General features: G+C 45.9%; 43 protein-coding genes and 6 tRNA genes (1 of these 49 running past the window's edge). 28 read left to right on the top strand and 21 right to left on the bottom strand.

The genetic code is table 11. The annotated features are described in order from the left end of the window. Positions 1-5, bottom strand: a tRNA-Ser gene (locus L4D06_RS09345) (it extends 86 nt beyond the left edge of the window). 365 nt (positions 6-370) lie between these two features. On the opposite strand from L4D06_RS09345, the gene L4D06_RS09340 reads away from it, so the two are divergent. The 3 genes from L4D06_RS09340 to L4D06_RS09330 all read left to right on the top strand — a co-directional run bounded on the left by L4D06_RS09340 (position 371) and on the right by L4D06_RS09330 (position 4,086). Continuing rightward, positions 371-2,008: an acetolactate synthase large subunit gene (locus L4D06_RS09340; RefSeq protein ID WP_274166293.1), complete on the top strand. Its 1,638-nt coding sequence runs from the start codon at positions 371-373 to the stop codon at positions 2,006-2,008. Between the two features lie 18 nt (positions 2,009-2,026). Then, on the top strand, positions 2,027-3,418 hold the full coding sequence (locus L4D06_RS09335) for an aldehyde dehydrogenase family protein (protein ID WP_429739027.1): 1,392 nt from the start codon (positions 2,027-2,029) through the stop codon (positions 3,416-3,418). A 308-nt stretch (positions 3,419-3,726) separates the two neighbouring features. Continuing rightward, complete coding sequence (locus tag L4D06_RS09330; protein WP_274166295.1) at positions 3,727-4,086, top strand: hypothetical protein; 360 nt, start codon at positions 3,727-3,729, stop codon at positions 4,084-4,086. Between the two features lie 174 nt (positions 4,087-4,260). Here the strand turns inward: L4D06_RS09330 and L4D06_RS09325 are convergent, their stop codons facing one another. From L4D06_RS09325 to L4D06_RS09310, 4 genes are all read right to left on the bottom strand, one after another. Next, positions 4,261-4,803 (bottom strand): hypothetical protein, encoded by a 543-nt coding sequence (locus L4D06_RS09325; protein ID WP_429739025.1) that lies wholly within the window; start codon positions 4,801-4,803, stop codon positions 4,261-4,263. Between the two features lie 143 nt (positions 4,804-4,946). After that, positions 4,947-5,792: a DUF4238 domain-containing protein gene (locus L4D06_RS09320; RefSeq protein WP_429739023.1), complete on the bottom strand. Its 846-nt coding sequence runs from the start codon at positions 5,790-5,792 to the stop codon at positions 4,947-4,949. 411 nt (positions 5,793-6,203) lie between these two features. After that, positions 6,204-6,280, bottom strand: a tRNA-Asp gene (locus L4D06_RS09315). 43 nt (positions 6,281-6,323) lie between these two features. Then, positions 6,324-6,414, bottom strand: a tRNA-Ser gene (locus tag L4D06_RS09310). Between the two features lie 233 nt (positions 6,415-6,647). Between L4D06_RS09310 and L4D06_RS09305 the strand changes: the two genes are divergently transcribed. Then, positions 6,648-8,087, top strand: a complete 1,440-nt coding sequence (locus L4D06_RS09305) for a bifunctional NUDIX hydrolase/phosphatase PAP2 family protein (protein WP_429739021.1) — start codon at positions 6,648-6,650, stop codon at positions 8,085-8,087. Positions 8,088-8,173: 86 nt separating this feature from the next. On the opposite strand, the gene L4D06_RS09300 is transcribed toward L4D06_RS09305, so the two are convergent. Beyond that, entirely contained in the window at positions 8,174-9,523 is a 1,350-nt protein-coding gene (locus tag L4D06_RS09300; RefSeq protein WP_274166299.1) for a dicarboxylate/amino acid:cation symporter, read from the bottom strand. Positions 9,524-9,913: 390 nt separating this feature from the next. Between L4D06_RS09300 and L4D06_RS09295 the strand changes: the two genes are divergently transcribed. The 3 genes from L4D06_RS09295 to L4D06_RS09285 all read left to right on the top strand — a co-directional run bounded on the left by L4D06_RS09295 (position 9,914) and on the right by L4D06_RS09285 (position 11,520). After that, positions 9,914-10,354 (top strand): C1orf53 family protein, encoded by a 441-nt coding sequence (locus L4D06_RS09295; RefSeq protein WP_429739019.1) that lies wholly within the window; start codon positions 9,914-9,916, stop codon positions 10,352-10,354. An 81-nt stretch (positions 10,355-10,435) separates the two neighbouring features. Further along, positions 10,436-10,738: a PTS fructose transporter subunit IIB gene (locus tag L4D06_RS09290; protein WP_274166301.1), complete on the top strand. Its 303-nt coding sequence runs from the start codon at positions 10,436-10,438 to the stop codon at positions 10,736-10,738. Next, the gene (locus L4D06_RS09285) at positions 10,735-11,520 is read left to right on the top strand and encodes a PTS sugar transporter subunit IIA (RefSeq protein ID WP_429739016.1); all 786 of its coding nucleotides are present in this window, start codon (positions 10,735-10,737) and stop codon (positions 11,518-11,520) included. Before L4D06_RS09290 ends, L4D06_RS09285 begins: the two co-directional genes overlap by 4 nt. Here the strand turns inward: L4D06_RS09285 and L4D06_RS09280 are convergent. After that, entirely contained in the window at positions 11,501-12,370 is an 870-nt protein-coding gene (locus L4D06_RS09280) for a helix-turn-helix transcriptional regulator (protein WP_429739014.1), read from the bottom strand. The two genes, L4D06_RS09285 and L4D06_RS09280, sit on opposite strands and share 20 nt — an antisense overlap. A gap of 412 nt (positions 12,371-12,782) precedes the next feature. On the opposite strand from L4D06_RS09280, the gene L4D06_RS09275 reads away from it, so the two are divergent. From L4D06_RS09275 to L4D06_RS09265, 3 genes are all read left to right on the top strand, one after another. After that, positions 12,783-14,696, top strand: a complete 1,914-nt coding sequence (locus L4D06_RS09275) for a PTS fructose transporter subunit IIABC (RefSeq protein WP_429739012.1) — start codon at positions 12,783-12,785, stop codon at positions 14,694-14,696. A 129-nt stretch (positions 14,697-14,825) separates the two neighbouring features. Next, the gene (gene manA / locus L4D06_RS09270; RefSeq protein ID WP_274166305.1) at positions 14,826-16,019 is read left to right on the top strand and encodes a mannose-6-phosphate isomerase, class I; all 1,194 of its coding nucleotides are present in this window, start codon (positions 14,826-14,828) and stop codon (positions 16,017-16,019) included. Between the two features lie 571 nt (positions 16,020-16,590). Next, complete coding sequence (locus tag L4D06_RS09265; protein WP_429739010.1) at positions 16,591-19,815, top strand: glycoside hydrolase family 3 protein; 3,225 nt, start codon at positions 16,591-16,593, stop codon at positions 19,813-19,815. 85 nt (positions 19,816-19,900) lie between these two features. Here L4D06_RS09265 and L4D06_RS09260 read toward each other — a convergent pair whose 3' ends face one another. Next, entirely contained in the window at positions 19,901-20,038 is a 138-nt protein-coding gene (locus L4D06_RS09260) for a hypothetical protein (protein WP_429739008.1), read from the bottom strand. A 120-nt stretch (positions 20,039-20,158) separates the two neighbouring features. On the opposite strand from L4D06_RS09260, the gene L4D06_RS09255 reads away from it, so the two are divergent. The 3 genes from L4D06_RS09255 to L4D06_RS09245 all read left to right on the top strand — a co-directional run bounded on the left by L4D06_RS09255 (position 20,159) and on the right by L4D06_RS09245 (position 26,493). Further along, on the top strand, positions 20,159-22,846 hold the full coding sequence (locus L4D06_RS09255; protein WP_429739006.1) for a DEAD/DEAH box helicase family protein: 2,688 nt from the start codon (positions 20,159-20,161) through the stop codon (positions 22,844-22,846). Between the two features lie 230 nt (positions 22,847-23,076). Further along, positions 23,077-24,693 carry a methyl-accepting chemotaxis protein gene (locus L4D06_RS09250; protein WP_429739173.1) on the top strand — a complete coding sequence of 539 codons (1,617 nt, stop codon included), beginning with the start codon at positions 23,077-23,079 and terminating at the stop codon, positions 24,691-24,693. 447 nt (positions 24,694-25,140) lie between these two features. Continuing rightward, entirely contained in the window at positions 25,141-26,493 is a 1,353-nt protein-coding gene (locus tag L4D06_RS09245) for a calcium-binding protein (RefSeq protein ID WP_429739004.1), read from the top strand. A 190-nt stretch (positions 26,494-26,683) separates the two neighbouring features. On the opposite strand, the gene L4D06_RS09240 is transcribed toward L4D06_RS09245, so the two are convergent. From L4D06_RS09240 to ptsG, 3 genes are all read right to left on the bottom strand, one after another. Then, on the bottom strand, positions 26,684-27,220 hold the full coding sequence (locus L4D06_RS09240; protein ID WP_429739002.1) for a hypothetical protein: 537 nt from the start codon (positions 27,218-27,220) through the stop codon (positions 26,684-26,686). A 128-nt stretch (positions 27,221-27,348) separates the two neighbouring features. Further along, a complete protein-coding gene (locus tag L4D06_RS09235) occupies positions 27,349-28,230 on the bottom strand; it encodes a DMT family transporter (RefSeq protein ID WP_429739001.1) in 882 nt (293 codons plus the stop codon). 179 nt (positions 28,231-28,409) lie between these two features. Next, the gene (gene ptsG, locus L4D06_RS09230; protein ID WP_429738999.1) at positions 28,410-29,876 is read right to left on the bottom strand and encodes a glucose-specific PTS transporter subunit IIBC; all 1,467 of its coding nucleotides are present in this window, start codon (positions 29,874-29,876) and stop codon (positions 28,410-28,412) included. Between the two features lie 241 nt (positions 29,877-30,117). Between ptsG and L4D06_RS09225 the strand changes: the two genes are divergently transcribed. Genes L4D06_RS09225 through L4D06_RS09215 form a run of 3 tightly spaced genes read left to right on the top strand, consistent with a single transcriptional unit; the run spans position 30,118 to position 33,585 of the window. Further along, on the top strand, positions 30,118-30,825 hold the full coding sequence (locus tag L4D06_RS09225; RefSeq protein ID WP_429738997.1) for a response regulator transcription factor: 708 nt from the start codon (positions 30,118-30,120) through the stop codon (positions 30,823-30,825). After that, positions 30,815-32,332 carry an ATP-binding protein gene (locus L4D06_RS09220; protein ID WP_429738995.1) on the top strand — a complete coding sequence of 506 codons (1,518 nt, stop codon included), beginning with the start codon at positions 30,815-30,817 and terminating at the stop codon, positions 32,330-32,332. Before L4D06_RS09225 ends, L4D06_RS09220 begins: the two co-directional genes overlap by 11 nt. Before the next feature lie 2 nt (positions 32,333-32,334). Beyond that, positions 32,335-33,585, top strand: a complete 1,251-nt coding sequence (locus L4D06_RS09215; RefSeq protein ID WP_429738993.1) for an ABC transporter substrate-binding protein — start codon at positions 32,335-32,337, stop codon at positions 33,583-33,585. Positions 33,586-33,666: 81 nt separating this feature from the next. Here L4D06_RS09215 and L4D06_RS09210 read toward each other — a convergent pair whose 3' ends face one another. Further along, a complete protein-coding gene (locus tag L4D06_RS09210) occupies positions 33,667-34,833 on the bottom strand; it encodes a CHRD domain-containing protein (protein ID WP_429738992.1) in 1,167 nt (388 codons plus the stop codon). Between the two features lie 963 nt (positions 34,834-35,796). Between L4D06_RS09210 and L4D06_RS09205 the strand changes: the two genes are divergently transcribed. After that, the gene (locus L4D06_RS09205; RefSeq protein ID WP_429738991.1) at positions 35,797-36,723 is read left to right on the top strand and encodes a hypothetical protein; all 927 of its coding nucleotides are present in this window, start codon (positions 35,797-35,799) and stop codon (positions 36,721-36,723) included. 264 nt (positions 36,724-36,987) lie between these two features. Here L4D06_RS09205 and L4D06_RS09200 read toward each other — a convergent pair whose 3' ends face one another. Continuing rightward, positions 36,988-38,667: an eCIS core domain-containing protein gene (locus L4D06_RS09200; RefSeq protein WP_429738989.1), complete on the bottom strand. Its 1,680-nt coding sequence runs from the start codon at positions 38,665-38,667 to the stop codon at positions 36,988-36,990. Between the two features lie 247 nt (positions 38,668-38,914). On the opposite strand from L4D06_RS09200, the gene L4D06_RS09195 reads away from it, so the two are divergent. The 10 genes from L4D06_RS09195 (at position 38,915) to L4D06_RS09150 (ending at position 47,466) form a co-directional block, all read left to right on the top strand. Continuing rightward, positions 38,915-39,670 (top strand): transporter substrate-binding domain-containing protein, encoded by a 756-nt coding sequence (locus L4D06_RS09195; protein ID WP_429738987.1) that lies wholly within the window; start codon positions 38,915-38,917, stop codon positions 39,668-39,670. 95 nt (positions 39,671-39,765) lie between these two features. Beyond that, complete coding sequence (gene corA, locus L4D06_RS09190) at positions 39,766-40,722, top strand: magnesium/cobalt transporter CorA (protein ID WP_274166315.1); 957 nt, start codon at positions 39,766-39,768, stop codon at positions 40,720-40,722. Between the two features lie 229 nt (positions 40,723-40,951). Then, positions 40,952-41,482, top strand: coding sequence for a YbhB/YbcL family Raf kinase inhibitor-like protein (locus tag L4D06_RS09185; RefSeq protein ID WP_429738985.1), 531 nt, complete (start codon positions 40,952-40,954; stop codon positions 41,480-41,482). A gap of 28 nt (positions 41,483-41,510) precedes the next feature. After that, the gene (locus L4D06_RS09180; protein WP_429738984.1) at positions 41,511-42,296 is read left to right on the top strand and encodes a helix-turn-helix transcriptional regulator; all 786 of its coding nucleotides are present in this window, start codon (positions 41,511-41,513) and stop codon (positions 42,294-42,296) included. A 355-nt stretch (positions 42,297-42,651) separates the two neighbouring features. Next, entirely contained in the window at positions 42,652-43,095 is a 444-nt protein-coding gene (locus L4D06_RS09175) for a PTS sugar transporter subunit IIA (protein ID WP_429738982.1), read from the top strand. 10 nt (positions 43,096-43,105) lie between these two features. After that, positions 43,106-43,372 (top strand): PTS sugar transporter subunit IIB, encoded by a 267-nt coding sequence (locus L4D06_RS09170; RefSeq protein WP_028023199.1) that lies wholly within the window; start codon positions 43,106-43,108, stop codon positions 43,370-43,372. A gap of 11 nt (positions 43,373-43,383) precedes the next feature. Beyond that, a complete protein-coding gene (gene ulaA, locus L4D06_RS09165; protein WP_420791244.1) occupies positions 43,384-44,736 on the top strand; it encodes a PTS ascorbate transporter subunit IIC in 1,353 nt (450 codons plus the stop codon). 52 nt (positions 44,737-44,788) lie between these two features. Further along, positions 44,789-45,625: a transketolase gene (locus L4D06_RS09160; RefSeq protein ID WP_429738979.1), complete on the top strand. Its 837-nt coding sequence runs from the start codon at positions 44,789-44,791 to the stop codon at positions 45,623-45,625. Further along, complete coding sequence (locus L4D06_RS09155) at positions 45,622-46,563, top strand: transketolase family protein (protein WP_274166322.1); 942 nt, start codon at positions 45,622-45,624, stop codon at positions 46,561-46,563. The genes L4D06_RS09160 and L4D06_RS09155 overlap by 4 nt, the downstream gene beginning before the upstream one ends. A 174-nt stretch (positions 46,564-46,737) precedes the next feature. Continuing rightward, the gene (locus L4D06_RS09150; RefSeq protein ID WP_274166323.1) at positions 46,738-47,466 is read left to right on the top strand and encodes a GntR family transcriptional regulator; all 729 of its coding nucleotides are present in this window, start codon (positions 46,738-46,740) and stop codon (positions 47,464-47,466) included. A gap of 251 nt (positions 47,467-47,717) precedes the next feature. On the opposite strand, the gene L4D06_RS09145 is transcribed toward L4D06_RS09150, so the two are convergent. Further along, positions 47,718-47,808: transfer RNA gene (locus L4D06_RS09145), tRNA-Ser, on the bottom strand. A gap of 351 nt (positions 47,809-48,159) precedes the next feature. Here L4D06_RS09145 and L4D06_RS09140 point away from each other — a divergent pair. Continuing rightward, entirely contained in the window at positions 48,160-48,516 is a 357-nt protein-coding gene (locus L4D06_RS09140; protein ID WP_274166332.1) for a HopJ type III effector protein, read from the top strand. Between the two features lie 88 nt (positions 48,517-48,604). Here L4D06_RS09140 and L4D06_RS09135 read toward each other — a convergent pair whose 3' ends face one another. From L4D06_RS09135 to L4D06_RS09105, 7 genes are all read right to left on the bottom strand, one after another. Then, the gene (locus tag L4D06_RS09135) at positions 48,605-49,537 is read right to left on the bottom strand and encodes an exopolyphosphatase (protein ID WP_274166333.1); all 933 of its coding nucleotides are present in this window, start codon (positions 49,535-49,537) and stop codon (positions 48,605-48,607) included. A 170-nt stretch (positions 49,538-49,707) separates the two neighbouring features. Continuing rightward, positions 49,708-50,676 (bottom strand): arginine deiminase-related protein, encoded by a 969-nt coding sequence (locus L4D06_RS09130; protein WP_274166334.1) that lies wholly within the window; start codon positions 50,674-50,676, stop codon positions 49,708-49,710. A 192-nt stretch (positions 50,677-50,868) separates the two neighbouring features. Next, a complete protein-coding gene (locus L4D06_RS09125) occupies positions 50,869-51,360 on the bottom strand; it encodes an Lrp/AsnC family transcriptional regulator (RefSeq protein WP_429738977.1) in 492 nt (163 codons plus the stop codon). 142 nt (positions 51,361-51,502) lie between these two features. Beyond that, positions 51,503-55,561 carry a zinc-dependent metalloprotease gene (locus L4D06_RS09120; RefSeq protein WP_429738974.1) on the bottom strand — a complete coding sequence of 1,353 codons (4,059 nt, stop codon included), beginning with the start codon at positions 55,559-55,561 and terminating at the stop codon, positions 51,503-51,505. A 13-nt stretch (positions 55,562-55,574) separates the two neighbouring features. After that, a complete protein-coding gene (locus L4D06_RS09115) occupies positions 55,575-56,378 on the bottom strand; it encodes a hypothetical protein (RefSeq protein ID WP_429738972.1) in 804 nt (267 codons plus the stop codon). A gap of 1,054 nt (positions 56,379-57,432) precedes the next feature. Beyond that, positions 57,433-57,509 (bottom strand) — tRNA-Met (locus tag L4D06_RS09110). 75 nt (positions 57,510-57,584) lie between these two features. After that, a tRNA-Gly gene (locus tag L4D06_RS09105) sits at positions 57,585-57,660 on the bottom strand. Between the last annotated feature and the right edge of the window lie 11 nt (positions 57,661-57,671).

Raw genomic sequence — 57,671 nt, 5'->3', positions numbered from 1 at the left:
TCTCCGTTGTTGGAGCGCATACTAATGGTGGAAGGGAATACTGTAAAGCCCTTTTGTTGATCATAGCGTTCAAGTGCGCCTTTTTTAAACAAACCTGTTCTTTTTCCACCACTTTCATGCGATTTCGCACCTCTGACGGCTCAAATACCGCTTTGCCCGACTCATTGACCTCTAGCTGATTGCTCTATTTCTCAACTATGTGACTACACTGATAAAAAAGCCTTGCGCAATTGATAGGTAAGTCAATTCGATTTCCTGAACGCCCAACGTGCTAACAGTGACGAATTGATTAAGTCGTTCCATCGCTTCTACCTAGCCTCAAACACGCACAAGGGCATAACGCTAACGAGACAATAACGAGAGTAATGTCATGAAAACATCGGATCTGTTTGTTAAAGCGCTTGAGAATGAAGGTGTTGAATATATCTACGGGATTCCTGGTGAAGAGAACCTTGATTTTCTCAACTCACTGAAAGGTTCAAATATCAAACTTGTCCTTACTCGACATGAGCAAGGCGCAGGGTTTATGGCTGCAACTTACGGGCGTTTAACCGGAAAACCCGGCGTATGTCTTTCCACATTAGGGCCTGGTGCAACAAACTTCGTGACTTGTGCTGCGTATGCACAACTCGGTGCGATGCCAATGGTAATGCTAGGCGGTCAAAAGCCGATCAGAAAAAGTAAACAAGGTCGCTTTCAGATCGTCGATGTTGTGAATCTCATGAAACCCATCACCAAGTATTCCGAACAGGTTGTCGATGGTAACAACGTACCCGCGATGGTGAGAGAGGCGTTTCGTCTTTGTGCAGAAGAGCGCCCTGGTGCTGGATATTTAGAACTACCAGAAGACATTGCCGACGAGCAATCTGGCGCGACTGTCTTTGACGTGGTGCAGCACCGTCGCCCAGACGCCAATGAACTCTGCCTCGATCAGGCTGCGGAAATGATCAAAGAAGCCAAAATGCCGCTATTGCTGATTGGTGCAGGTGCCAACCGTAAACGCGCAAGCCAAGCATTATTGAAATTTATTGATGATACAGGCATTTATTTCTTCAATACCCAAATGGGTAAAGGGGTTATCGATGAACGCCACGAGCGCTTCATTGGTACTGCTGCTCTTTCCAGCCATGATTTCCTACACTGCGCGATCGAAAAAGCGGACCTTATCATCAACGTCGGCCACGACGTCATCGAGAAGCCGCCTTTCTTTATGGAAAAAGGCGGCACGAAAGTCATTCATGTGAACTTCTTTGCGGCACGTACCGATGAGGTTTACTTCCCACAACTCAACGTGGTTGGGGACATTTCGTCTTCCGTGAATCGATTAACTGAAAAAGTCGGCAAAATAGAGCAAGACATGAGCTACTTTGGTCGCGTCAAAGAAAACGTCGACGAGCGTACGACCAAGTATTTTGAAGATCGCCGTTTCCCAATGCTGCCACAGCGCCTTGTTAAAATCCTGCGAGACCAATTGGATGATGAAGACATTGTCACGCTGGATAACGGGGTTTACAAAATCTGGTTTGCTCGTAACTACCAGTGCCACTCAAACAACACCTTACTGCTCGATAACGCCCTCGCGACCATGGGTGCCGGCTTGCCATCCGCCATGGTCGCTAAACAACTCTACCCTGACAAAAAAGTCGTTTCTGTAAACGGCGATGGCGGTTTCATGATGAACTCGCAAGAGATCGAAACCGCAGTGCGCATGGGGTTAGATTTGGTCGTGATCATATTGAATGACAGTGCTTACGGCATGATCAAGTGGAAACAAGAAGGAATGGAGTTTGACAACTTTGGCCTCGATTTTGGTAACCCAGACTTTGTGAAATACGCCAACAGCTTTGGGGCAATTGGTCACCGTCCTGACAGCCATGACGAGTTTCAGTCAATCCTTAAGCACGCATTGAACAGCAAAGGCGTACATGTGATCGACCTGCCTGTTGACTACTCGCTCAATCACTCAATACTGAATGTGTTGATCAAAGAAAGCCGCTCAATCAAGTAAGAACGGAGAAATACTGACATGGCTGAACTTAATGTTTATCGCCCCTTTGATGGGGGGCTAATCCGTTCCATTCCGATGCAATCTGAGAGCGATGTTGAAACCGCCATTGCGAGTGCTCATGCGTTATTTGAAGACCGAACAACGTGGCTCGCGCCACACAAACGCATCGAAATTCTTGAGCGTGTGGTGGAAATCATGTCGTCGCAGGTTGAAGCCCTCACTCGCTTGGCTGCCGAGGAAGGCGGAAAGCCGTATGCGGACTCAAAAGTGGAAGTGCTTCGCGCCATCAATGGTGTAAAGCTTGCTGTAGAGCACATTCCACAAATCAAAGGTGAACAGATCCCGATGGGCCAAACCGCCGCATCAGTGAATCGACTTGCTTTTACGATTCGTGAGCCGATTGGTGTGGTGTCTTCAATCAGTGCCTTCAATCACCCTCTCAACTTGATCGTGCACCAAGTCATCCCCGCCCTTGCGGTGGGCTGTCCTGTTATCGTGAAACCGGCTTTAACCACACCGTTATCTTGCTTACGCTTGGTTGAAATACTACGCGAAGCCGGACTACCCAAAGACTGGTGTCAGGCCATTGTGTGTGAGAACGAGGCGGCGACGAAACTCGTCTCTGATCCTCGCATCAATTTCCTGTCTTTCATTGGGTCTTCGAAAGTGGGTTGGGCGCTGCGCTCACAACTTGCTCCCGGTACACGGTGCGCACTGGAGCACGGCGGCGCAGCACCTGTGATTGTTGATACCACCGCCAACATTGAAGAGGTGGTACCTAGCCTTGCCAAAGGTGGGTTTTACCATGCCGGGCAAGTGTGCGTATCTGTTCAGCGCGTTTATGCGCATCAATCCTTTTGCCGTGAATTGGCGATAAGAATTGCTGCAGCAGGTGAACAAATGATTGTCGGTGACCCTCTCAATCCCAATACGGAAATCGGCCCATTGATTCTTCCGAGAGAAGTGGATCGTGTTGACGATTGGGTGAACGAAGCCATTGAGGCTGGCGCGGAGCTATTGACGGGCGGTAAGCGGATTTCAGATACGTGCTACGCACCTACTGTTTTGCTCAACCCGCCTGAGAATGTGCGCGTTTCTCAAATGGAGATCTTTGGCCCTGTCATCTGTGTTTACTCCTACGGCGACAAGCAAGATGCGGTTAAACGGGCGAATTCACTACCTTTCGCGTTCCAAGCGGCTGTGTTTACCAATGATCTAGAAAATGCATTGCTACTAACCCAACAGTTGAACGCCACCGCGGTAATGGTCAACGACCACACTGCATTTCGTGTAGATTGGATGCCATTCGGCGGCCGAGATTCATCGGGTGTCGGATTAGGTGGCATTCAGTATTCAATGCATGAAATGACCCGCGACAAGATGCTGGTATTCAAAAGCCCAAATCTTTAAGTCACAGGCTTCCCATCGCGGGAACGATCACTAAAAATGAAAGGAACCGAATGTATCACTGCATTCGGTTTCTATTTCTTCAACAAGTGCCAGAACACCCTCAAACGCAGAGCAAATCAGTTTGCTTACCTTCCCCTTTTCTCTTCATTTATACGTGACCGATATTTTCATGCATGTTTGATGTGGATAAAAAATGACCACTCATATAGAATCCCCGCTCCTTGGGTAATATGACTTACCTTAAGCATTCAGACAGTGCATCAGGAGACCGTTTCTGTCTGCGTTTACACAAGCACAGGCAATACCTCATGCACATTCTTAAACTTAGCGGCACGCTCGCAGTAGCAACGCTTTGCATCCAGCTCGTCAACATGATGAGTGTCCGTTACCTTGATACTTCCAACTTATTGGTTTCCGCAGCGAAGATTTGTCTAGTCGCTATTCCATTCATGTATGTCGGCAGCGTCGGTTTCTCTGTTTATTACGGTAGCGGCGCGCAAAAATTCCCCTATGTTTCTCTGGTGCTGATGGCGGCGGGGTTTTCTACCTTGTTCGGTATTGTACTGACCTTATTCTTTCAAAAAGTCATACCCACACCCCAGCAGCTACTTGGCTGTGTGCTGTTACTGGCGGGCATTGGTGTTACGGTTCTGGGGAAAAGTGCGTGATGGTACTAAAGCGTTTTTGGAAAAAGTGAGTTGGAACCTGTATTCCCAGTCGTCTAGTTCAGATAACTTTAATTTGGGGAAAACGAAGTAGACGGCTTTGTTGTTCCAAAGTATTGGCTGCTCAAGCAGCCAAAAAAAGCTATTACCTATTGATCGGAAAAGAGCTCATATGTGTTAGGCATTTGCGTTCCACGTTTGAAGTTCCCACTCTTGAGCGCTAGCAAAACCATTAACTTTCGCATGTTTAGATACACTCAAACACCATAAGTTGTACGTTTCAATACAATCAAGACGTGTCCATAAGCAACCTTTTAAATTGGCTCCATTGAGAACAATGCTGTCTAGTGGGCAATTCGGTGGGATTACTTCCAAGTGCTCCAAACACCATAAATATTTTAGGTACAAATTGAGGGCCTTTTGGGCTTGACCGATTCTTAGTCTTCCGTTGACTAAGATATGCCCATGCTTTTGAGACAATACATTACTTATATTTACAATATTTATTTCATGTTTTGACTGAGAAACTGAAGTCGTGTATTTCTTTGAAAGATTGACCACCATTTCCCGAAAATCATCTCTAAATTTTTTGCGATCTCTTGGGTTTTCACTACTGTACGTTTTACATCTTGATAATGCGGCCTGAACTGCGTTTTTAGACGCTCTATCCTTATCATTCGTCTTAACTTTTTTAAGAAAATTCGACTTAGATTGATTCATTAATCCTCCTTTATTATGAAATGCCTAACGTTAGTACAACGGGCGTTTACTAACCAAAACTGTTTGAAACGGCTAAAACAACGTTTTTAGAAAAATGCGCCACGAGTAAACGTCCCGTTCATGCCTTTGTTAGGGCTCAATTCCTAGCGAGCTGGACGCTTTCCAAAGATGTTATGTATATGAGGTTTTAACTCATCATCAACTAACCATACATCTGGATATGGCGCATAGAAGAAGCGATCTGTGTTTAATATAATTTTTGTATTTATCAACCCAGCAAATACCTTATTGGCATTGAAAACCCCTTCTTGAAATGGCTCGTTTCTTCCCACTAGAACCGCTTTCCTACTTACTGGGATTGACAACTCAGTACTTGGGGTTTCTAACCCATAATAAAAACCAGAACCACCATTTGGATGATTGAGTAGGAAAGGGTTGTCCGAGGTCAGGAAATTGACGTCTTCATCTGATGCCACATATAAGCGATAGTACTTTTTACATAGGGATGCCATCACCGTGCTTATAAGTCTTATCTCAGATTTAATAATGTCAGTTTGAGTGTAATTAAAGTCACTGGCATTCGAGATTTTCACTCCATCAGCAATACTGTCTACTATCTCTTTTGCTCGCGTAAGTGGCGCTTCAAGCAGTGCTCTATTGGAAGGTGTACGCAAGTATAAAGTTGCTGCAAGCAGCAACAAGTTTTGCATTTCATCTTTCGAAGGAAGAGTAGAGTTTCTCGCAATATGGTCGATTGAACTTTTTATCTTTGGTTCAATTTCTTGTGCATACCATTTTTCAACAAGCAATGAATCTTTATGCTCTATTGAGTAGTAATCCCTTTTTTTACAACTCTTTACAGGGCTAGTAGAAAACGCTTGTCCACTTTTTACAGGGACGGACCAAAACGACGCTTCTTTGGTTGCTTCAACTGTAAACCCTGACAGATACGAAGCTGGAATAAAATGATGACCTGCTTGCCTTCCCATACGACTCTCTTGTGCCCTAACAATTTATTAGATCCCAAAGTGGGGTGATTAAACATCCCACTTTGGGATTTTTTATGCATTTCATGAATGCGAGTTTCTGATATAACCTTATGTTTTTATGAGGGTATCACGAAGATCCCCAAAATCCGCAACGAGAAAACGTGACAAAATAGGGCATTTCCACACACTTCACGTTTGGTATTAGGAAATCTATGGAAAGCTCTCGTTGTGGGAGTGAGTGGGTTGGCTTTTGCCAACGCAGAATGGGGCACAAACCATTTAAGGTGATCGACCTAAACCGCTTTGCGACAGCACGGTAAGAATCGCATCCTAGTAGATGAGCAAAAGACTCTTCCACGTAAATTTCAGATACAAAAAAGCCCCGCTATTTCTAGCGAGGCTTCGTTGTGTTGGCGGAGCGGACGGGACTCGAACCCGCGACCCCCGGCGTGACAGGCCGGTATTCTAACCAACTGAACTACCGCTCCAATTCTGTATGAAATCCGGTTTTTCAACCCAACTTCTAGAATGTGGCGGAGAGATAGGGATTTGAACCCTAGGTGGGCTATAAACCCACGCCGGTTTTCAAGACCGGTGCTTTAAACCACTCAGCCATCTCTCCGTTGTTGCCGCGAATATTACTGTCCTATTGGGGGCGTGTAAACCCCTTTTCTACTCCAAACAAACCAAACGCTCAAAAAGCCAGCAAACCTCGGTTTTTTATCGCTATATGTGTCAAAAAGATAACATCCTTGAACACTCCATTCAGAATTTTCACCTTTCTGAAATATCTTTACATCGCTCCCCTTCCGTCCGCTACAATATTGGCCTCGACCATGATCCAAGAGTATTCAGATGCGACGCTACGTGATTGCCCTTTTACTTTCGCTTTTTACCCTTTCAACGTCATTTGCCCAAGAAACGACAGAAAACATCAAGGGAGCTGCTTGCTTAGTTTCCGATGACCAAGGGCGAGTGCTTGTCACCCACGATATTCTTAACAACCGTATTTCAATTCCTGGTGGCTATGTCGACAGCGATAACCCTGCCGATGCCGCCATTCGTGAAACGTTGGAAGAAACCGGTATTCCTGTAATTGCCGTTGGCGAATTGGCTCGGATGGGTAACGCTATCTTATTTGATTGCCAAGCAACGTCGTCAATCCCTGTGGCTAATACCCAATATAACAAGGCTGCCGTCGCCGCATGGGAAGCCGAACACTTTGGTCGAGAAGTGCGAGCGGTATACATGATGAAGCCCAATCAGGAGATGCTTGATAACGCACGCTTCCCTGAGCAAGTAAAACTGTTTCCTACACTGCTTGAATCAGCCACATCGAGCCCGATTGAATCATTGGATGATTTCAGCGCCCTCGCCTCGCCGTTTACGGTGTGGAATGCTGGGCTGAACCGAGGCTTCCAACAGGCGGTTCTCGCGCTGCCGGCTCCAACTGCCACTGTGCTGATTAAATTGCTGGACAATTCATCTGCATTGGGCAGCGGTGTGCTGTTCTTTTTACTGATCCCATTGGCAATGGCCACGGGCGGGATAAAACGCGCCGCTGAGGTTTTATTTGTCACCATCGTCGCGACTGTCATTGTCACCTTCGGCAAGCTCTACTTTGGTGTCCCGCGTCCGTTCTATGTTTTTCCTGATTTACAGTTAAGCGGCGCATCGGGTTTTGCATTTCCAAGCGGACATACTGCCACCGCCTTTGCTGTTTGGGGATTAGTGTACTCATGGATTAAACAATCGGGTCGTCGCGCTACTCTGGCTATCTGGCTGGTTCCCGCCACGCTTGTTGCACTCAGTCGTGTGTATCTCGGCGTTCACTATGTGACGGACGTAATAGCAGGCGCAGTTGTCGGCGTGCTAGTGATATTATTAGCGCAATCGCTTTCACAACGCATGCTTTCCAGCCGACTCTGGTTAACCATGGGTGCGCTTTGCGTTCCTTTTGCATTAACCCAAATACAGCCCCTGTTCCTTTATTGCACTGCATTTTCATTTGCCTTCGCGGCTGTGTCCTATTTGTCTAAATATCCACCTGAACAAAGTTCAGTACCGATGAGAGCAAAAGGCTTTGTGGTTAGCTTTACTGGCGTTGCTCTATTGGCGGCTGCACTGTATGTGGTGTCTCAAGTCTCTCGCTCAAGCATTGAGATATTGGTGTCAAACACCCTGGGCATGGTAATACTCGCCATTTGGCTGGGTTGGGGAACGCTGAAGTGGGGTTCAAAGACGAGGTCTACGAAAGCTGGGTTTTCTAAAACTAAGTCTTCAAAAACGCGATAACAAACGGTATGAGCAATATTAAAAGCTTCCGATAATAGACAAAAAAAGAGCGCCTTTTGGCGCTCCTTTCTCTACATGCGTTCGAATTAGTCTTTGGCGGCATCCGCCAACTCTTTCTCTGCATCATGGTCAATTTCAACATCCAAAATTGCACCCGCGTTTGGATCATTGAAGACTGACTCATCAAGCTTACCTTCGCTTTTCGCAACGATACAGCTAACAGTCGCATCACCGGTTACGTTAACCGCGGTACGAACCATATCAAGCAGACGGTCAACACCCAAGATCAGGCCAATGCCTTCTAGTGGAAGACCAACCTGCGCGAATACCATCGACAGCATGATCAAGCCTACTCCAGGAACACCCGCCGTACCGATAGAGGCTAATACTGCCATCACGATAACTGTCAGGTAGCCACCAATGCCAAGGTCTACGCCATAAATGTTCGCAATGAACACCGTGGCTACACCTTGCATGATTGCCGTACCATCCATGTTAATGGTGGCACCGAAAGGTACGGTGAATGAACCCACAGAGTTCTTCACGCCTAAACGCTCAGTCACTGTACGCAATGTTACTGGGATTGTTGCATTCGAGCTTGCAGTACTGAATGCGAACACTTGCATGCTGCGTACTTTTTTCATGAAGGTCGCAATGTTCAAGCCAGTAAAGACTTTCAGGAACGTTGGCAACACAACAAAGAGGTGAAGTAGAAGCACACCGATCAACACCACAACGTAACCAATCAGCTCAGCAAACAATGCCAAACCTAGGCTTGCCATGGCTTTTGCAATCAAGCAGAACACTGCATAAGGTGCGATTTCCATGATGACGGTAACCATCTTCATCATCACTTCGTTTAGCACTTCAATGAGCTCAACGACTTTCTTCGCAGGCTTGCCGACCATCAAGATACATACACCCATCAAGATAGCGAAGAAGATGATTTGCAGCATTTCACCTTCAGATAGCGCACTGACTGGGTTGTTTGGAATGATATCGATTAAAACTTGAGATAGCGGTGGCGCGTCTTTTCCTGTGAAAGCCACATCCGCAACCATGTTCATGCCTGCACCAATACCACTTAATGAAGACACGGTAATTGCAATCGCAATCGCAATCGCTGTCGTCATTAGATACAGGAGGAAGGACTTACTACCCACACGTCCCAGCATTTTGATATCGCCAATCCCGCACACACCACATATGAGTGAGAAGAGGACAAGCGGCACTACCATCATTTTTAACGCGTTCACAAACATCTTGCCCACGACGTGGAACAGACCGTTTGTAATGTAGGTATCGACGAATCCACCCGCTGGATTCAAGCCGAAAATATTGATTGCCAATCCAAGAATAATACCGGCGACTAAGCCGATAACAACCTTGGCAGTCAGGCTCATCTTGCCATCACTGTTCGTTGTTGTGTTTACCATATTGCCTCCATGACTAGGTCTATTATCCAGTCATGAAAACCCTTTCTTTTTCTGTTCTCTCATGGCGTTCAGTGCAAACTGACGGGCTGACCTTTGAATAATTAGTCACTATGGAGTGATATTCCATTCACAACACAATATAAAAGTGAGATCAGCTTAAAATTAACCAAATGGAGACGTAAATATCTGGGGTCTTCATAACGGGCAATAGATATATCCTGAAAAGGAAATTCACACTGTCTCATTAGTGAGTCGACACGGACATTTTGTTAATATAACGTTAAATCCATATCCTGAAGCGGCATAGCCCACACGAATGTTTCGCCATTTCAGCGATACTCATGCGATGAAAAAGGATCACTGTCACTGAACCGAGATGATGACAGCATCTTGCGGTACAATGGCGCCATCAACCAAAAACTCGTCGTGACCATGAGCAATTGTCCCGAGTGCGGAGACGCACTAACTTGTACCGCTGAATCCGGAAACTGTTGGTGTATGCAGTTCCCGAATGTCCTTCCAGTCAACGATAAGGCGAATCTGGCTTGCCTTTGCCAAACCTGCTTAGCAAAGAAAGTGAACGCCCAACTCAGCGAGATCTATCAAACCTACACCACCAACGAACTCATTCGCCTTGCTAAACCTTATGCAGCAATTACTCAGCTTGTAGACGGGTTGGATTACACAATGGAAAACGGCTTTATGGTGTTTTCCGCGTGGTATCACTTAAAACGTGGCACTTGCTGCGGAAACGGTTGTCGGCATTGCCCGTTTGGTAAATCGCCAGATTCCTTGGTTGACCAAGAAGATCCTTTTAACAACGTGGGCTAAGTCACTGACGCAAAGTCATTCTTCAACGACAATTCGCGCCCTCTGTTTTACTGACCCAAAAACAACATCGAAACAATAACCATGAAAATAGTCGCCGTTACCGCTTGCCCAACAGGCATTGCTCACACTTATATGGCTGCTGCTGAGTTGAAAAAGGCAGCGCTGCAATCGGGCATAAACATCAACGTTGAAACACAAGGTGCAATGGGTATTGAAAACCCTTTGAGTATCCAAGACATCGCGCGCGCAGATGTGGTGCTTATTGCCTCTGACATTGAGATAGAAGATCGCGCTCGCTTCTCTGGCAGCAAGATACACTGCGTGACGATTGAAGAAGTGCTGACTGACCCACAATCCGTATTGGCCCGCTGCAAAGGGTTATGATCACGCGACGGATCACCTTCTTTATTGGTAAAGAAGGGCTACCAGCATGGAGGCTGAACCGTTTAAAGACCTTGGCGGGACATTTCCGATCGGTCACTATTTTTGTGAATTTATCACAGCGTAAATCTGCCAACGCAGAACAACCCATGCACATTCTCAGCCTAAGTGCTTTGCCGAACGATCTGTGTCAACTTCAGATAGAAGGCAACGATGCAGAACTTGCATCAATGGTGCTCACGGCTTTTGTTGAAGAAAACGCTGTGCTGATTTCTGGCGGAAAGTCTTCTGCTCCTATCATACCGTCAGAATACGAAACCTTGCCCTTTCATTGCATGATTCACCGGGTGCCAAATGCCGCTCTCGATAAACACGGACTCTTGGCACACTTTGCTTTGCTCGTGGCGGAAGATGAATGCAAGCACGGTAATCTGGTTGATCAAGAAACCTTGTTTGATGCCTTGTACAAACGCGAAGCTGTGTCTTCAACAGGAATGGGGAATGGCATTGCTCTCCCTCACGTAATGCTGAACAGCATTAAGAATGCGCATTTAATGATTGCTGCCACCAGCTCTCCGCTTGATTGGGCGTCTCAACGTGGCGATGTAACCTGTGTGATTGGGCTGATGTTACCAACGCCTCCAATACGTGAACACTTGGTGGCTTTCTCTGGTTTCTCTCAACAGCTGATTGAAGAGGAATTTTGCGGCTACCTAACCCAAAACAAACAATCAGACGTGCTTGAACTCATTATTTTAAACGCACTCAATGTGACGTTTCGCTGAACGCTTTATTTGCTCCTCGATACTCAGATGGCGTCATGCCAGTTTTGGATTTGAATACGCGATAAAAATAGTTCACATCCTGAAAACCACAGCGTGTCGCCACTTCATTCAAACGAAAGTCATAGCGTTTAAGCATGAACTTAGCGCGATCAATCCTCACCCACGTAATGTAATCTGCCATTCGCATGTGGCCTTGTTGGCGAAACAGGCGTGACAAGTGGTTGGGGGTCATGGTGAAGCGCTGAGCGATAGATTCACGTGTGATTTGGCGGTGAAAGTTCTCTTGTATATAGATACAAATGCCTTGGTAGAGATCTTCCACACGATTACGTGTTCCCGCCACAGGCGACGCGAGCATTTGCTGGCAATAGCTTAGCAGCGCATGCAACAAGTGTTCATCCATGGGTTTTCTAACGGGCTCGGTCGCCAATGTATTCAACGCGCTAAGAATATGATCGAGCGCGTGACCCGTCCGAGTCTGAATACTGAATTTCTGAACATCATAAAAGCTAGGTTGATTTTTGGCTTTACTCACCAAGCTAAACCCAAGCTGCCGCTTACCAAATAGCAAACTCAGCACCGAGCAATCTGTATCCCAGTTTGGTTGATTCCAGCTATTCGGTGGCACAAACAATGCGTCGCCCGCCAGCAACTTCACTTCACTGATGGTTTTATCTGGGTTTTCGAGCTGATTCGGGTACTCACCACTGATCACCAACTCCAAACGTGGAAAGTTCACCTGATAGCTAAATGGCGGCGGTGTGACTTGATCACTCGCAAACCAGATACGGTTGAAGTTCTCACGCTCTGCCAGCAAATTCTCCAATAACAGTTGAAAAACCTGACTCATCAATATCCTCAAATTCCCATGCCATTAACGGGGCGATTATGCGACCTCCCCTCCCGCACCACTAACCATTCTCTGAGATATCACTCAATAGCGTGAACTGGCTCAACAARATGCTCGACCTCACCACAAAACCTAGTTACTTATTTCTAGCCACATCCATTAGCCATCATTTTTTAAAATCTCACCTTCAGACCCAAAATTATAATAAATATCTGTTATATAAATGATTTTACACTCCAATAACGAAATCTGACTATCTACATTTAATGGGATTATGATCACAGCAGGAATTCAGTGTTACAAATATCCAGTAAAAGCCTTTTCTCTGCTCTTTCTGGTTTGGGGCAATACATCGAAAATAGTCACATCGGCTAACGCCATCAATAAGAACAATTTATCTAGGGGTGACTTCATGATTACAAAGCTAATCAATGAAAATCTGATTTGCCTAAACCTGAGCGCAACAACCAAAGAAGCCGTGTTTGTCGAGATGATCGAACTGCTTCACGCTCAAGGTCGAGTGAACGACAAACAGCAGTTTCTGGCAGACATTCATGCGCGTGAAGAGCTAGGCAATACTGGCTTTGAGGATGGCGTTGCCCTTCCTCACGCGAAAAGTGCTGCAGTGATTGAACCTGCTGTTGCTATCGGCATCAGTCGTCAAGGTATCGAGTACGGTGCTGAAGACGGTCAACCTTCTAAACTCTTTTTCATGATTGCTTCGCCTGATGGCGGTGCTAACCACCATATTGAAGTGTTGGCTGAGCTATCGTCCAAGTTGATTGAAGATGGTTTCATCGACCAATTCATGAATGCAGAGAACTCAGAGCAAGCATTGGCGTTACTGCTAGAGAAAAAAGCGCAAGAAGACTCACCTCAAGCCAACAAAGGCCTATTGATTGGTGTCACTGGCTGCCCTGCTGGCGTTGCGCACACTTACCTTGCTGCAGAAGCGCTAGAGAAAGGCGCGGCGGCACTCGGTTTTGAGATGAAAGTCGAAACCAACGGCTCGATTGGCGTCAAAAACAGCCCAACCGCTGAAGAAATCGCACGTGCGGAAGCCATCATTGTCAGCTGTGACAAGCAAGTCGACATGGCACGCTTTGCCGGAAAACGTTTGATTAAAACAGGCGTAAAAGCGCCAATCAAAGACGCAAAGGGTTTGATCAACCAAGCGCTACAAGCGCCAGAATATGTTGCCTCTGCGGACGACAACGCGACCAATTCAGGTGAAAGCAAAGCGTCACAAGCGCGTTCTGACTTGTATCGCTACCTGATGAACGGCGTGTCTCACATGATCCCGTTTGTTGTAACGGGTGGTCTACTTATCGCATTGGCACTCGCTATCGGTGGTCAACCTACCGAAGCTGGCATGGCGATTCCGCCAGATAGCCTTTGGAACAAAGTACTTGATGTAGGTGTGGTCGCATTCACACTGATGATCCCTATTCTTTCTGGCTACATTGCTTACGCGATTGCTGACCGCCCAGGTCTAGCACCCGGCTTGATTGGTGGCTGGATTGCCAACAACGGTTCTTTCTATGGTGCTGAAGCAGGTACAGGCTTTATCGGTGCTATCGTTGCGGGTCTGCTGGTAGGTTACTTTGTGAAATGGGTAGCTACACGCAACTACCACAAGTTCATTCAGCCTCTCGTTCCTATCATGATCGCACCTATCACGGGTAGCTTGTTCATCGCGAGTTTGTTCATCTTCGTTATCGGCGCGCCAATTGCGGGTTTGATGGAAGGCTTGAACGCAATGCTAACCAACATGAGCTCAGGCAACGTAATTCTTCTGGGTATTGTACTGGGTGGCATGGCCGGCTTTGACATGGGTGGTCCATTCAACAAAGTGGCGTTCCTGTTCTCGGTTGGCATGATTGCAAGTGGTCAAACGCAATTCATGGGGGCAATGGCTTGTGCAATCCCTGTTGCTCCACTTGGTATGGCACTGGCCACTGTAATTGGCCGCAAGTTCAACATCTTTGAAGATTCAGAAATTGAAGCGGGTAAAGCATCGGGCGCTATGGGTCTGGTGGGTATTTCTGAAGGTGCGATTCCATTCGCAGCCCAAGACCCAATGTCTGTTATCCCTGCGAACGTTATCGGCTCAATGGTTGCGGCTGTGATGGCCTTCTCATTCGGTATCACTAACAGCGTGGCACACGGTGGCCCAGTGGTTGCCCTTCTGGGTGCGATGAACAAGCCTGTTCTTGCGCTGGCTTGTATGGCTGCAGGTGCGATTGTGACCGCTCTGGTTGCTGTTTCGCTGAAGAAGATGCGCCAAGCCAAAGCACAAAATGCAGCTACCGTTAACGCTGTGTAAGTAAGAACGATGCGCTCCCTTATATTCAGGGAGCGTTTTCGTGCATTGATTTTCTTGCGTTGACACATCTATCCAGGGTTTAACTTCTGGTAAACTTTCCCCAGATATTTAACGAGTCCAAAAACCACAATGACTGCATATTTTTATCCTCTCAACAACGTGATTCAAGATTACGCTTGGGGCAGCTACACCTCGCTGAATACCCTTTTTGGCATCGCAAACCCTGAGAATAAACCGCAAGCTGAAATCTGGATGGGCGCTCACCCAAATGGTTGTTCGACAATCCTTGTTGATGGTCAAGAAACCCTGCTTTCTGATTTCATTAACAAAGACATGTCAGCCATTATTGGCGCGAAAACCGCGGAAACGTTTGGCGAGTTGCCGTATTTGTTCAAAGTGCTGTGCGCCGAAAAAGCACTTTCCGTGCAGGTTCACCCAAGCAAAGCACAAGCAGAAGCTGGTTATGCGAAGGAAGAAGCGGCAGGCACTCCTCTGTCAGCGAGCTTTCGTAACTACAAAGATCCTAACCATAAACCTGAGCTGGTTTACGCCCTGACGTCTTACACGGCAATGAATGGCTTCCGCGATTATGCGGAAATTCTGGCCTTCTTCCACCAGCTCAATATCGACGTGCTGTCTGAGCTAGTTGCCAACCTTGATGCTAACCAAAACGAGCAAGGGCTAAGTGCATTCTTTAAAGCCTTGCTTTCACTAGATGGCGAGCAAAAAGACACCGCAGTTAAAGCGTTACTGGATTTTGCCGCAAACAACCAAACCGACGAACTGTATTCGTTGTTAATGACATTGTCTGAGCAATACCCGGGTGACATTGGCCTATTTTCGCCGCTGATCCTAAACACGTTAACGCTTCAACCTGGTGAAGCCATGTTCCTCGATGCATGTACGCCACACGCTTACATCAAAGGAACTGGGCTTGAGATCATGGCGAACTCAGACAACGTGCTTCGTGCAGGTTTAACACCAAAGCATATGGACGTTGAAGAACTTATAGCGTGCACCCGCTGCGTACCGATGCCGAAAGACACTATTCTTCTTTCACCAAACTCGAATGTTAAAAGCAATGTGAAGATCTACCCAATTCCAGTTCCTGATTTTAACTTCGGTGTTTACCAGCAAACGGACAATGAACCTCTGCACACTACCAGCGCAGAAATTCTAATTGCCATTGATGCGCCACTGACCGTCTCTCACGCCAAGGGTGAAAGCGTCACGCTGCAAAAAGGTGAATCCGTTTTTGTTCCCGCGTTTGTCGGTGAATACTTAGTGACTTGCAGCGGTTCATTTGCCCGCGCATTTAACTAACAGATTTAATTGACCGAGTTACCGCGAGTCTGTGTCCCCCTCACAGGCTTGCAACCTAACACCTTAAGTCTAAAGAAGCACCGGTAACATTCGGGCTTCTTTGTTTCCCTTTCAGGTTTATCTCAATGCACATGATATTTACCTACTCTTACTTTCTATTTCACCATCCACTTTAACCACTCCCTTTAATCACCTGCTTTAGTCACCTGCTTTAACCGTCTGTTTTAATTAATTTAAAAACCATTCACACACCTTGCCCACGACAATGATTGCATATATTTCCAGGCAAAATGTCTAATATTATTTAACACCTGTATTCCCTCTATTGAGAATGTGTTGCGTAGAATAAATACGCTAACATGTTTCATACTTCAACTATGTTTAATGTATGAATTTGCCCCTACCATTGCCCAGAGTTCTGGCGTTATTTTTCTACATGGATAGAAACTGGCGACCTGAATATACGGCGTACTCGAGGGAGTATTTGACCAAGATAAGAAAGCGCTTTCATGTCTAATCAAATATTGAGTACACAGTCGAAAGACAATTGGAAGACCCTCGGAGGGGCATCATGCTCAAAGGAAAAATCATCGTGTCAGGAATGACCTCGTTGGCCATTTTGTCTGGCTGCTTTTATGAATCAAAAGTGCCTTACTTCCCAGACTGGCCTCAGATAAACAGTGCAATTGCGAAAGATCCTGAGATAGAGCGTCGCGTGTCGGACATTCTGGTGCAAATGACGCTGGAAGAGAAAGTCGGGCAAATGATCCAGCCCGATCTACGCAGCGTGACACCGGAAGAAGCCAAAGAATATAAACTCGGCTCCATTCTTAATGGCGGAGGCGGTTGGCCTGATGGCAACAAATACGCCACAGCACAAGATTGGGCGGATGAAGCAGACAAATACTATTTGGCGCTTGAAGAAGGCTATGCCGATCGCGGCTTTCGCATTCCGTTCATGTGGGCAACAGATGCTGTTCACGGACATAACAATGTGTTCCGCGCGACCGTTTTCCCCCACAACATCGGACTCGGTGCCGCTAACAACCCATCACTGATCAAAAAAATCGGTCAAGCCACAGCGCAAGAAGTGGCTGCCACTGGCCTTGACTGGACATTCGCCCCCACCGTTGCCGCCCCACGTGATTATCGCTGGGGACGCGTGTACGAAGGCTACTCTGAAGACCCTGAAATCATCTACCAATACGCATCGCAAATGGTTGAAGGATTACAAGGTGGCGCCAGTGGACTGAAAAGTGAAAATCATGTCATCTCCAATGTGAAGCATTGGCTCGGAGACGGCGGCACCACCAAAGGTGCTGACCGTGGTTCGAATGAATACACCGAAGAGTACTTGCGGAACATACACGCCACAGGCTACTTTTCTGGCTTGGACGCGGGCGCACAAGTGGTCATGACCTCTTTCAACTCCTGGGACAACGACGCCAACTATGACGTCATGGGAACTGACAACTACAACAAGAAGCTTCATGGCAGTAAATACATCGTCAACGATGTGTTGAAAGACAAAATGGGCTTTGATGGGTTGGTCGTCACAGACTGGAACGGACACAGTGAAATCAATGGTTGTACCGCAGGCAATTGCCCTCAAGCGGTTCTCGCAGGCAACGACATCTTCATGGTGACGGCCCGCAAAGACTGGCAAGCCTTTTACCGCAATGTGATTGTCCAAGTGAACGACGGCACGATCCCAATGTCTCGCATTGATGATGCGGTCACCCGTATTTTACGCGTAAAAATGCGTGCGAATCTTTGGGAGAAGCCACAACCCTCGCTACGTCGTCTCGCTGGTAAACAAGAGATTTTAGGCTCTGACGCGCACCGAGAATTGGCGCGGACTGCGGTGAGCGAATCCCTTGTTTTGCTAAAAAACAAAGATAAAGTGTTGCCTCTTTCCAACAATCAATCCTACTTAGTCTTAGGCAGTGCTACACATAACATTCAGAAACAAACGGGCGGTTGGTCTCTCACTTGGCAAGGCACAGAAAATACGCTTGAGAATGACTTCCCGGGTGCAACCACCATGTTAATGGCCATGCAACAGCAAGTCGGCGAAGACAATGTTTATACTGATGCTGATGCCGCTCCCGATGATGCCATTGCTGTTGTTGTGATTGGTGAAGACCCATACGCTGAAATGTTTGGTGATATCAACGCCACAAAAACCCTTGAATACGCTACGTTGAAATCGGCATATGGTGCCGATCTTCGGTTGATAAAATCACTGAAAGAACGCGGTTTGAAAGTCGTTACCGTGTTTTACTCCGGTCGCCCACTGTATGTGAACGATGAGATCAACCATTCTGATGCCTTCATCGCCGCATGGTTACCGGGTACAGAAGCAGGCGGTATTACGGATGTGTTGTTCCGTGAAAATCGTCAAGATTTTCGCGGTCGTCTCTCGTTTTCTTGGCCAAACACCAAATGCTCGACCACCATCAATCGCAAAGCACCAAACCTGATGGATTATGAAACGCCAGAGATGGAACAAGATATTGAAGGTGACCACGCTCCGCTCTTTGCTTATGGCTATGGCTTGTCTTACAACAAGAAAAAGAGCAGTAAGGTCACCACTGATCTCGATAACCTTCCTCTCGACCCGCGTGAGTATGGCTGCGGCTTAGATGCGCCAGATGACGGTATTGCAACCACTAACCTTGAGATCTTCGGACGCTCTGCATCCGATGAATTCGTCCCGCGTATTGCTGGGTCATCAAACGGTTGGGCGGGTGTGACTGTATCCAATGGCTCTCCAACCAGTATTGGTTCAATCACCACGACACCTATTGACCATCTGCACCAACAAGATGCCATTAACGTGAAGTTTACTGGTGAAGCACCAGCACAAGTGTACATGCAAACACCTAACGAGCAGACGGTTGATAAACAAAGCTACCTCAACGCCGATGCCACGCTGCAATTCGACATCGACATGAAATCTCAAGCGCCAGACAGCATGGTGCTCGCGCTTCACTGTCAGTGGCCTTGCCTCGGACAAGTGGCTGTCCACAAAGTGCTGCCAGCTCCGACAGGAGCTAACGAAACACAGTGGACGACCATTAAGATCCCGCTTGAATGCTTCGCCGATGAGGGCATGGCATTTTCTATCCTCAATACACCATTCCTGATTTACGCAGACCAAGAGGTTGAATTTAACCTTGGTGAAGTGCGTTACGTGCCGAAAAGTATCGACCCTGCTGACGATGCCATCAGTTGTGACGATCTGAAAGCGCCGACATTGCCGCCGTTAGAAGGCGAAACGGTCGATGTGTGGGAAGCGTGGGAACCCAACCTCGTCACATGGCAGGCACGAACCGACACGTGGGAGAGCCTTGAAGATCACGTCGTGGTATCAGGTAACGACCCTTCTGATTCAACACATGAATTCACCGTTAGTTATGACCCTAACAGCCCCGAATTCTTCAAAGGATTGGTGCTGGTGCAAGGAGAAAACCGCAACTTGGTCAATTTCACGTCAGGGCAGCTAACCTTCGACATTTATGTCGAAAGCTATGGCACACCAGCGAACTCTGGCGAAACCCAAAGTGAGAGTATTGTAGTGAAAATGGAGTCCACGGCGGGCTCGGGTAACGATTATCCTTTGGGGTATTTGGCGACGGGAGAATGGCATGAAATATCAGTGCCCGTTTCGGAGCTAAATACTGGCGCGCTGGACATCACTAAGGTGAACAAACCCTTTGCTACATTGGCTGAATGGGATGCGTCACAAGCGGGCGTGGTGTATCGAGTAAGAAATATTAAACTGGAGATGTAACACGGCCACGAATACGCGGTGGTGATATGCATCTTACGTATTCATCTAACATCATTTAGCCAGCACACACAAAGGCGACCGCTTCTTAGGTCGCCTTTTCTTTGTCAGGAAGACTGAATATTGATGCTGTTACCATCACCTCACGAGTCAACGCGGCTTTTGAGACGATGAAAGCAGAGAAATCCATTGGGCTGAGGTAACATTTGCCCTGAGTACTTTTCATCGTCATCGCTTAATGCCCCAGCCCAATGAGGCGTTTTGTTCGACGGTATTGTTACCAAAGCTAGGCGCTGATTAAGCTGCTCTTTTTCCAAGGACAGGATGTAAATAAGAAGGATGATACATGCCATTTGATACCATGACGTTTTGCTATCCATGGCGTCCCTATCAATCCCGAGTACTGAACGCGGTGCATGAGCACCTCAATGACAAACGTCTGCACATCGTCGCCGCTCCTGGAGCGGGGAAAACCACACTCGGCCTCGAAGTGTTTCGTATCCTGAGAAAACCAACGTTAGTCCTTTCGCCGACACGTGTTATTCGTGATCAATGGATAGACAGACTGAAAGATTTTTGTGCCACAGACGACGCTCAATCCCTTGATTGGGTCAGCCAATCCATCAGCAGCCCTAAAACACTCACATCGATTACTTATCAAGCGTTGCACGTCAAAATGGCAGACTCGCTTGAAGCAGACCAATTGACTGACGAAGAAAGCGAGGAAGCTGAATTACTCGAAAATGACTATGGATTGAAAGGCGATGAGCTCAATCACTTCATTCAATTGATCGAACGCCATAACATCGAAGTTCTGATCCTAGACGAAGCTCACCACTTAAGAAATGAATGGTGGCGAGCATTAGAAAAGGTCTGTGAGCATTTCCCTAACATTACCTTAGTCTCACTCACTGCCACTCCGCCTTATGATTCACAAGGCCACGAATGGTCGAGGTATGAAAAACTTTGCGGCCCCATTGATGAAGAAATTTCAGTGCCAGAACTCGTCAAAGCTGGCACATTGTGCGCGCATCAAGATTACCTGTGGGCATGCAATGCCACGTTATCGGAAAAACAGCAGATTGAAGAATATGACCAGAGAGTGTCCACGCTCTGCCACTCATTGATTGAGAGTGAAGCCTTCGAAAATGCTGTGTTGTCCCACCCTTGGCTGCATCAAGATGACATAGAGCAAGCGCTGCTCAAAGAGCCAGAAATCGCCATCGCAATCCTCAGTTTTATAAAAACCAAGGGTCTGTCTACCGACATAGCGCTCAAGCAGCTATTAGATCTCACGCATGACGATATACCTGAACTCGGGCGTCACCACTGGCAAGTGTTGATCGCGGCGCTGCTGTTTTCTAACACTTACCAACACCAAAATGAGCACCTGCTTTTTGTTGAACAATTAAAGAAACAACTGAACACGTCAGAGTTACTTAGCAAGCGCGAACTATCACTAGAACGTTCAAAACGACTTGAACGTACGTTGTCACTCAGCGCCTCAAAAATTGAAGGTTGTTGTAATATCCACCAGCTCGAGTTCCAGCAGCGTGGCAGTGACCTTCGACAAGTGATTCTAACGGATTACATCCGCGATGAAGCCCTTATATCCGGAATGGACACTGGCGAGGTCAATCTCGGGGCATGGCCAATATTCAATGCCATCACCGCATCATCACCTGTATCGAATCAAATTGCTTTGTTAACGGGACGCTTGAGCATCGTTCCAACTCCTCTGTTACCCGCATTACTCACTCAAATCAGCAGTCAAAACGTCAAAACGGAGCCAATGGGGAACCAGAAGCAATACCACAAGGTTTCTGCGCCGCTCAACCAGTTAACGGGAGCTTTCACTGCTCTGCTCATGCGTGGCGATATCAAGGTTCTTGTCGGCACCCGATCACTCCTTGGTGAAGGCTGGGATGCTCCCGCAATCAATTCGCTGATCCTTGCAAGCTCAGTGGGCTCATTTATGCTCACCAACCAAATGCGTGGACGTGCGATTCGTATTGACCCAACCAACAAGGAAAAAATCAGCTCTATTTGGCATTTAGCAGCAATCAACCCCAAATCAATCACTGGCTGGTCAGATTTTCACAGCCTCAAGCAGCGCTTTGATACATTTGTCGGGCTATCCGAAAAAATGCTCACCATTGAAAGCGGCTTTGAACGCATGAAAGCTACAGCCATAGAGTCTCCTATCTCTCTCAAAGCGACCTTACCGATAGCAGCCAACAATCAGCAAATGACGCGCCGTTTTCACGCTATCGATACAGTTGCCAAGCGCTGGCATGAAGCACTGTCACTGGAAGAAACCGCCAGAGTCATTCCTTCCGTCAAAACCAACAAACTGCCACAAATTCGAGGCTATTTACTCAAGCGGTCATTTAGCTATTTATTTTTGCAACTCGCGGGCGTTGTCAGCAGCGCCACATTAGGCACGATGGTCGCGTTCAAGCAATCACCCTCCATCATTCTGCCTGTTTTGGCCTTGTCGATATTGGGTGCCATGCTTTATAAGCTCCCTAAAACACTTTTCACCATCAAAGTCGTGCTTCGTTATCTGCCCGTTGACGGCGCACTAAAACAAATCGGTATTGCGCTAGCAGAAGCCCTTTGTCAGGCAGGGTTTGTCGAAACGTCTATCCGGCAAATGAAAGTTAACGTGATAAAAACACCAGAAGGCGCTTTTTTCCTCGCCCTGTCAGGCTGTACTTTCTATGAGTCGTCCCTATTTGCAGACTCTCTCCACGAAATTCTTTCCCCTATTGATAACCCAAGATATTTAGTCATTCGCGAAGGAAAATTTCTCGGGATGGCACGAGATGATTACCACGCTGTTCCACTGAGGTTCGGTGCCAAGAAAGATACCGCGATGATCTTCTACAAGTCTTGGTGCAAGAACGTTAGCCTGTCAGAATTGATATATACCCGCACACCGGATGGGCGAAAAAGACTGCTCAAAGGCAAAATGAAAGCCTTTTCATCGAATTTCAGTGACGAAGTTAAACGCCAAGATCGTTGGAGCTAACACCCCCTGTAATATAAAACCCAAAGTCAGTGAGCAAAGGAATTCGCCAATTTACGGCAGGGAAAATGGTGCACATTTCACTGCTCCATCGTCAGGCTCTCTTAAGTCGTTGAAAATCAAAAACTTGACATGCCTCGCATAAAGTACAGTGACCTGTAAATAATACTGCAGAATTTCCGATACAAGATACGGTATGAATTTAAACGTTGAGTTAGGGAAGAAACATGTCCATGAAATTATCCGTTCGCCAGAAGTTGTATCTAGGATTTGGCGGCATTATGGCTCTCATGGTTGCCATGGTTACGTTAGTTTGGTTCGAAGTCACTGGGCTAAAAAATGAAGTAACCAAAATACGAACGGATGACGTCCCCGAAGTCCTTTCCTATCTAGTGTTGATTGACGAAGCTGGCGACGTTTACCGAGACAGCATTGGCGTTGTCACGGGTGTTTCGGGCGCTAAAGCATCACTGGCCGAAAACAATAACGAGTTTCAGGCAGTCGTCTCTCGCGCGATGAAACAAGAAGAACGCGGCAGTTCGGATTATCAAACCCTTGAACGTGCTAGCGAGAAAATGCGAGATTTCCAAGCAGCATTTGACCGCGATATCGTCTCCCAATTGTCTCTCAACGAAAACAACCAGCCGCTAATAACAACACTTCATGCCCTCTACATTGAGCATCTTCAACCGATTGAGAACATGCTGGACCAAAGTTCGGTGATTGAAAATGCGCAAATGGAAGCATCTTTCGACACATTAATGGCTGACTTCGACAACATCAAAAAGATGAATGTGATCATCTCTCTCGTCGCGATCATATTGTCTTGCCTCATTGCATATTGGTTGTCTTCATCCATCACTCACCGCTTGACGGTGCTCGACGAAACGGCACAACGTATTGCGAGAGGCGAATTAATTGGCGATGGTATCGAGGACAAAACTGGTGATGAGCTTTCCAGCCTCGCGGTATCAATCAACACCATGCAACAATCTCTTATTGAGTTAATCAGCGCAATTTCTAATGTCACCAATGATGTTCACCAGTCAACAACCGAACTATCGACGTTAGGCAGTAACGTAGTGGCTGGCGCATCGAGTCAGTCAGATAAAGCGGCAATGATTGCCACTGCCGCCGAAGAACTTAGCCTGACCATTTCCGAAGTGGCTCACCAAGGCACATCCACGTTCGATGAAGCGAAAAAGTCTGAGCTTCATGCGGTTGAAGGTCGCAAAGTCATCGGGGAAATGGTCAATAGCATTCAGCATGTTTCCATTCAAATGCAGGATATGTCGACCACCATGGAGCAGCTTGGCGAGCACAGCGAAGAGATTGGAAATGTGATTAAGGTGATCAGAGGTATCGCAGAGCAAACCAATCTTTTGGCACTCAATGCTGCCATTGAAGCCGCTCGCGCGGGCGAATTTGGCCGAGGCTTTGCCGTGGTTGCAGATGAAGTAAGAGCGCTTGCTGAACGTACAACCAAAGCGACGCAAGAAGTCGCAAACATTGTTCAGGCCATTCAAGCTGGAACCCAAGATGCCGTATCTCGTACTCAGGAAAACTACAAATTGGTTGAGATGGGCGTCTCTCAGAGTGACGGCGCTGTCAAAGCATTGGAGGACATTGTGTCCGGTGCAGCCATGGTACAGAGCATGATTAGCTCAATCGCGACAGCGGCCGAAGAGCAAACTGCCGTCACCAAAGAAATTGCATCAGATATTACGGCTATTAGCGACATCTCTAATCAGTCTCTTTCTCAAGCACAGCAAAGCGCCACAAACATTCAGCGATTGGAAGGCAAAGTAGAAGAACTAAATCAACTGATGAGTCGATTCAAGATCGCTTAGTTCGAGCAATCCATACTTTCGACATACTCTTTTTACTCATCCAGCATATTTCCGCTTGCATACGTCTACCACCAAGGTAGACGTATGACCTTGTCGCTACTCATAGCCTAAGATACTGCAACTAAACCCCATGTCGCTAACATCGTATTGCCATTAACACCATCCCCCTCCATCTATAATTAAGTCACAAAGTCATGTCGTCAATACGCGCCATTTCCTTGTCCCTGCTCTTAGTTAAACATTCGACTTACACCCGCACAATATGACCAGTTATATAGACTTACGCTGCAAGGAATAACAATCACACATCAATTGATGAAACTTTCAAAAACCTATGCCTTTCAAGAATATGATTCTTGATTTAGAAACATGAATTCTTGTTTAACACTGCCATAGTCATATCGCTAATCAGCACACATAATTAGACAAATAGAGAGGAAGAACGATATGACAACAATGACAGGAACGTCACACGACGACACCATTATTAGCCATCACCACGTAGGGTGGATTTACGGTAAAGACGGTAACGACTACATCGAAGCCTATGGAAACGAGTGCTTGATTGATGGAGGGAACGGCGACGACAAAATCATCGGTAGTTATGACCACGACTACATCAAAGGTGGTTATGGCAATGATTGGATAGAAGGAGGCTATGGCAACGACAAGGCTTATGGCGGTTTTGGTTGTGACACCATCTACGGTGGTTGGGGCTGTGATGTCTTGTATGGGGGACATGATAACGACCAACTATTTGGTGGAAATGACAATGACACCCTAAAAGGCGAAGAAGGCAATGATTATCTTTCCGGCGGTTCGGGTAGAGACCACCTGTGGGGAGGTCAAGGGCACGACACGCTTGATGGTGGTGATGGCAACGATTATATCGACGGTGGTGACGGTAATGATGTGCTGTTTGGTGGTTGCGGTGATGACAGAATGATCGGCTGGCACGGAGACGACAACATCCGTGGCGGAGAAGGCAGTGATCATGTTGACGGACACTGGGGTAATGACGTTATCGATGGCGGCGCAGGAAATGACAAAATGTGGGGCGGCGATGGCTACGACATCATGTCCGGCGGAACCGGTGATGATTACGTCGATGGTGGTTGCGGCAATGACGTGTTAGAAGGTAATGATGGTGCCGACAAACTCGTTGGACACTATGGCGCTGACAAGCTCTATGGTGGTGACGGATGCGATGAACTTTATGGCGGCTGCGACGACGACTTTCTCAGTGGTGGCAATCACAGTGACACGCTTTGGGGCGGATGGGGTAACGACATTCTTCTCGGTGGTGAGGGCAACGACAAGCTAAAGGGTGAAGCAGGTGCCGATAAGCTCTACGGTGGTTCAGGTAACGATGAACTTTGGGGACATGGCGAAAACGATACCCTTTACGGTGACTGCGGAGACGATAAACTCGATGGCGGCTGTGGCGATGATCAACTTAATGGCGGTTGTGGTGATGACAATATCGATGGCGGTTGGGGCAACGATTACATCGTTGGTGGCTCGGGTGATGACATTCTTAAGGGCAACTGCGGCAAAGATGTTTTCTACTTCTGCCGCGGTGACGGTAATGACACTATCACGGATTTTCATGGCTGGTATGACAAAATACAAATCGACACCTCTTTGGCCTCATCAATCCACGAAATCAACATCACTCAAACATGGAATACTGTAACGCTTGATTTCGCAGATGGCTCAACCGTCGAACTTCAAAACTTCTGCGGTCAATTTAAAAATGACTATGTTGATTTCGTCACAGGCTGCGAAATGGTTGGTTAAGGCAACACGAATTGACTAGAGCAACATGCGCTGGGCAATGCCAACGTCCCTGCCCGTGATTTAAGGCGGGCAGATATAAAAGAATGAAACATAAGCAGATTGTGAAGACGTGACATCTCCTTTTTTGGAAAGAAAAAGCGGCCAAACTACTGGCCGCTTTTCACATCAACTCAACCAAGCGTAGAGGCTGTTATTTTGCCATTAGAGACACAAATTCAGGCTGGTTGATCGTCGCTTTAATCAAATCCTGAACCGCAGGTGAAAGCGCATCGGCAGTCGCGTTACAGGCAGTAATGGCATCAAATCCACTCTTGAATGTGTATTTGTTGCTCACGTCTAAAGACTCACCGTTAGAAGACTTAAGCTTCAGGCCGATATCCCAGTAGCCGTTTGTTAGGCCAGACACAGACGAAAACTCAATTTTGGTGATTTCGCCAGTAATGTCGATACCCTCGGCAGAAAAGCGGTCAGCCATTTTGAGTTCATCATTAAACGCCTTTGTGATGAAATCTGGGATAGAAAGCCCATCAGCTGGTTCAATCGGCCCCATTAAGCGACAGTTTGAAGAAAACGGCACTGTTTGGCTGAGGGAAACAAATTCTCCCTCAACGGTTTCCAGTTGTTTGAGTTTCTGAATATTGTCCACGGATACTGCGTATCGCGGCGGTTGCATGGTTGAACAAGCACTTAACGCCAACGCTGCTGCTACAACAAGTAACTTTTTCATAGATCCCTCTGAGTCCTTTTTATTATTCATCCATTGAGCGGATAATTTACATCGTACCGCGAGATTAATGGCTCAGCTGGCTGATAGTTAAGACTCAGTTCACAACAACTTCTCGCTCTATCAGAGCCTTATCGCTTTCTTATCCAACGTCTAAGTGGTTCCAGTCCTCGGTAAATTAGCAACGACAGCATGATCAACGCGCAGCCCGCCACCTTATGTGCAGGCATAGATTCGCTATACCACACCACGCTCAATATCACTGTCCAAACAGGCTCCAAAATCATAATGATGGCAGCGTTCGCCGCACTCGCGCCTTTCTGACCCAGTGTTTGCATCAAATAGCGCAGGCTGGTTGCCACTAACACACTTAAAGAGAACCAACCCCAGATAGATGGCGATATGGTGTCCGGCCATGTTTCTGTCAGCAATGAAGCAATGGTGGCGACCACACCCGTTGAGAATAACTGAACACAGGTAAGTACAAGTGTCGGAATACGCTGGGCGTAGCGGTTATTCAAATTAAAATGAACAGCAAGAAATAGAGCAGCGAGCAAAAACCAGAGCTGGCTTGGTGACAATTGCCAACCCACACCGCCTAAAGACAGCAACGCAAGACCGCTGACAGCAATAGGCATAGAGAACCAAAAAATACGCGGAGGCTTTTGCTTGAACATCAGCCAAGCAATCAGGGGCACGATCAGCATGGACAAGCTCATAATAAATGCGCCCTCTCCCAGTGATGTACTGACAGACATTGCAAAAATCCAGAACAAGATGGCACACGCCAGCACGCTGCCAACCCCTGCTGCTCGCATAAGAACGCCTCTTTCAACCACTTTCAATTGTCGAAAACAGAACGGCAGAATACACAAGGAAGCAAGAATAAAGCGTAAGCCGATAAACCCAAACGCAGGCATACCCTGAATGGCTTCTTTAGAAAATATCCACCCCCATGCAGCCAAAACGGTAACAAACAACAAGATCAAAGAAGCACGTTTTTCGGGCAACATTTAACACCAACAGAATAGGGAAAGAGAAAGGCGCGGGCATTATTTCACTGGATGAGGAGATTGAACATCGTATATTCACTATTTGACCATAAATAAAGAAGCGGCACTAATGTGCCGCTTGGAAAGTAGGTGCAATATGGCACCCATTTTATGCTGAGCGTTCAGCGTCCTTGGGGGAATTAAGAAGCACCGAGCACCGCAGTCATATCCGTTTTAATGTTGTCAGATTGCGTGCCAAAAATGGCTTGTAAGTTGTCACCAACGACAACCACATCAATGGCGCCAAGCGCCTTGATTGCGCCAACATCTGCTTGCTGAATGTCTTTAAGGTTAACGCGCAGACGAGTAATACATGCATCAAGGTTATCGATATTGTCCTTGCCTCCCATGGCCACGACTAAGTTTTTCGCTAATGCCTCGCCTACACCGCCAACTGCGCGAGTTTCCGTCTCAGTGATGTCTTCTCGACCTGGAGTTTTCAGATCAAACGTTTTAATCGCGAACCGGAACAGGAAGTAGTACAAGGCAGCCCAAAGCGGACCAATAACGATGTATAGCGCTGCATTCTCTGATAACCCCCAGTAAAGGAAGAACTGTAAAGCGCCATGTGCAAAGTCAGTACTGTGCAGAATCTCGAAATAGTTAGTGATGGCAAAGCCAATGCCCGTTAAAACACAGTGAATCACGTACAAAAACGGCGCGACGAATAGGAAGGTAAATTCCACGGGCTCAGTGATGCCTGTCAGCCAAGAGGTAAACGCCGCCGAAGCCATCAAGCCACCAACCATGACTTTGTTTTCAGGTTTCGCACAGTGATACATTGCTAACGCAGCTGCTGGCAGTGCCCACATGGTATACATGAAGCCTCCACCTAAACCCGTTGCAGTTTTGTCGCCCGCGAAAAATCGAGACAGCTCACCACGTACAATTTCACCATTTTCGTTAACGAAGCTACCGACCTCAAAAAACCACACGGCATTCCAAACATGGTGCAGACCCAGTGGAATAAGCGCACGCTCCACGAAACCATAAATACCAAACGCTGTAGGTTGCCCTAAGCTACTCACTGCGTCGATGCCACTGTAAATCGCTTCGCTCACCAACGGCCAAACGTAAGCGCCAATAATGCCCAAAAACAGTGATACGAACGCGGTGATAATAGGAACAAAGCGCTTGCCTGCAAAGAAAGCGAGGTAATCTGGCAGCTTAATAGTATGGAAACGATTAAAGAAGTAAGCAGCAAATCCACCGATCAACAACGAGCCAAAAATACCCGTATTAAGGCTGTTTATCCCCATCATTTGGGTTAAATAACCTTGGTGCGCTTCAATACCGCGTAGCACCACGGTCTGCCCCATCGCTGCATTAAACACCACCCAACCAGCGACACCTGCTAGCGCTGCTGTACCATCATTGTTTTTCGCCAGACCGATTGCGACACCGACAACAAACAGCAAGGTAATGTTGCCAAAGATCATATCAGCGGATTGCATCATGATTGACCAGAATGCATCTGGGAAAAATAAGTGCTGTGTTAAGCCAAAGTTGCCTAAACCCAACATGAGGCCAGCGGCAGGTAACACAGCGACAGGCAGCATCAATGACCGCCCGATTTTTTGTGCTTGTCCAAAGAATGAACTGAACATAACAGATCCCTCTAAAATGAAGTGTGTTTTGTACCCAACCTCAATGTGTTGGGGTGCTTTCATCTTATGCCGCTTAAAATTGGCTTAGGTATCATTTGGAAATGGTTTTGTATCAACTTGGTTACATAGAACTTTCTCCACCAATAAAGGTGTGAAACTGTTCGCAGAAACACCCCCTAAGTCCTGCTACCACAAATAGGTCAATGCCATGATTGTTCTAAGGAGAACACGGAGGTGATCCATGGCGTTTCAAAAAAAGATACTGGTCGTTGATGACAGCGAGGAATTAAGGGACGCATTAAGTGCCTACCTAACCAAATCTGGCTTTAACGTGGTCACCGCAGTCGATGGGGACGAAATGCGCAAAGTGCTGGTTCAAGGAGAGCCTAGCCTTATCATTTTGGATGTGATGCTACCTGGCGACGATGGGTTTGCACTGTGCACCCAAATACGCAAAACATCTAACGTGCCCATCATCATGCTGACAGCGGTTACCGATGAAATTGACCGCGTTACTGGGCTTGAACTCGGTGCTGATGATTACATTACCAAGACGTTCAGCCCTCGAGAGTTACTCGCACGCATTAAAGCGCTTTTGCGTCGCTCTCAATTCAACCATGGCTTAGAGAACGCGAGATATATCTGTTTTCTCAATTGGAAGCTCGATACCTTGGCACGTGTTCTTGTTACTCCAAGTGGTGAAGAAACTAAACTTTCGGGCACTGACTTCTCACTGTTGAACCTCTTTTTACGTCATCCCAATAAACCACTCAGCAGAAATGTGATTTCTGAAAGCATCCTTGGTCGTGAAGCCATGCCAATGGAGCGAGGTATTGACATTCAGGTTAGCCGATTGCGGGCAAAACTCGATGACAACGATCACGCACTGATCCGCACACTACGCAATGAAGGCTACATGTTAAGCGCTGATGTGATTCATGAAGCCTAACTCCGTGGAGAAAAATGGCACACGGTGGCTCGAAAAGCATGTGAATAAAATCTGGCCTCTCAGTTTGGCGAGTCGGTTCATTTTGATGCTTTTCCTCGTGATCATTACCTCACAGGTCATCACCAGTGTTATTTGGTATCGCTACAGTTACCAACAAGAAAAAGAAGGCTTAGAAACGGCGCTAGAAAGCATTGCCTCCAATGCGGCATTCACTGTTTCGTATTACCGAAAGCTCCCTAAATCAAGCCGCCATTTAGTTCTTGAACAAAACCGAAGTATGGGTGGAACACGCTTTTTTATCTCGCTCAACAGCAAACGTATCAAGGCCAAGGACTTGCCCTTTTCTTCACGCAAAGAAGAGCTACAAACCAAGGTCGAAGACATGCTAAAACGGACACTGGGCGACAAGGTCGACATTGATGTGAACTTTAGTAAACGAGATGAACTTAGGGTGTACGACGCAGAGGTTCCTCTTGATGATATTCCCCGAGCATTCGCTCGCTATACGATCGAAAAAGCGAAAGATGACCCACCTGTGCTCGTCATGCAAATTCGCCTTCAAGAAGCGCAAGGTAAAGAAGGGGATCACCGAGAGTATGAACAGTGGCTGTATCTCGCTACCAACCTCCCCGCCCCTTTTGTTTCTCTCGAATCTCGCTTTCTTGATTCGCGCCAGCTTCACTTTATTTTGCTCACGTCGATTTTCATTCTGCTGTGCACATGGCTTATCGTTCGACGCGAAATACGTCCGATAAAAAACCTCGCACGCGCCGCCAAACTCATGGGCAGCAAAATGGACGCGCCCATCATCAAAGAAGAAGGAAGCGGCGAATTGATTGCCGCAGTTCACGCCTTCAATACAATGAATCGACGTATTCGCGCCTACATTCGAGACCGAGACCTATTATTTGGTGCGATCTCCCATGACCTAAAAACCCCAATTGCTTGCCTCAAATTACGCACAGAAATGCTTGACGACGAAGAGACAAAGGTCAGATTCGAACGTTCTCTTAATGAGTTGGAATTCATGGTCAAAGGCGCACTGCACTACATTAAGAACACTGATATTCGTGAACAAGTAGCATGGGTTGATATCAATGAAGTATTGAGGGAGATATGCGCCTTCTATACCGCAGAAAAAAGCTATGTGACACTTGCAGGCTCGGCCTCACGTCCATTTCTTTGCAAACCCGTCGCGATAAAACGCATGCTACATAACCTTATCGAAAACGGCGTCAAATACGGTCAACACGCCGATATCTCCATTATGGACACACCAAGAAAGCTCATTATCAAGATTCGAGATAAAGGCCCGGGTATTCCAGATGAATTACGAGAACGCGTATTCGAGCCCTACTTTCGCATTGAACAAGAAAAAGCGGAAGGCACGGGGCTTGGCCTAAGTATCGTTCGTAATATCATTCGCGGTCATGCAGGCGACTTAGTCTTGCACAATCACTCTGAAGGTGGCCTTGTCGTCACACTGTCTCTTCCGAGAGAGGAATAATAATGAAACACGTGCTTTTTGCCTCTTTGCTTCTCGCCACCGGCACACCTACCCTCGCAACGTCCGTTGAATTGCTTCACTGGTGGACATCGAAAGGAGAGCAACTTGCACTACAAGAGTTAGAGAGCGCCTTAGAGAAACAAGGCTTTTCACTCGCAAGCACCCCTGTACGCGGAGGTGGCGGAGACACCGCAATGACGGTATTACAAGCCCGAGCTATTGCTGGTAATCCCCCAGAAATGGCACTGATTGAAGGCCCAGGCATTCAATCATGGGCGACATTAGGTTTTGTGACCGATTTGCATAAAGTCGCCACGAAACAACAATGGCAAGCTCGTTTCCCCGACATAGCCACTCGAATAAACACCTATAAAGGGCACTTTGTCGCAGCGCCGGTCAATATCCATCGCGTGAACTGGTTATGGGCAAACAAAACAGTGTTTGACCAACACAACCTTACGCCACCAACCACATGGTCCGAGTTCTTTCTTGTCGCAGACACTCTAAAACAGAAAGGCATCCCCGCGTTGTCCATCGGCAATGAGCACTGGCAACTAGCCGTATTGTTCGAGGTGCTCGCACTGGGTCTTTATGGCAGCGACTTCTATCGAGACCTACTGATTGATTTTGATGAGAGCTTGGTTTCCAGCCAGAAAACCGTTGATCTGTTCAAAACATTTCGGCAGTTAAAACCTTATATGACGGACCCTTCAGCCACGATTTCTTGGGACAGCGCTACCTTCAATGTCGCAGAAGGTAAAGCCGCAATGCAACTCCAAGGCGATTGGGTAAAAGGAGAGCTATCCGCATTAGGGTATGTGCCGAATACCGATTATTACTGTTTACCTGCTCCGGGCACTCACAACGCGTTTATCTACAATGTCGACAGCTTCGTGCTTTTCCGCCAAAGAACAGAAACTTCGGACCGAATGGCAAACCAACTGGCCGAAACCATTGTATCGGCAGAATTTCAATCGCGGTTCAACCAACGTAAAGGGTCGATTCCTATTCTGAATGACGTTGATATGTCGCCCTTTGACGTATGCGCAAAAGCCTCAAAGCAACAATTTGACCACGCACAAGCCAACGACTCACTGCTACCGAGCATGTCAGATTCCATGGCTGTTTCCCCACAACGCCAAGAAGCCATGCTTGAACTGATTAACCACTATTTCAACGATGATTCGTTCACCGAAGAAGAAGCCATTAGCCAACTAATGAAAATATCAGCGAGTGAGCACTTTGGAAGTTAATAAGGAAATTAGTACGGAAATTTGAATAGGTATTACTTACTCACCTATTGCCCGCTTTTTCCGGCGGGCAATAGGGTCAAACTACTCCTGTGCCACTATTTGTCCTCTAATTTCGCCGCTGCCCACCGCGGGGGTATGAACATTGACGTAGTGCCCACCTGTCTGAAATGCCTCTTGCTGGCTTAAATCCAACATCGTGCCTGTTGGTGTCATCCACACACTATCGTTATCGACACTTTGCTCAAGCCCAACGACAACACCGCCATTGGATCCAGAAACACCTTGATGAATATGAGCCGCCACAGCATCGTCTACACCATGAGTCAAAACGCTTAGTTCGACATACCCATTAGAATTATTCAGTAACGCATAGCCATCACCAAACGCATCGGTGGTCACCGGCGGCACTTCTTGTGAGCCGCTCATAGGAAAGGCATAAAGTGAATAATCTGATGAGAAGACTTGCCCGCGAATTTCGCCGCCTTGGTGCGCTGGCGTATGAAAATTGGTGTAGTACGCGCCAGAAAGCATGTTACTAAATGTCTCTTTGCTTAAAGAAGTATCTGTTGGCGCAGTCCAAACATTTGCGTCTTCAGCATCTTGGTTGAGTGCCACTAAAACGCCACCATTGTTACCCACACGACCCTCGTGAATATGGGCTGCCATCGCAGACTCAATACCTTGCGTATTGACTCGCATGTTCAATGTTTCTGCGTCGCTGTTATACGCTAGGTACCCTTCGCCATTTGCGTCGGTCATGACGGCAGGAACTTGTTGGCGCCCATTGACTTTAAAGGAAATAATCGTCGTGGTTTTCGGTACGATTTGAGCACGAATTTCACCCGATGGAACGGCGTCAGTATGCACGTTGATATACCAATCCCCCGCTAATAGTGCTTCGATTTGTGCGTAGTTCAGTTTGTCCTCACGCACTTCGAGATAACGACGCTCCCCGTGTTTCCATTTGTGCTTTTTAGGTGTTTCAAAGGTAAATTCAACGCCTCCTGTTTGCCCAATTCCACCGCTGTGAATATGCGCAAACTTAAAGCCTTCTATATCTTCGACAAACAATTTTGCACGCAGTTTTTTGCGATTTTCATCCAACTTAACCTTGGCTTTTGTTGTCAGTTCCGAGCCATTTAAAGGCACTGCCTCTGCACCACTAAGCGTTAATTTGTAGGTTTCTGTTGCCTCAAATCCACACGCTGACAGTAATAGCAACGCAATAACCACCACGAGTTTTTTCATCCACATATCCTCATTCGTCCATCTATAGAGGCCACCAGAGGCCCGATCATAAAAAAGACGAACCAATGAAAATAATGGATGCAGACATTGGTGGTATTTACTTGGCCATTGATAATTTACGCATTCATGCGTCATTCTTCGTAATATTGAGAGACAGATGACCGCATTACCATATGGGTCTGGTTACATATAGGGAGCCGAGATGTTGATTGATTTGATTGCCGTCAACGCGGTCACTTCACAACAGAATTTCACTATTGATACCACCAAAGGAGATACAATACATTCAATCCATGGCAGTTTACTTTAAGTGAAAAAAACCACGTGTCGTTTCGATTAAATTGTGAAAAATAAGCTATTCATCAATGAGTTAAACGGTTGAAAAAAGATCAACCCTGAAACCAAATAAAACAGCATCCATTCGCACTGAAAGCAACGTGAAATATAAATAGAGGAAACAACCCAAACAGTACAATAACAACAATAACAATCCTCACCAAAATTTAAATCAGAACATCCAAAAAATGAAACACCAAAAAATCCACACCAGCCTAATATCATAAATGCATAGTGACAAAATAGGTGCCTAGTGAAATTGATAATCATGCTTTTAATCGTATCGTCACTAATTTCAATTCAGTCTTGCACTGTAACGTTCCATCAGGAAGATGGAAAAAAAAGAATAATTGGCTTTGCAAACATAACGATAGACAACAACAAAACCGTTAATAAATCTTCACTTGAAAATATTGGTGTCACCTTATTCAACTCTCCTTTGATTGGAGGCGTTGGGTTAGGCTACACCAAAGAAACCATAATTTCGTTCAAAAATGATAGCTGTATCCTTATTGAAGAATAATAGTCAGAAGCTCATAAAGGTTCGATGGTGTACATATGAGAATACTATTTATAAGTGTGATCCCACTGTTACTTCTAACATCCTGCGCATCCCCCGATAGCGTCATGTTTTATACAAAAACTTCAATTAGTATATTAGAAGCTGATACGGCTCCAGCAGGTGTAAGTATAGGTTATGAACGCGATGAAGGTTTCATCGGGCCTCGTTATGAAAATGGTGCAGTTCCACCTGTTATTGCTTCAATAGAAACCAATGCCAACATTATAAACCCAAGTGTTAGTGAGCTCTACGCAACCGGTAAAGCAGCTATTGCAGCAACCACTGACAATTACACTTCGTCTAATGCCCCTCTGCTGACTGGTGAAAAAAAATTGATGTTTTTTGGCACTTCAACATCTCTCGGGCTTGCTGTTAACACACTAAATAATCTTCCTAGTAGCTTTGTATTTGGTTATAGAAGAAAAACACTAAGTTATATTCCACTAGGTAGTAAAAAAAATGAAAATGGCATCAGCGTTGACACCTACCCATCAGTATTCGCTTCAATTGAAACCAATATCAAGTCGTTCGATAAAAATGGTTCAATAAGCAAGGCAACACCGAAACTGAATAACAAGCAGTATATTGCCACAGGAAAATCCGCAGAGAACATTGCAAATGCGTTGAAAAATAAATTCATTGAACGAGCGAAAGTTACACTGAGCCAATCTGACTTAGCATCTTCACTGCTGGCTTGCTACATGGGCATTCCAGACAACCAAAAAATACGCGTATGGAAATCTGCGGATCAATTAGACCTATACAACGAAGAAAAAAACAAAAAAGGATCGGCAATTAAGATTCTTGAAGGTTTTCACGCAGATGGAGATATCGATAACGCCGATATGTTTTACGCCAGTTTAATCATCGTTAACTTAGAGTATGACAATCTAGATGAAAATGGCAATGTCACACATTCGGCAAAAAAAAGAACCAAAAACCTAGAGAAACATAAGGATGCTGTTTGTATTCTCTCAATGCCCCCCGAATGAGGAATCATTATGTTTATCAAAACAATAAGATGCATAGATCGCGATGTCGAAACAATCAAAATAGAAGAAAATAGCATGCTTGAAGTAATCAATTGCGAGCCACTAGGTAGAACAGATGAGTATGGTAATGAATTATGTAAATTAACGTACCAAGCAAAAGTTACCCCACCTTCATAAACATTCTTGATGAAATTATTCTAGTCAGCGTTGATATAGCTAGTGGTTGATTTTCCAACCACTAGCTATATCAAAGCAGCTCACGCTTCACTTAGTGAAACGAAGCATGCCTCTGTCTACGGTTGACGTGCCATTGCCCCACGTTCCTACTAACGTTTGCTCGTCCGAAGACACCAACATACCCTTTCCAGATTCGCTACCCATCTTCCAATCGAAATGAAGTTCAATACCGGTAACTGCTGTTGGCGTTGTTTTACTGCCCCAGACCTTCTGACCTCTCACCTTCTTGGTATTCATTGTGATGGTTCCTGTTATCGTGCCACTGTTCATTACAGGGCCAACGCCACCTTGTATCGTACCTTTGATTTTTCCGCCCGACGTGGCACCCAAATCGATAAACACCGTGTCATGCGAAACAGGGAAAAGTGTTAATGATGTGCCCGACCACGAACCTTTGAGCAAGTTGGACCATACTTGCCCACCGACACTTTTCTCGTAGAAATTAGGATTCGTCTCTTCGTTCCAATTGCTGTTGATGTAATTCGAAATGGCAAAGGACAACGAAGGATTAGCGACCAAGTCTTTGTAAAATTTCCCGCCAGTGCGATTGGCTTCCTGATCCGCATTGGAATATACCCCTGTGGTTTCTATCCCAAATCCCCCTCCTTCCGTGCGTTCACTCTCTTCTTCTGCTGCAGCGGTACTCTTTGTTGCTTCGGTCTGAAAATAGGTTAGTCCTTGCTGGAAGAAATGGCCCAACTTGTCACTGCCGATACAAATTCCATGTACTTTCATTGTCGGGTTTAATATAGGAAATAATGGATTGGCCCAGATCCCGTACCCCACTCCTTTGTACTTTGTGCTGCTTTGCGCGGGTAGCGAAATTTTCGATGACGGCAACGTATCCGCCCATACCTCTATCGCACTTCGCCCAACGGACTGATTCACTGCTAAGTCATTGGCGAGTCCTTTGACAACGATGCTTGCTTTGGGTGGTTTACCTGCTAACTTCCTCGCATTGGTCAGCGATGTATTTACCTTTTTATCGATGTCAGACTCACAGTCTTTTAGGCTGGCACAATTCCCTGCTGTATCCGTTTCTGCACGTTGAATGACACCGCTACCCGAGTTCGATTGCTGTTGAATCACATGGGTGAGTTCATGCGCAATCAGTCGTCGCCCCGCGTCTGTCTGTGGTCTATATTGTCCCGTCCCAAACACTACCTGACTGCCGACCGTATAAGCTCGCGCATGAATACTACGTGCGGATTTCGCCGCATCATTGTCTGTATGAATTCTTACCTGACTAAAGTCAGCACCAAACCTTGGTTCCATAAATGAACGAGTTTGATTGTCTAATAACTCCCCTGGTTTACGCAGAGTCTGGTGAACCGCCAAAGGCACAGAGGAAGTTTGCCTCGAAGACCTTTGCGGCATCGGCGGGCTACTAAGCACGGGCGTATTCTGTGCCTTTCTTTGCACGCCCAACTCCCTAGAACCGCTAGCGCTCTTGCACGCTGAACATACTCCACCGCATGAACACGCCCCCTGAATAGCAGACATTGGCATGCTCACTACCTGATCTGCGACCCGATCTGCTTCTTGCTCGAACACATCGTGGCTGCTACCCATCGTCAGTTTGGCTTGCAAAGGCATAGGTCTTGCTGTCACTGGCATTGGGCGAGCAATTGCTGGAAAACCAGTAAGTGGGCTTGATGCGCCATGGTGTAAGTCGCTGTTGATGCGACTGGGCTGAAAGCTAAACATAATCGCCTCTTTAATTTCATACAGCCTGATGAAAGCTTAACCAGCAAAAATAGACGCGCTGTCTTTATTTGGACACTCACCGCCAAGAACCGTTTTTCTGCCCGCCCATCGGCTAACAAACTTCAGTTAACAAATTGTGACAATGTCACTTGTTTTGTGATTTTTTCGAATTGCCCATTAATGCGTCAAGTACGAGGTTTCATTGCTGTTAGGCTCAAAGTGACATCAATTACCGCAAAGGATAAGCATGAAAAAATTGTTATTGGTCGCCACGATGGCGCTGTCAGCATTCGCGCACGCTGACCAGCTAGAAGACATTCAGGAAGCGGGCGTTATTCGCGTTGGCACTACGGGTGACTACAAGCCTTTTTCGTTTTTTGATGGCAATAGCTATTCCGGTTATGACATTGATGTGGCTCAGCATGTGGCCGACCAATTGGGCGTAAAACTCGAAATCGTTCCCACCACATGGAAAGGCCTTGTCAGCAATTTACAAGAAGACAAATATGACATTGCGATGGGTGGCATCACGCGCCGAATGTCTCGTCAGTTAGCTGCAGAGCAAACCCAAGGCTACATGGTGTTTGGTAAATGTTTCTTAGTGGCTGACGGCAAAGTTGAACAGTTTGATTCCTTGGAAGAAGTGAATAAACCCTCCGTTCGAGTGGGCGTAAACATTGGTGGGACCAACGAAAAGTTTGCCGAAGCGCACCTTCCCAATGCGACCTTCACTAAATTCGAAAACAACCTAGATGTTCCCAAAGCCGTTGCGGCTGGCGACATAGATGTCATGGTGACTGAAACACCTGAAGGCGTGTTCTATGACGTGACCGATACGCGTCTCGATGCTTCTCGATGTGATGACCCGTTCACACGCAGCCAGTTTGGATATCTGATCCCAAAAGGCGAACAGCGCATGTTGAACACGGTTAATTTCATTCTCGATGAGATGGTACTTAAAGGCGTTCAAGACGACCTGATGGCAAAGAATCAACTTAAATAAATCAGCGTAAACATCTGTCTATCTTGAAACTCTCGCGATCCTGAACACACACTTAGAAATACAGACAACAGCGTTAAAACAGATAAGAGGTCGATATGCTTCGTTTCTTCACCATCGAATCTGGTGTGATCACTGAAATTCATGCTTATGACTTTTCTGACATGAACCAATTGATCGCGAAAGCTGCTTGGATAGACGCCCATGATCCCAGCGAACATGAACGTGAAGTGATTAGTTCGCTGCTAAAAATTGAGCTGCCTGAAGCTGACGATGTAGATGAGATCGAATCGTCAGCTCGTTTCTTTGTCGACCGACGTGGATTGCATGTTCACTCTTTGTTTTTGGCAAAAAGTGAGGGCAAACACAACACCGTTTCTGTCGCCTGTATTTTGCAAAGTCAGCGCCTCATCACGATGCGTGATGGGGATATCGCTGATTTTCGCCTAATGAGGCTTCGCGCCCGACGCGGTCAGATACGATGCAAGGATATCGAAACCTTACTACTCACCATATTGGAGCAAAAAGTCGAAAACCACGCTGATATGTTGGAAGATTTACACCGTGAGTTGGAAAAGATAAGCCACGCGGTATTGGAAGACGATGACTCCGACCTAGAAGAGTGCATTAGCCAACTGGCAAGACAAGAAGACAGTAACGGTAAAGTTCGCCTTTGTTTAATGGACACACAGCGAGCAATTTCATTCTTGCTGAGACACTTGCAATCACGCAGTGAGCACCGTGAAGACTTAAACGAAATCGTGCGTGATATCGATGCGCTGCTTTCTCACACCACCTTTCTGTTCGACAAAATCAACTTCCTGATGGACTCCACCCAAGGCTTCATCAACATTGAACAAAACCAGATCATCAAGATTTTCTCCATTGCTGCTGTGGTTTTCCTCCCTCCGACGGTTATCGCCAGTATCTACGGCATGAACTTCGAACATATGCCCTTACTCTCCTGGCACTACGGCTACCCCTTTGCCCTCGGGCTGATGGTTGCGTCAGGTTTCGCTCCACTGTTTTATTTCAAGAAGAAGGGATGGTTGTGAAGGTCAGGTGAAAGCCTTCACTCCTTCGCCGTTAAATCGATTGGCAGTTGAAGCCATTGAGTGTCAAACCAATAAACCCAACCCTACGTTTGCCATCGCAACATGATATTGACCACCGATAACACAAAAGCTCAAACTAACGTCATTTAGATTGCATTTGAGCTTTTGTGTACACTAATGCTTAGCAGTCACCGATATGCTGGCTATCCCATCGAAAAGGAGAGCCACCATGAAAAAGACATTGTTGATCCCATTGATTGCCGCCATCTCATTTGGCAGCCACGCGCTAACATTAACCAGCAATGACATCCAAGAAGGAACGCGAATGGCCGATACGTTCGCCTTTCAAGGATTTGGCTGCACAGGAGATAACGTGTCTCCACAGCTACAGTGGAAAGATGCGCCACAAGGAACCAAGAGTTTTGCGATCACCGCCTATGATCCTGATGCTCCAACTGGAAGCGGATGGTGGCACTGGGTTGCATTGGATATTCCAGCTTCACAGAACAGTGTTGATCGTGGCGCATCAGGCAAACTTGATGGCATGCGTGAAATGAATAACGATTATGGCGTTGCAGGGTTCGGTGGCGCTTGCCCACCTAAAGGTCACGGTATGCATCGTTATCAATTTACGGTATGGGCACTGCCAACCGAAAAACTTGAGCTACCAAGCAACCCGTCGAATGCACTGATTGGCTACATGCTTAACGCCTCTGCATTAGACAGCGCCAAACTCACAGCGACTTACGTGAGTGAGTAACAATATAGCGAACGGAAAGGAAGAGTAAATGACGAAAACACTGGTGCAAGCGGGGCAATTTCGCGGAGCAAAATCTCAACCGCTCCGCAATGTGTTGATCTACGCGCCGACCATTATTTGGGTCAATCAGGGACATAAAAAGCTCTGGTGGCACGATGAACCTCGTCATTACACACAAGAGGATTGGTTGGTAGTTCCAGCCAATCATCACCTCACCTTTGTCAACGAGCCTTCCCACGTTGCGTTTTACTCGCGCACGCTGACGTTTCTGGTGCCACCACCCGCTGAGTGGCTGGAAGAATCACGTCAAAAAAAGCCAGATCATGAACCACGTTTATCAGTCACACCACCGCTTGCTTACTGCTTTGAGTTGCTTTTTGGTATGAAAGATAAAGAACTCTCCATAGAGACTCAACAACAGTTCCTTCTGGGATTTTATGCGGAATTAAAGCAGCTTGGTTCGCTTCACCTGTTGTTTCCTGGCAAAGCCGGATCAATAAGGGAGCGATTAGCAAGCTACCTCAGCCTAAACCCAGGTGAACCACATAACGTGGAAAGTGTTGCATCGCACTTTTCTATGAGCCCTGCAACGTTAAAACGTAAGCTCGCTGCTGAAACAACCTCATTCAGACAAATCCTGACGCAGATCAGAATGGGCTATGCCCTTTCACTGATGCAAAAATCTGGCAACCAACTCAACGTCGCGCTGACCTGTGGTTATCAATCGGAAGTGCGTTTTGCTCATCGTTTCAAGGATACCTTTGGCCTAACACCCAAAGAGTACGTGCAAACACTATGCACCCAAGTGACCTAAAGATGCACCCTTTCTTCATTTCTTGAAATTACTCTGTGTATTCGCTTTGGATAATCATTAACACCCCGCAACCTTCGCTCCACCCATTGCATCGTTAAAACCACATTCGTTAACACATAAAACAAACCTGCAAACTTTCACATATCACCAGAAAGACACTATTTATCAGAACAAGATCTCAATTCATTTCTTACGGTCAGCGAAATAAACCGCATCTGTGACCTTATAAACAATATGGTTAATTGCGCTTTTACTCTCTTCATGAACAAGAGCCATATCACGAAATAGCCCTCAATAAACACGTACATTCAACCTGTATAGACAACTTAATAGATGTATAAGCAAGGTGATATGTATGCTCTCGACGCTGCTTTCTGAACAACGAATTTCCATTATTGATTCCGCATCAGATTGGAAAAATGCCATCGACTTGGTCTGCGCGCCATTGATTGAATCTGGCGACATCAAAACGGATTACAAGGATGCGATCGTTAAGACTACATTGGATCTTGGCCCCTACTATGTCCTCGCGCCAATGATAGCCATGCCACATGCACGTCCTGAAGAGGGTGTCATTAACAACTCTCTTTCATTGCTTATCGTCCGCAACGGTGTCGAATTCCACAGCGAAGATAACGACCCAGTAAAACTGCTTCTTTTGTTGGCAGCCAAAGACAGCAACCAACACATCGAATTGATCACTTCTATCTCTGAGTTTTTCTGTAACGACGAGGATGTCCTCGCGGTTATCAATGCTCAGAACACACAAGAAATCATTGAAATAATTAAAAAATATTGAGGGTAACACTATGCGTATTATGGCCGTTTGTAGCACAGGTCTTGGTTCTTCTTTCATGATCGAAATGAAAGTAAAAGAAATCATGCGTGATTTGGGTATCGATGCAGAAGTTGAGCACACGGATTTGGGCTCAGTGACACCGGACATGGCTGACGTGTTCATTTGTACCAAGGATTTGGCAGACAGTATTCATGCAGGCGATGTTATTTCTATTCCTAACATCACCGACAAAGTCGCAATGAAAGAAAAGATTGAAGCTTACTTAAACCGTAATTAGAGGGTATGGCTATGCTTGACTTCATCACTGATATTCTTAGTACTCCAGCGATTCTGATTGGCTTAGTTGCCCTATTAGGTTTGGCAATTCAGAAGAAATCGAGTTCCGACGTTATTAAAGGCTCAATTAAAACCATCCTAGGTTTTATTGTTATTGGCGGTGGCGCGGGCATCCTTGTTTCTGCTGTGACACCTATGGGTGTGCTTATGGAAGAAGGCTTCAGCCTACGCGGAGTCATACCCAATAACGAAGCTATCTACGCCACTGCAATGGCAGATTTTGGTGCTTCGACGTCGATGATTATGGCGTTTGGTATGGTGGCAAATATCTTCTTTGCTCGCTTCAGTAAGTTTAAGTACATCTTTTTGACCGGTCACCACACGCTTTACATGGCTTGTATGATTGCGATCATTTTGAGTGTGGCTGGATTTAGCGGTGCAATGCTGGTATTCCTCGGCTCAGTGACATTGGGTCTTATCATGGTACTTTTCCCTGCCATGGCACAACCCTTCATGCGTAAGATAACAGGCAGTGATGACGTCGCATTTGGCCACTTCTCAACCGTAGGCTACGTGGCTTCTGGTCTGGTTGGTCAGTTAGTCGGCAAAGGTTCTAAAAGCACCGAAGAAATGAATTTGCCGAAGAACCTTGTGTTCCTGCGCGACTCTTCAATCTCAATCTCTCTGACCATGGGCATCATCTACTTGATCCTTGTGTTAGCGGCAGGCTCTGAGTTTGTCATGGAGAACTTAAGCAACGGTCAAAACCCAATCGTTTACGCGATATTGACAGCAATCGGCTTTGCCGCTGGCGTGTTCGTTATTCTTCAAGGTGTACGCTTGGTTCTTGCTGAAATCGTACCCGCATTTAATGGTATTTCTCAGAAATTGGTACCTAACGCCAAACCTGCTCTGGATTGCCCAATCGTATTCCCTTACGCGCAGAACGCCGTTCTGATCGGCTTCTTGTGCAGCTTCTTGGGTGGTTTGGTGAGTATGGGCATCTTGGGCGTGATGGAATTAACCTTGATTCTGCCTGGCGTAGTTCCTCACTTCTTCACTGGCGCAACAGCAGGCGTTTTTGGTAACGCAACAGGTGGTCGTCGCGGTGCGGCAGTTGGCGCTTTCGTTAACGGTGTTGTCATTACTTTCCTAACACTTTGGCTGCTACCTGTATTGGGTGACCTTGGTTTTGCCAATACAACGTTCTCTGACTCTGACTTTGCTATCACAGGTATCTTCCTTGGCTACCTAGCAATGATCGGCAAAGAAGCGGTAGTACTGGGCATTGCACTGGTGGCGGGTCTTGTACTAAGCACGAACTTCTTAGGCAAGAAAACACCTGAAACTGCAGAAAACAATTAACTCCCAAGCGGGCTGAGTACCAGCCCGCTAACCCTATTCCCCCGAGGTAACTATGCAACCTTCACTTGATCTACGCCAGATTGAGTCATTCAATCTGTCTATCAAAAAAGAAATGGCGACAGCACTTTTAAACATGGGTTACGGACACTTTGGTGGTTGTCTGTCTGTCACTGAAACCCTTGCTTGTCTTTACGGTCGCTATCTAAAGCACGACCCAGCAAACCCTCAGATGAAAGACCGCGATCTGTTTGTCCTTTCAAAAGGTCATGCCGGCCCAGCACTTTACGCAACATTGGCATTGCGCGGTTTCTTTGACCTTTCTTGGTTAAAAACCATCAATGCCAACGGCACAAATCTGCCAAGCCACGCTGACATGCAAAAAACGCCCGGCGTAGACATGACAACTGGCTCGCTCGGTCAAGGCATTTCATGCGCAACTGGCATGGCGGCAGGTTCAGATTCCAACGTATTTACCATTGTTGGTGATGGTGAGCTTCAAGAAGGCCAATGCTGGGAAGCCATTCAATTTGCAGCCCACCACAAACTCAGCAATCTGGTGGTTTTCGTTGATAACAACAAACGCCAATTAGACGGCGACATCAATGACATTCAGGCGTCATTTGATCTTCAGAAGAAATTCGAATCTTTCGGCTTCCAATCACTGTCTGTCGACGGCGGGGACGTTGAAGCCATTTGCCACGTTATCGAAAAAGCCATCGCAACGAATGACCGCCCTACCGCCATTATTCTTGATACAGAGAAAGGCCAAGGCATGCAGAGCGTTGTTTCCATTTCTGCAAACCATCACCTGCGCCTTGATGAAAAACTGCGCGCTGCGATTGAAGCAGACATTGCCCTGCTGGATGCAAAGATTGAGGAACTAAAATGAGTAAAGAACTTCGAGTAATCCATGCAGAAATGCTGATGGAACTGGCTGAACAACATGATGATGTTATGGTTTTGGAAGCCGATTTGATGGGCAGTGTCAGCACCCGAAAATTCGCTGACGCTTTTCCGAAAAGCTTCCTGCATTGTGGTATCGCTGAGGCCAACATGATCGGTGTAGCTTCTGGGTTATCAGCCGTTGGTAAAGTGCCGTTTGTGCACTCTTTTGGCTGCTTTGCAACGCGTCGTTGCTATGATCAGATTTTCCTCGCTGGCGGCTATGCTGGCCAACACATTAACATCTTCGGCAGTGATGCTGGCGTGACAGCAGTAACCAATGGCGGTACTCATATGCCATTTGAAGATACGGGCTTAATGCGCCTAGTCCCGAACGCCACTGTGGTGGATGTATCGGATGAGCACGTTCTGCGTGCAGCGATGCGCCATGCTTATCACCGTAAAGGCGTGAACTACATTCGCTCGACGCGCAAAGAAGTTCCTGCACTTTATGAATCTGAGCACGACATTGAAATCGGTAAAGGTAACGTTTTAAACGATGGCGAAACGCTAACAATTATTGCATCAGGCATTTGTGTTCATGATGCTCTGGAAGCGGCAGAAATCATCGAGAACAATACGGACGCCACCGTTGCTGTGATCGATATGCATACCATTAAACCTCTGGATACAGAACTCGTCGTGAAGTACGCGCAAAAAACAGGGCGAGTGATCACCATTGAGAACCACAATATTATCGGTGGCTTGGGTGATGCTGTAGCAAGCGAATTACTCTCTTCTGGTGTTGCGCTTAAGCAATTCCATAAGTTGGGTGTGAATGAACAGTATGGTCAGGTTGGTTCTTTAGACTACCTCAAAGATGCCTATGGGATCAGCGCTGAACGTATTGCCGATTTCTGCTTCTCTGTATTAGCTGACAAGTAACGACTCCGTTACCAAAATCGGTCATTCACGGTAAAACAAGCGTATTTGTTTTCACCGCGCAATAACATACACTGCTAACTGGTATCTTCATGTAGATACCAGTTTTTTTATCTGCACGACATTGCCTAAACGCGGGCCATTTCAATCATCGAACAAGATAATTATAAGAACACTATGACCATCAAAGTGACAGGGAAGCAACAGGAAGTTATCGACTTTATTGAACAAAAAATATCGTCAGCTAACCTGAAGTCAGGAGACAAACTGGATACTGAAGCAGGCATTGCCAAGCACATCGGTATTACACGTTCAACAGTTCGTGAGGCTACACGCTACTTGGTTGAACAAGGCGTCATTTATCGCGTTAAAGGTTCTGGACTTTATGTTGGCTCCGGTCTGCCGGTGCAAAGCGGCAATTTTCACGAACTTTCCCCTTTCGATCATCAGGCACAACAGGCTGGCCAAAGTGCGGTCAGGCGTGTGGTTTCTAGCGCAATAATTCAAGTCCCTACCGTACAAATCGCTCATGCGCTGCGTATTAAACCCAATGAACAGGTCTACTATGTCGAGCGATTGATGAGCTTTGGCAATATGCCTGTCTCTTTTGAACAGACCCACATCCCCGTTGCCATCTGCCATGGCTTCGAGTTCAATCAAATAGAGCAATCAAAATACGGCTACATGGAACGACTGACAGGCAAGAAAGTGCAAATGCGGGAACAAGATATCTCGGCGTTTAACCTTCATGATACGGAACTGGCAGAGATGCTAGGCGTGGACACCGGACAAGCAATGATAGAGCTTAGGGAGTTAGTTTCATTTGAGGATGGAACCCCATTTGAATATACCGTTGCGACAATTAATAGTGATTTATTCAATATCCATCAGGTAACCAAGCGCTAATCTTGTACTTCTGGACGTGAGCTACCCGCATATAGCCCAAAGCGGATAAATGCAAAAAAGCCGCTGTATCTTTGGCAAGAACAGCGGCCTTTTCTCATTTGGTGGAGCCAGATCGTGATTTAGAGGGATTTACTGTTCGCTTCGCTCGGCTGAAGACTAGGCGTCCCCCCACCTAGGGTTCTGCACCCCTATCTTTTTCGAGGCTTAAATATGCAAAAAGGCCGCTGAATCATCAGCGGCCTTTTCTAATTTGGCGGAGAGATAGGGATTTGAACCCTAGGTGGGCTATAAACCCACGCCGGTTTTCAAGACCGGTGCTTTAAACCACTCAGCCATCTCTCCGTTGTTGCGGCGAATATTAGCGGCGACATGGATTCCTGTAAACCCTTTTTTCGCACACATCGTTCGTTCGATGATTTTGTCGGCGATCTGACTATTATAGCCACAATGACACACAACTCTGGGGGTGAGTCTTCGGTTGCAGCCGTGTTTACTTATCTGAACTCAATGTCGGTTAGGCGACCAAACTGTGGGAATATCCTCGCCAACCCTTTCTTTTCGCCGCCCATCCTGTTAGAAGTGACAATATAGACATTTCCAGTATAGATTTTCGCGCAAATGATCCACTATAAACGGAAAATTAGCGCTTTAATTATATGTACCCAAACATGTAATGCTTAAATTAGGATAACAATGCAACTTAATGACTTTCTGCTAAAACTCGCCAACACACCTGAGCTTATCGAATTCGAAGAGACAATGAGTGTGGTTGACGGACTATACGACTTTTTCCCTAGCCAGTTTGTCAATGGAAGCCTGACGAACAAAGCAGGCCAAAATTCGGGATCGTGCAAGATTATGGCGTTTGGCAAGCTACACGGGCTTGATGAACGATCTGTTCTTGCATGTTTTGGTCGATATTACCGAGAGGACGTACTTGGTCATCCAAATGGGAGTGACCACCAAAATATTCGCAATTTCATTACGTCTGGTTGGAAAGGAGTCTCTTTCGAGCGTGTGCCATTGACTCCTAAATTTTCTGTCGCTTAAGTGTTTTCAATAGCTTGAGAATCAGTATATTCAACACAGGCTCCTATCCTTTAGTGAGCATGTGTTGAATAATAAAATCTGCCGCTGTTTATCCGTCTTGGTTAATTTTCACAATTAGCTCGTCTTGCACACGCGCTGCATGCTCATTTGGAACCTGACACGTTCCAGCATTTTCATGACCGCCACCATTATATTGCAGCATCAACTCACCAATGTTTGTCGTCGACGAACGATCAAAAATCGACTTACCGCAAGCAAACACTGTGTTTTGTTTCTTCAAGCCCCAAAGCACGTGGATTGAGATGTTGCACTGGGGAAAGACCGCATAGATCTCAAAACGATTTCCAGCCCATATCGGATCTTCGTGTCTTAAATCAAGCAATACAAGATTGCCACACACTGAAGCACAACGTCTTAGTTGTTCTTGAAACTTTTCACGGTGAGCAAAGTAAACATCGGCACGCTCTATTACGTCTGGTAACGCCATGATCTCTGTTATGGATTTATCGCGACAATGCTCTATCAAATCCATCATCAACTCATAGTTTGAGATACGAAATTCTCTAAAGCGTCCCAAACCCGTTCGAGCGTCCATAATGAAGTTAAGCAGTCCCCATTCTTTGGGGTAGAGCACTTCATCCTTGGTGTATTGTGCGGAGTCTCCCTTGTCCACCTCTTCCATCATTTCGTCCCAGTCGCTAGGAAAGGTGTTTTCACCGCCAAAGTGTTTCCATACGACTCTTGCCGCTGACGGCGCATCTGGGTCAATAATGTAGTTAGCATTGAGGTCCTGATTGCGGATCAACTCTGAGGCATGATGGTCGATGCAAAGGTGAGCCTTCGCGTTATAGGGCAGGTTTGTGGTGATGTCATATTCGTTGATATCGATTACGCCATCTTGCATGTCTTTTGGGTGTACAAATTTGATTTCATCAATTAAATCAATGTGCTTAAGTAGCACTGCACACACTAACCCGTCAAAGTCACTTCGGGTGATAAGACGGTATCGTCTTTCTGACATAGCATTGCTCCATCTCAAGAGTTTGGGGTAACCCCTTTTGGCTAAATAGCTTAATACGTATATTCATACACTCTCTTAAGAATAAGACGAATACCCAATTGTGCAACTTGAACACGAGATGCCCGTCACGCAGATAACTGGAGAAAAAGAAAAAAGCCGCAATGCGGCTTCTATTTAGGAAGGTAATTTTCTGCGATCATACACCTGACACTACCTCCCCCAATGGTCTCTATCGTAGACACATCTATTGGTACGAGTTTCCCATGTCGACGTAACACACTTTTCTGTTCAAGCGTAAATGCGTTGTAGGCCGACAACGACATAGCGATAAGTCGCTCACCTTTCTCGTTTTTTAACTGCAATACGTTCCCACAAAAATACCCCATTTGCTCTTCAGTAATTGAGATTACATCTTTGGTTTTCTGAAGTGATGTTAGTACGCGGCGACGCTCAAACTCTTCGATGATTTCATCACAGATCACCGCAAAGCCTTCACCAACAGCCATCATGACGTTGGTGTGATAGACCGGTGATCCTGATGACATCTTGGTATCAAAGTAGATGACCTCTCGAAATCCGGCTAAATCGACATATTCCTGAAGCAGTTGTCGATCACATCGAACAGACAAGGCGGCATAGACGGTTGAGTTGCTGTGATCCATGATCATCACGCCTGTACTCTCTAAATACGCTTGGGGTGATGTGAGATTTCCGATCTCATGAAACGTTGGAGTTTTAAACCCTGATGATTTCAACGCTTCTGATAGTGCATGTGAGCGCACCTCTCGACGTCTATTTTCACATGCCATGGGAAACAGATAAATATCGCCACTTGGGGAAGTAGAAAACCAGTTGTTAGGGAAAACGGCGTCAGGTGTTTCCGCTTTACTCTTGGCGTAGTCCATTACCGTCACTGTCACCCCATGGCTTCTTAGCAGTTCAACCATTTGATTAAACTCTGCCAATGCTTTTTCTCTTACCTGACTATCAGAAAGAGACAGTGATGTTTGAAATTCATTATCGGCACTGGTTTCTGTATTGAACTTAAAATCAATCGGCGGCACCATCACAACGGCATTCGTTGTATGTACAGCTTGGCAATGAGAGTGGATCGACTCTCTTGGAAAGGGTGCGACCATAAAAACACCTCAACATCTTATTAACATTATTGTAATGAGGTTTATTTTAGTCATTGGATTGAAGAAAAGTTGCCTAAATGAGACAGTCATTTAAGCCATGATGCTAGAAATTAACTATCAAAATAGAGAATCAAAGAAAATATACCTATGAAGCACATTCTGAGCCCGTCACTTTCTCTTAACGTGTTGATGTTAAGACAAGGTGATGAGATCAGGATTTATGCCAGCACTTCGTTTGTATTCGGCAATGACGATTTCACTTCGAGTTTGAATGACACCAGGCAGCTGAACAATACGATTGGACATAAATTGCTGATATGCCTTTATGTTCTTAACGCGCACTTTAACCATGGCATCAAAGTCTCCAGACAAGGAGTAACATTCTTCGATTTCTGGAATCAGCAATGCTGATTTAGCAAATTTATCAAAGATTGAAAGATTACTTTGATCGAGGCGCATATGAATAAACACAATCACGTCTAAGCCGAGTTTATCTGCCGAAATATCCGCGTGATAGCCTGCAATGTATCCTTCCCTTTCGAGGCGCTTCACCCGCTCTGAACACGGCGTTGTAGTGAGGTTAACGCGCTTAGCCAGCTCAACAACAGGCAAACGACCATTGGATTGGAGAATGCGGAGAATTTCGATGTCTGTGCGATCGAGGGTGGAGGTAATACTTTTCATGAATAACCTAATTTACAGTGATATCTACTACGTCATTAATAGTTAGAAGTCATTATCGTTATTAAAACGACCATACAATATATTTGAACAATAAAAAAGCCAGCATATCAATGCTGGCTTTGTACTTAGTAAGCTTCAGTAATCAATATGTTGGAAGCTGGGATAGTACCTTATGATACTGCTCTTCAAATGTATCATAGGAACCATTCAAATAGGCTTGAAGCTGAAGATAGCTCATGTCCCACAGTAGCTTCTCTTCTGACGTTGCTGCGGCATACGCTGCAGGATACGCAGAAATCGCATCTGAAATATGCTGGGCATTTCCGAACCATACATCCGCGATAATTTGATAAGTATAATTTACCGCGGTTTGTATCGGATAAGCAGTGCCTCCGGCAAACGAAATCGTCCCGTTGTTATTGTCTAGCACAGCAAATCCTTGCTCAATTGCAGTGCCAAGGTAAACGTTAATCACGTTATTTGCTAAGTCATTCGTGAACGGCATCTCTGTCAAGGAGTCAGGTATGAAAGCAATAATACTGTTGACGAAAGGTCCGTCATTGTATGGAGCTCCATTGCTCTCAACCATTACCCATTGACTCGATGGTAAGCTCAGTACCTTTCCGTATGCTCGTGTTCTATCTTCAAACACTTTCGAAATAAGAGCCCTCTCTGTCGCATCGAGTATCGCTTTCGTATTTTGACCTGACTTATCGACTAGGGTTGAAGCATACTTTTGTGCAAGTGTGTTCGTTCCTGTGGCTTCAAACACCCTTCCGCCAACATTAAATTCTAAAACGCCATTTGCCAGATCATTTTGACCACCACTGTACTTGATAAAGCTATCGCGCTGAACTCTCGCTCGCTCCGCTAACTCGAAGTCATCGGTATGAACTGAGCGCGCTGCTCTTGCAAGTATCAACTCAGCAAACGTTTGGCGTTTATCAAAGTCCAAACCAAGATAGTTTGATTGAGCACGGTTCATTGGAGCCAAAGATTCAAGTAATTCGGTAACGTGTAGATTCACACTAACGTTGTAATCTTTGGTCACATCGACACCTTGTTCGTTCACCAAGGTAATGGTTCTCGCTAAAGGTGCCCCTGTCAAAATATGTTCGATGACGTTATCAAACTCAGGCTTCACACCAGGCCAGTCGATCAAAGCGGAATGATTTCCATCATCCGTCCAACGGAGAGTTTCTCTTCGCATGAGCATGTCAGCAGCAATCACTTTATCCGGCCACATACCAAGCACTGAAACAGCATCGGAGTATGGTACGTCAGGATTGACACTTCTTGTTGAATTCAGAAACTTACCATCGCGGGTTTCAGCAACGACCTTAGCCACTGAGCCATATGTCCCTGTAAATAGCGATTTAATCTCTTCGTCAAAACAAGATGCAAAACCAACTTGGTAATTTGCTGGTACTAAATGAGACAAACGGTTAAATGTTTGTTCCAATGAAACCATAAATCTACTGGCGTCTGGAGAGTCACCTAACTGAACAAGACACTGATGCTCAGGTGTAGCCAACACATCGAGGAAAAATGACGCTGCGCGCTCTACTGGCAACCCGTAGTCGCAGTACCAAGCTGTATCTGCTGAATAACCTTCCGAGTCAACACACGCTGATGTGGTTAATCGCGCCAAATGATCCAACGGCTTATCTGTTGCCTGGTTCTCTCCGTAAGCTTCAAACAAATCATCGATCATTTCTGCTTCCTCAATGAACTCTCTGACTTCATTGAATTCGCGATGACGTCTTAAGGCATAGCTTGAGTAATCATTCTTGAACAGCACTCCTTCTCTATAGACCGCGGCGTTTCGACGATCAAAGCTATCAAGGTAGGATTGCCAGTAATAATCGATAATCTCAGGTCTATTAGTACCTTCATCGAAGCGGTTACAGTCGCTGTTACCCGATACGTTGCCATCAGTACAGAATGAATAAGGCTTACGGCTGGTTTCAAACCCAAATGAGCTATCATTGCTAGAGCCTAAATCTCTGATATATCTAAGTACTCCATAACGTCCCTCACCAGAGCGAGCAAAGTAGTCTTTGTTGACTTGCGCATCAACTGCTGAAACGTCACAGGTGTATGTTACTTCAGCATCAGGGTTTTCAGAATTAGATGCACTGTTTTCGAAGCAATTGAGCAGACCTTGATGAATAAAGTCTCCATTCTCATCTCGTTCGCTGAATGTTGCTGTCGAAATGACATCTACTTTGCGACCATAACCAAATTTGAATGCAGCGAGATCATATAACCCCCACGTTGGCGTTTCATCCAACATGCTCGGGGCATAGTCCATCGTAGAACTGTATGCAGGACGTACGTTTAGCTTGAGCTTGTCCACCTGATCATCAGTGAAAAAGTTCGCTTTATCGTTTGACGCTTTGAAATTGTGTCTTAGGCCTAAATTGTGACCAATTTCATGAACAAAGGTATTTGAGTAAGTGGTGACCGTGATTGCATCAGATACATCCTGAAGCACATCTTCAGGGAGTTCGTGCCAATATCTAAGTGTTCTTGTTAATTCAACGCCCTTGTCATCTAAAACGATATTAAAAAAGCGATCATCACTCAGTGGCAATCTTTCAATTTCGGATTTCGTTGTAGCTGAAGACCATGAAGCTTCTAGCGGATACAAATTATTTTCCGCCCAAAATGCCATTCTTTGCTGTTCAGCTTTGGCTAAATCTTCAAATGCCATATCACTAAGCAATTCAGTCGGTCTCGACGGTCCACTCTCATGCGTTGGTATCTGATAGTAATTTTCAGATAGCGCTGGTGCGTCAACATCCTCAACTAAACGCTGCACGTTTGCCATAGCAACACGCATCGTTTGAGATGCTGCTTTCTCTCTAACTTCACTCGAATTATGATCATGAGTGACATCTGTCAGAGCCTTAGACAATTCGCCTCGATTATATACACGAGCCATGTTGTCCCAATAAACTTTCACACCAGTGCGGGCAACACCAGAATATTGGTTAACATGCGCCTTAACAATCTCGCCAGTGAGCGGGTGCGCTACTGATGGTCCGTAACCCAGAAGGCCATTAGCAAGTGGCTCATCGACAAGGTTAATAACGTTATAACGTAGGTCGCCTGGATGAACACCTTTTGGAGCTACTGGGTTGGCAATTCGAATTGATGGAACGCCCGTTTTGTCTAAAGACAACGTCTCGTTCATTTTCACGACAGTTTCAATTGTCGCATCGAGGAAAATTTTATTTTCTGGTTCAAAAAAGTTATCCGACAGATAGTAATCGATCGTAGGTAAAGCCGGATTAAATCTATTGAGATAAACGACATCTCGGTAGTAATTATTCGTTACCGGATCAATCACTTTCGTCGCCGATGTGAAAAAGCCTAACTCATTCTCATCGTTAACAGGGTAGAGAACTGGTTCGTACCCTTTTGACTTAACGATATCCTCGTGAACAAGCGAGTAGAAAAAGCGCGATTTGAAACCACCATCTCGGAAAATGTCATCTGTGCCTGCTTTGGTACTAAAGTTGATGTGCCCAGACAATGCATCAAGATCAACGGTAAATGTGCGCTCAAGTTCAAAATTGATCACCCCGTTCTCTGGGTCAAATTCCCAGTGGATCAACTCTGGCGTACCCACTTCAGTCAGACCATCTTTGATGCCAAACAGTTCGACGTAGTTAATATCTATTGTTTCAGCATCAACAAACTCAGGAGTAAAGTGAGTACTGTTTTTGACACTAAAGTCACCATCGGTAATTTCTTCTTCTGTATTTGTACAATCACCGTAAGCGTCTTCTTTACAACGATAAGCTGCAAATTCACCTGGGATTTTCAATACCGCTGGAAAGTTAGTGTTGTCATCATTGACATTTTGTCCTGCTACATTGCAGAAACCACTTTCGTCCTTTATCAATGAACGATCTGGATAGTTCTTATCATATTCACGCAACTCCAACCCTGTTTCGGAAAAACAAAGCTCGACTAGCTTAGGTATACCCTGAAGAAATGGGAATTGACTAAGGGCAAAACGTGGTGCTGCGCCAGTCGTGGGCACATATAGCCAACGGCCTTCTTTGATGTTAGAAACCGCTATCTCTTTATCCGAGCGAGAATCTAGCGTTTGATATTCTTGGTTATCTGCTCCACAGCCCGCCAAAATAGCAGCAATGGACGCAGACAATATTAGTCTGTTTAGTTTCATACCAAAGTCCTTTTTAGAATGAGAATGTGAGAGAAGCGGTATAAGTGGCTTCTTTTTCATCGAAGAGGTCGATATTCCCGAGAGTGCCTCGCTCAGCATCGTAATAAACACCAGAGTTTGATGCTGACAATGCCGCTGACAAGTTTTCTGTCAGAGGGTAGCTTGCTTTTATTTCTCCTACATAAGTCCAATCACGACGACTACCTTGATAAGTCCAAGACGTGCCGCCTATTACTGTGCCTTCAAAATAGGCATCACCTAAACCATAACCAACATTGCCGACAACAGAAACGATATGTTCTGTCAGCACTTTTCCATTCACTGTTGTTTTATATTCATGGAAGTTTTTTCTGTATCTTGGGGACAAATAGAAATCAATTCCGAGTGCATTCGCTGTCACTGATGTGGCGAGTCTTACACCGCTTTGAAGATCATTTTTCCTTGAAAATTCTGATGTAGGAAGTGTCAGTTGTATTTGTGCGCCGACCTTACCAGTTTCACCAAACTCAACCAGTGAAGAGCGCGAAAGTCCGAGTGCTGTATCTGTAAAGAAATCACCAGTTTCATCTTCATAAGCTCGATAGCCACCACTCGTTAAGTAGGCAAGATAAAGCTCTGAAATTTTGTAAGTTCCCTTAGCGCTCCAGTTCAGTGATCTTATCGAGCGATAATCATCTTTATCAAAGCCATTCTGGCTATAGTAAGCAACCGCGTTGCCGCCCCAAGCCGACTCTTCAAGGTTTTCTGCCAACACGGTGAGCGGAAATGTCGAAGCGAGTGCCAAACCACAAAGACCCGATAATCTGCATTTTTTCATTAATACCATCCTTGAAATTGCTTCTGAATTAACTTCAGATTTCGCTCATCCCTGAGCAAGCTTTTCAAACTGTTCGCCTTATGAACAATCATAGAAAAACAAATTTTGAAGCAATGCACGCATGCGTACTATCTAACAAGTACGCGCTTTATTGATTAGGATCATTAAGATGGAATTATTATTAGGACGTACATCTCAAATTAAACAAAAAATATAATTATTATATTTCTAAACATTAACAGGAGAAACAAATATAAACATTCTAGAAAAGACGGGGTGCAATTTTGGTTTATGCTTACATGCTCTAGAATTGACAGTCACGATAGTTGAATATTTATTCCAACCAACACTGGTTGAATATTGGCCAGGTGGGCATGGTTAGATGGCACACAACATACAATTAAGCCATTGCCGAGTAGATAACTGTATATAATAAAGACAATATTCGGGAAGTAATTAATTTATTAAAAATGAATTTATAATCTATATAGCTTTAACATAATGCTGAAATAATACATTTTCGCTTTATAAATTTACTGAAAAATAACCCGTCATAGCCAGAGAGCCATATATAACGATCAATAGCCAAAACCTACTTTGATCGATAAATCCTTTCCTACGACCTTCGGGTTATGAGCCCGACGAGCTACCAGACAGCTCCATCCCGCGTCCGATTAACCGTTCAAAGCACGATATAGGCTTGCTCTCCGTGAGAGCTTCGTTTTTCATGACAAAAGAAGAATTTAGAAAGAAACATCGGGTTCGAACCGATGAGCTCAATCTTGGCAAGCTTGCGCTCTACCCGCTAAACTAGTGTCGCAGTATCAATCCTTTTTCAACGTTGAATTAAATGTCGTTGCGGGAGTCGGATTTGTTCAGCCAAACCCTTTGCAATGACTTTAGGGTTGTGACTGAAAATGCTGGAAACGAAAAAAGCCTGACTTTACAGTCAGGCTTTTCGTAAATAGTTGCGGAAGTGGATTTTAACGGGCAAACCCTTTGCAACGGCCTGATGGTTATAACAAGAAATCGTTATAACCACCGAGCTTAAATTTGGTTGCGGGAGCCGGATTTGAACCAACGACCTTCGGGTTATGAGCCCGACGAGCTACCAGACTGCTCCATCCCGCGTCCGATTAACCGTTCAAAGCACGATGTAGGCTTGCTCTCCGTGAGAGCTTCATCTTTCATCACAAAAGAAGAATTTGGAGCGACACATCGGGTTCGAACCGATGACCTCAACCTTGGCAAGGTTGCGCTCTACCAGCTGAGCTAGTGTCGCAATATCAACCG

Source organism: Enterovibrio makurazakiensis (assembly GCF_050336585.1).
In the GTDB taxonomy this organism is placed as follows: Bacteria; Pseudomonadota; Gammaproteobacteria; order Enterobacterales; family Vibrionaceae; genus Enterovibrio; species Enterovibrio gelatinilyticus.
This window is presented reverse-complemented; position numbering and strand designations above follow the sequence as displayed.

Excerpts from the sequence above, each read along its gene's own strand:
- L4D06_RS09160 (WP_429738979.1), top strand. The coding sequence starts at position 44,789 with ATGCAACCTTCACTTGATCTACGCCAGATTGAGTCATTCAATCTGTCT.
- L4D06_RS09305 (WP_429739021.1), top strand. The coding sequence starts at position 6,648 with ATGCGACGCTACGTGATTGCCCTTTTACTTTCGCTTTTTACCCTTTCA.
- corA (WP_274166315.1), top strand. The coding sequence starts at position 39,766 with ATGCTTCGTTTCTTCACCATCGAATCTGGTGTGATCACTGAAATTCAT.
- L4D06_RS09290 (WP_274166301.1), top strand. The coding sequence starts at position 10,436 with ATGAAAATAGTCGCCGTTACCGCTTGCCCAACAGGCATTGCTCACACT.
- L4D06_RS09250 (WP_429739173.1), top strand. The coding sequence starts at position 23,077 with ATGAAATTATCCGTTCGCCAGAAGTTGTATCTAGGATTTGGCGGCATT.
- ptsG (WP_429738999.1), bottom strand. The coding sequence starts at position 29,876 with ATGTTCAGTTCATTCTTTGGACAAGCACAAAAAATCGGGCGGTCATTG.
- L4D06_RS09180 (WP_429738984.1), top strand. The coding sequence starts at position 41,511 with ATGACGAAAACACTGGTGCAAGCGGGGCAATTTCGCGGAGCAAAATCT.
- L4D06_RS09275 (WP_429739012.1), top strand. The coding sequence starts at position 12,783 with ATGATTACAAAGCTAATCAATGAAAATCTGATTTGCCTAAACCTGAGC.
- L4D06_RS09255 (WP_429739006.1), top strand. The coding sequence starts at position 20,159 with ATGCCATTTGATACCATGACGTTTTGCTATCCATGGCGTCCCTATCAA.
- L4D06_RS09120 (WP_429738974.1), bottom strand. The coding sequence starts at position 55,561 with ATGAAACTAAACAGACTAATATTGTCTGCGTCCATTGCTGCTATTTTG.
- L4D06_RS09200 (WP_429738989.1), bottom strand. The coding sequence starts at position 38,667 with ATGTTTAGCTTTCAGCCCAGTCGCATCAACAGCGACTTACACCATGGC.
- L4D06_RS09195 (WP_429738987.1), top strand. The coding sequence starts at position 38,915 with ATGAAAAAATTGTTATTGGTCGCCACGATGGCGCTGTCAGCATTCGCG.
- L4D06_RS09210 (WP_429738992.1), bottom strand. The coding sequence starts at position 34,833 with ATGAAAAAACTCGTGGTGGTTATTGCGTTGCTATTACTGTCAGCGTGT.
- L4D06_RS09205 (WP_429738991.1), top strand. The coding sequence starts at position 35,797 with ATGTTTTATACAAAAACTTCAATTAGTATATTAGAAGCTGATACGGCT.
- L4D06_RS09330 (WP_274166295.1), top strand. The coding sequence starts at position 3,727 with ATGCACATTCTTAAACTTAGCGGCACGCTCGCAGTAGCAACGCTTTGC.
- L4D06_RS09220 (WP_429738995.1), top strand. The coding sequence starts at position 30,815 with ATGAAGCCTAACTCCGTGGAGAAAAATGGCACACGGTGGCTCGAAAAG.
- L4D06_RS09245 (WP_429739004.1), top strand. The coding sequence starts at position 25,141 with ATGACAACAATGACAGGAACGTCACACGACGACACCATTATTAGCCAT.
- L4D06_RS09240 (WP_429739002.1), bottom strand. The coding sequence starts at position 27,220 with ATGAAAAAGTTACTTGTTGTAGCAGCAGCGTTGGCGTTAAGTGCTTGT.
- L4D06_RS09155 (WP_274166322.1), top strand. The coding sequence starts at position 45,622 with ATGAGTAAAGAACTTCGAGTAATCCATGCAGAAATGCTGATGGAACTG.
- manA (WP_274166305.1), top strand. The coding sequence starts at position 14,826 with ATGACTGCATATTTTTATCCTCTCAACAACGTGATTCAAGATTACGCT.
- L4D06_RS09280 (WP_429739014.1), bottom strand. The coding sequence starts at position 12,370 with ATGAGTCAGGTTTTTCAACTGTTATTGGAGAATTTGCTGGCAGAGCGT.
- L4D06_RS09125 (WP_429738977.1), bottom strand. The coding sequence starts at position 51,360 with ATGAAAAGTATTACCTCCACCCTCGATCGCACAGACATCGAAATTCTC.
- L4D06_RS09320 (WP_429739023.1), bottom strand. The coding sequence starts at position 5,792 with ATGGGAAGGCAAGCAGGTCATCATTTTATTCCAGCTTCGTATCTGTCA.
- L4D06_RS09140 (WP_274166332.1), top strand. The coding sequence starts at position 48,160 with ATGCAACTTAATGACTTTCTGCTAAAACTCGCCAACACACCTGAGCTT.
- L4D06_RS09285 (WP_429739016.1), top strand. The coding sequence starts at position 10,735 with ATGATCACGCGACGGATCACCTTCTTTATTGGTAAAGAAGGGCTACCA.
- L4D06_RS09175 (WP_429738982.1), top strand. The coding sequence starts at position 42,652 with ATGCTCTCGACGCTGCTTTCTGAACAACGAATTTCCATTATTGATTCC.
- L4D06_RS09150 (WP_274166323.1), top strand. The coding sequence starts at position 46,738 with ATGACCATCAAAGTGACAGGGAAGCAACAGGAAGTTATCGACTTTATT.
- L4D06_RS09185 (WP_429738985.1), top strand. The coding sequence starts at position 40,952 with ATGAAAAAGACATTGTTGATCCCATTGATTGCCGCCATCTCATTTGGC.
- L4D06_RS09135 (WP_274166333.1), bottom strand. The coding sequence starts at position 49,537 with ATGTCAGAAAGACGATACCGTCTTATCACCCGAAGTGACTTTGACGGG.
- ulaA (WP_420791244.1), top strand. The coding sequence starts at position 43,384 with ATGCTTGACTTCATCACTGATATTCTTAGTACTCCAGCGATTCTGATT.
- L4D06_RS09335 (WP_429739027.1), top strand. The coding sequence starts at position 2,027 with ATGGCTGAACTTAATGTTTATCGCCCCTTTGATGGGGGGCTAATCCGT.
- L4D06_RS09115 (WP_429738972.1), bottom strand. The coding sequence starts at position 56,378 with ATGAAAAAATGCAGATTATCGGGTCTTTGTGGTTTGGCACTCGCTTCG.
- L4D06_RS09225 (WP_429738997.1), top strand. The coding sequence starts at position 30,118 with ATGGCGTTTCAAAAAAAGATACTGGTCGTTGATGACAGCGAGGAATTA.
- L4D06_RS09325 (WP_429739025.1), bottom strand. The coding sequence starts at position 4,803 with ATGAATCAATCTAAGTCGAATTTTCTTAAAAAAGTTAAGACGAATGAT.
- L4D06_RS09130 (WP_274166334.1), bottom strand. The coding sequence starts at position 50,676 with ATGGTCGCACCCTTTCCAAGAGAGTCGATCCACTCTCATTGCCAAGCT.
- L4D06_RS09235 (WP_429739001.1), bottom strand. The coding sequence starts at position 28,230 with ATGTTGCCCGAAAAACGTGCTTCTTTGATCTTGTTGTTTGTTACCGTT.
- L4D06_RS09170 (WP_028023199.1), top strand. The coding sequence starts at position 43,106 with ATGCGTATTATGGCCGTTTGTAGCACAGGTCTTGGTTCTTCTTTCATG.
- L4D06_RS09265 (WP_429739010.1), top strand. The coding sequence starts at position 16,591 with ATGCTCAAAGGAAAAATCATCGTGTCAGGAATGACCTCGTTGGCCATT.
- L4D06_RS09260 (WP_429739008.1), bottom strand. The coding sequence starts at position 20,038 with ATGAAAAGTACTCAGGGCAAATGTTACCTCAGCCCAATGGATTTCTCT.
- L4D06_RS09215 (WP_429738993.1), top strand. The coding sequence starts at position 32,335 with ATGAAACACGTGCTTTTTGCCTCTTTGCTTCTCGCCACCGGCACACCT.
- L4D06_RS09300 (WP_274166299.1), bottom strand. The coding sequence starts at position 9,523 with ATGGTAAACACAACAACGAACAGTGATGGCAAGATGAGCCTGACTGCC.
- L4D06_RS09340 (WP_274166293.1), top strand. The coding sequence starts at position 371 with ATGAAAACATCGGATCTGTTTGTTAAAGCGCTTGAGAATGAAGGTGTT.